The sequence below is a fragment of the Reyranella sp. genome, assembly GCF_004297405.1.
Taxonomy (GTDB): Bacteria; Pseudomonadota; Alphaproteobacteria; order Reyranellales; family Reyranellaceae; genus Reyranella.
In genome coordinates this window covers 228,303-283,507 of the sequence record NZ_SCVC01000036.1, presented here as the reverse complement: position 1 = coordinate 283,507, position 55,205 = coordinate 228,303, and the positions used below count along the sequence as shown (strand labels likewise).

General features: G+C 64.4%; 56 protein-coding genes (2 of these 56 cut by a window edge). 34 read left to right on the top strand and 22 right to left on the bottom strand.

Going from position 1 to position 55,205, the window contains the following annotated elements:
* Together EPO50_RS24335 and EPO50_RS24330 are read left to right on the top strand one after the other, a co-directional pair.
* A protein-coding gene (locus EPO50_RS24335) for an MFS transporter (protein ID WP_296348368.1) crosses the window boundary here: on the top strand, positions 1–371 show its 3' end. The gene continues 910 nt to the left of window position 1, outside the view; only the last 371 of its 1,281 coding nucleotides appear in the window; its start codon lies off the left edge, out of view; it ends in the stop codon at positions 369–371.
* Positions 368–853, top strand: coding sequence for a PaaI family thioesterase (locus EPO50_RS24330; protein ID WP_296348366.1), 486 nt, complete (start codon positions 368–370; stop codon positions 851–853). The genes EPO50_RS24335 and EPO50_RS24330 overlap by 4 nt, the downstream gene beginning before the upstream one ends.
* On the opposite strand, the gene EPO50_RS24325 is transcribed toward EPO50_RS24330, so the two are convergent.
* Entirely contained in the window at positions 850–1,455 is a 606-nt protein-coding gene (locus tag EPO50_RS24325; RefSeq protein ID WP_296348364.1) for a pyridoxamine 5'-phosphate oxidase family protein, read from the bottom strand. The two genes, EPO50_RS24330 and EPO50_RS24325, sit on opposite strands and share 4 nt — an antisense overlap.
* A gap of 2 nt (positions 1,456–1,457) precedes the next feature.
* Positions 1,458–2,321, bottom strand: a complete 864-nt coding sequence (locus tag EPO50_RS24320; RefSeq protein ID WP_296348362.1) for an ATP-binding protein — start codon at positions 2,319–2,321, stop codon at positions 1,458–1,460.
* A 123-nt stretch (positions 2,322–2,444) separates the two neighbouring features.
* On the opposite strand from EPO50_RS24320, the gene yajC reads away from it, so the two are divergent.
* From yajC to EPO50_RS24295, 5 genes are read left to right on the top strand one after another with little or no spacing between them, the layout of a single operon-like run.
* Entirely contained in the window at positions 2,445–2,870 is a 426-nt protein-coding gene (yajC, locus tag EPO50_RS24315; protein WP_296348359.1) for a preprotein translocase subunit YajC, read from the top strand.
* Between the two features lie 26 nt (positions 2,871–2,896).
* Positions 2,897–4,567, top strand: a complete 1,671-nt coding sequence (gene secD / locus EPO50_RS24310; protein ID WP_296348358.1) for a protein translocase subunit SecD — start codon at positions 2,897–2,899, stop codon at positions 4,565–4,567.
* Positions 4,568–4,577: 10 nt separating this feature from the next.
* Positions 4,578–5,756 (top strand): protein translocase subunit SecF, encoded by a 1,179-nt coding sequence (gene secF, locus EPO50_RS24305; protein WP_296348356.1) that lies wholly within the window; start codon positions 4,578–4,580, stop codon positions 5,754–5,756.
* Complete coding sequence (locus EPO50_RS24300) at positions 5,753–6,157, top strand: Mth938-like domain-containing protein (protein ID WP_296348354.1); 405 nt, start codon at positions 5,753–5,755, stop codon at positions 6,155–6,157. The genes secF and EPO50_RS24300 overlap by 4 nt, the downstream gene beginning before the upstream one ends.
* Before the next feature lie 8 nt (positions 6,158–6,165).
* Positions 6,166–6,780, top strand: a complete 615-nt coding sequence (locus tag EPO50_RS24295; RefSeq protein WP_296348352.1) for a LysE family translocator — start codon at positions 6,166–6,168, stop codon at positions 6,778–6,780.
* A 47-nt stretch (positions 6,781–6,827) separates the two neighbouring features.
* Here EPO50_RS24295 and EPO50_RS24290 read toward each other — a convergent pair whose 3' ends face one another.
* A complete protein-coding gene (locus EPO50_RS24290; protein ID WP_296348350.1) occupies positions 6,828–7,376 on the bottom strand; it encodes a urate hydroxylase PuuD in 549 nt (182 codons plus the stop codon).
* 157 nt (positions 7,377–7,533) lie between these two features.
* Here EPO50_RS24290 and EPO50_RS24285 point away from each other — a divergent pair, with 157 nt between their 5' ends.
* From EPO50_RS24285 to EPO50_RS24255, 7 genes are all read left to right on the top strand, one after another.
* On the top strand, positions 7,534–8,193 hold the full coding sequence (locus EPO50_RS24285) for a squalene/phytoene synthase family protein (protein ID WP_296348349.1): 660 nt from the start codon (positions 7,534–7,536) through the stop codon (positions 8,191–8,193).
* 22 nt (positions 8,194–8,215) lie between these two features.
* The gene (locus tag EPO50_RS24280) at positions 8,216–9,100 is read left to right on the top strand and encodes an alpha/beta hydrolase (RefSeq protein WP_296348347.1); all 885 of its coding nucleotides are present in this window, start codon (positions 8,216–8,218) and stop codon (positions 9,098–9,100) included.
* 9 nt (positions 9,101–9,109) lie between these two features.
* Positions 9,110–10,342, top strand: a complete 1,233-nt coding sequence (locus tag EPO50_RS24275) for an LLM class flavin-dependent oxidoreductase (protein WP_296348345.1) — start codon at positions 9,110–9,112, stop codon at positions 10,340–10,342.
* 1 nt (position 10,343) lies between these two features.
* On the top strand, positions 10,344–11,888 hold the full coding sequence (locus tag EPO50_RS24270) for an FAD-dependent monooxygenase (RefSeq protein WP_296348344.1): 1,545 nt from the start codon (positions 10,344–10,346) through the stop codon (positions 11,886–11,888).
* Complete coding sequence (locus tag EPO50_RS24265; protein ID WP_296348342.1) at positions 11,885–13,063, top strand: FAD-dependent monooxygenase; 1,179 nt, start codon at positions 11,885–11,887, stop codon at positions 13,061–13,063. Before EPO50_RS24270 ends, EPO50_RS24265 begins: the two co-directional genes overlap by 4 nt.
* 87 nt (positions 13,064–13,150) lie before the next feature.
* Positions 13,151–14,107, top strand: coding sequence for an ABC transporter permease (locus tag EPO50_RS24260; RefSeq protein WP_296348340.1), 957 nt, complete (start codon positions 13,151–13,153; stop codon positions 14,105–14,107).
* Complete coding sequence (locus EPO50_RS24255) at positions 14,104–15,000, top strand: ABC transporter permease (RefSeq protein WP_296348338.1); 897 nt, start codon at positions 14,104–14,106, stop codon at positions 14,998–15,000. Before EPO50_RS24260 ends, EPO50_RS24255 begins: the two co-directional genes overlap by 4 nt.
* Here EPO50_RS24255 and EPO50_RS24250 read toward each other — a convergent pair.
* Both EPO50_RS24250 and EPO50_RS24245 read right to left on the bottom strand, forming a co-directional pair.
* Positions 14,997–15,998 carry an ABC transporter ATP-binding protein gene (locus EPO50_RS24250; RefSeq protein ID WP_296348336.1) on the bottom strand — a complete coding sequence of 334 codons (1,002 nt, stop codon included), beginning with the start codon at positions 15,996–15,998 and terminating at the stop codon, positions 14,997–14,999. The genes EPO50_RS24255 and EPO50_RS24250 overlap by 4 nt on opposite strands.
* On the bottom strand, positions 15,995–17,020 hold the full coding sequence (locus EPO50_RS24245; RefSeq protein ID WP_296348335.1) for an ABC transporter ATP-binding protein: 1,026 nt from the start codon (positions 17,018–17,020) through the stop codon (positions 15,995–15,997). Before EPO50_RS24245 ends, EPO50_RS24250 begins: the two co-directional genes overlap by 4 nt.
* Before the next feature lie 104 nt (positions 17,021–17,124).
* Between EPO50_RS24245 and EPO50_RS24240 the strand changes: the two genes are divergently transcribed.
* Positions 17,125–18,825, top strand: coding sequence for an ABC transporter substrate-binding protein (locus EPO50_RS24240; RefSeq protein ID WP_296348333.1), 1,701 nt, complete (start codon positions 17,125–17,127; stop codon positions 18,823–18,825).
* Between the two features lie 70 nt (positions 18,826–18,895).
* On the opposite strand, the gene EPO50_RS24235 is transcribed toward EPO50_RS24240, so the two are convergent.
* Positions 18,896–20,038 carry a zinc-binding dehydrogenase gene (locus EPO50_RS24235; RefSeq protein WP_296348331.1) on the bottom strand — a complete coding sequence of 381 codons (1,143 nt, stop codon included), beginning with the start codon at positions 20,036–20,038 and terminating at the stop codon, positions 18,896–18,898.
* A 230-nt stretch (positions 20,039–20,268) separates the two neighbouring features.
* Between EPO50_RS24235 and EPO50_RS24230 the strand changes: the two genes are divergently transcribed.
* Positions 20,269–21,918 carry an amidohydrolase gene (locus EPO50_RS24230; protein WP_296348329.1) on the top strand — a complete coding sequence of 550 codons (1,650 nt, stop codon included), beginning with the start codon at positions 20,269–20,271 and terminating at the stop codon, positions 21,916–21,918.
* Positions 21,919–21,946: 28 nt separating this feature from the next.
* Here EPO50_RS24230 and EPO50_RS24225 read toward each other — a convergent pair whose 3' ends face one another.
* Positions 21,947–22,924 (bottom strand): tripartite tricarboxylate transporter substrate binding protein, encoded by a 978-nt coding sequence (locus EPO50_RS24225; RefSeq protein WP_296348327.1) that lies wholly within the window; start codon positions 22,922–22,924, stop codon positions 21,947–21,949.
* Between the two features lie 97 nt (positions 22,925–23,021).
* Here EPO50_RS24225 and EPO50_RS24220 point away from each other — a divergent pair, with 97 nt between their 5' ends.
* Positions 23,022–23,966 (top strand): LysR substrate-binding domain-containing protein, encoded by a 945-nt coding sequence (locus tag EPO50_RS24220; protein WP_296348324.1) that lies wholly within the window; start codon positions 23,022–23,024, stop codon positions 23,964–23,966.
* A gap of 94 nt (positions 23,967–24,060) precedes the next feature.
* Positions 24,061–24,858: an enoyl-CoA hydratase gene (locus tag EPO50_RS24215; RefSeq protein ID WP_296348323.1), complete on the top strand. Its 798-nt coding sequence runs from the start codon at positions 24,061–24,063 to the stop codon at positions 24,856–24,858.
* A 12-nt stretch (positions 24,859–24,870) separates the two neighbouring features.
* Here EPO50_RS24215 and cobF read toward each other — a convergent pair whose 3' ends face one another.
* Positions 24,871–25,641 carry a precorrin-6A synthase (deacetylating) gene (gene cobF / locus EPO50_RS24210; RefSeq protein WP_296348321.1) on the bottom strand — a complete coding sequence of 257 codons (771 nt, stop codon included), beginning with the start codon at positions 25,639–25,641 and terminating at the stop codon, positions 24,871–24,873.
* A gap of 63 nt (positions 25,642–25,704) precedes the next feature.
* Between cobF and EPO50_RS24205 the strand changes: the two genes are divergently transcribed.
* The gene (locus EPO50_RS24205; RefSeq protein ID WP_296348320.1) at positions 25,705–26,157 is read left to right on the top strand and encodes a cupin domain-containing protein; all 453 of its coding nucleotides are present in this window, start codon (positions 25,705–25,707) and stop codon (positions 26,155–26,157) included.
* Between the two features lie 10 nt (positions 26,158–26,167).
* Here EPO50_RS24205 and EPO50_RS24200 read toward each other — a convergent pair whose 3' ends face one another.
* From EPO50_RS24200 to trmFO, 3 genes are all read right to left on the bottom strand, one after another.
* A complete protein-coding gene (locus EPO50_RS24200; protein ID WP_296348317.1) occupies positions 26,168–27,517 on the bottom strand; it encodes an MATE family efflux transporter in 1,350 nt (449 codons plus the stop codon).
* A gap of 77 nt (positions 27,518–27,594) precedes the next feature.
* Positions 27,595–27,924, bottom strand: a complete 330-nt coding sequence (locus tag EPO50_RS24195) for an acyl carrier protein (RefSeq protein WP_296348315.1) — start codon at positions 27,922–27,924, stop codon at positions 27,595–27,597.
* Between the two features lie 66 nt (positions 27,925–27,990).
* Complete coding sequence (gene trmFO / locus EPO50_RS24190; RefSeq protein WP_296348313.1) at positions 27,991–29,349, bottom strand: methylenetetrahydrofolate--tRNA-(uracil(54)-C(5))-methyltransferase (FADH(2)-oxidizing) TrmFO; 1,359 nt, start codon at positions 29,347–29,349, stop codon at positions 27,991–27,993.
* A gap of 58 nt (positions 29,350–29,407) precedes the next feature.
* Between trmFO and EPO50_RS24185 the strand changes: the two genes are divergently transcribed.
* From EPO50_RS24185 to EPO50_RS24170, 4 genes are read left to right on the top strand one after another with little or no spacing between them, the layout of a single operon-like run.
* On the top strand, positions 29,408–29,791 hold the full coding sequence (locus EPO50_RS24185) for a Rid family hydrolase (RefSeq protein WP_296348311.1): 384 nt from the start codon (positions 29,408–29,410) through the stop codon (positions 29,789–29,791).
* A 28-nt stretch (positions 29,792–29,819) separates the two neighbouring features.
* Positions 29,820–31,043, top strand: coding sequence for an MFS transporter (locus EPO50_RS24180; protein WP_296348308.1), 1,224 nt, complete (start codon positions 29,820–29,822; stop codon positions 31,041–31,043).
* A 34-nt stretch (positions 31,044–31,077) separates the two neighbouring features.
* Positions 31,078–32,733 (top strand): NAD+ synthase, encoded by a 1,656-nt coding sequence (locus EPO50_RS24175; protein ID WP_296348307.1) that lies wholly within the window; start codon positions 31,078–31,080, stop codon positions 32,731–32,733.
* Positions 32,734–32,758: 25 nt separating this feature from the next.
* The gene (locus EPO50_RS24170; protein WP_296348305.1) at positions 32,759–33,553 is read left to right on the top strand and encodes a phosphodiesterase; all 795 of its coding nucleotides are present in this window, start codon (positions 32,759–32,761) and stop codon (positions 33,551–33,553) included.
* A 21-nt stretch (positions 33,554–33,574) separates the two neighbouring features.
* On the opposite strand, the gene EPO50_RS24165 is transcribed toward EPO50_RS24170, so the two are convergent.
* Entirely contained in the window at positions 33,575–34,630 is a 1,056-nt protein-coding gene (locus tag EPO50_RS24165) for a serine hydrolase (RefSeq protein WP_296348303.1), read from the bottom strand.
* 137 nt (positions 34,631–34,767) lie between these two features.
* Between EPO50_RS24165 and EPO50_RS24160 the strand changes: the two genes are divergently transcribed.
* Together EPO50_RS24160 and EPO50_RS24155 are read left to right on the top strand one after the other, a co-directional pair.
* Positions 34,768–35,445 (top strand): glutathione S-transferase family protein, encoded by a 678-nt coding sequence (locus tag EPO50_RS24160; RefSeq protein WP_296348301.1) that lies wholly within the window; start codon positions 34,768–34,770, stop codon positions 35,443–35,445.
* Between the two features lie 2 nt (positions 35,446–35,447).
* Complete coding sequence (locus EPO50_RS24155; protein ID WP_296348300.1) at positions 35,448–36,047, top strand: alpha/beta hydrolase; 600 nt, start codon at positions 35,448–35,450, stop codon at positions 36,045–36,047.
* Here the strand turns inward: EPO50_RS24155 and EPO50_RS24150 are convergent.
* Positions 36,044–36,934: an NAD(P)-dependent oxidoreductase gene (locus tag EPO50_RS24150; RefSeq protein ID WP_296348298.1), complete on the bottom strand. Its 891-nt coding sequence runs from the start codon at positions 36,932–36,934 to the stop codon at positions 36,044–36,046. The two genes, EPO50_RS24155 and EPO50_RS24150, sit on opposite strands and share 4 nt — an antisense overlap.
* Before the next feature lie 116 nt (positions 36,935–37,050).
* On the opposite strand from EPO50_RS24150, the gene EPO50_RS24145 reads away from it, so the two are divergent.
* From EPO50_RS24145 to EPO50_RS24135, 3 genes are read left to right on the top strand one after another with little or no spacing between them, the layout of a single operon-like run.
* Positions 37,051–40,248, top strand: a complete 3,198-nt coding sequence (locus tag EPO50_RS24145) for a cytochrome P450 (RefSeq protein WP_296348296.1) — start codon at positions 37,051–37,053, stop codon at positions 40,246–40,248.
* Complete coding sequence (locus EPO50_RS24140; protein WP_296348294.1) at positions 40,233–41,516, top strand: DUF445 family protein; 1,284 nt, start codon at positions 40,233–40,235, stop codon at positions 41,514–41,516. Before EPO50_RS24145 ends, EPO50_RS24140 begins: the two co-directional genes overlap by 16 nt.
* 16 nt (positions 41,517–41,532) lie before the next feature.
* The gene (locus tag EPO50_RS24135) at positions 41,533–41,958 is read left to right on the top strand and encodes a phasin family protein (protein ID WP_296348292.1); all 426 of its coding nucleotides are present in this window, start codon (positions 41,533–41,535) and stop codon (positions 41,956–41,958) included.
* Between the two features lie 36 nt (positions 41,959–41,994).
* On the opposite strand, the gene EPO50_RS24130 is transcribed toward EPO50_RS24135, so the two are convergent.
* Both EPO50_RS24130 and EPO50_RS24125 read right to left on the bottom strand, forming a co-directional pair.
* Entirely contained in the window at positions 41,995–42,771 is a 777-nt protein-coding gene (locus EPO50_RS24130; RefSeq protein ID WP_296348290.1) for an alpha/beta hydrolase, read from the bottom strand.
* A 58-nt stretch (positions 42,772–42,829) separates the two neighbouring features.
* Entirely contained in the window at positions 42,830–44,284 is a 1,455-nt protein-coding gene (locus EPO50_RS24125) for a wax ester/triacylglycerol synthase family O-acyltransferase (protein WP_296348288.1), read from the bottom strand.
* Positions 44,285–44,513: 229 nt separating this feature from the next.
* On the opposite strand from EPO50_RS24125, the gene EPO50_RS24120 reads away from it, so the two are divergent.
* Positions 44,514–44,963, top strand: coding sequence for a phasin family protein (locus EPO50_RS24120; RefSeq protein WP_296348285.1), 450 nt, complete (start codon positions 44,514–44,516; stop codon positions 44,961–44,963).
* A gap of 51 nt (positions 44,964–45,014) precedes the next feature.
* Here EPO50_RS24120 and EPO50_RS24115 read toward each other — a convergent pair whose 3' ends face one another.
* On the bottom strand, positions 45,015–45,575 hold the full coding sequence (locus EPO50_RS24115) for an AAA family ATPase (RefSeq protein WP_296348283.1): 561 nt from the start codon (positions 45,573–45,575) through the stop codon (positions 45,015–45,017).
* 41 nt (positions 45,576–45,616) lie between these two features.
* Here EPO50_RS24115 and EPO50_RS24110 point away from each other — a divergent pair, with 41 nt between their 5' ends.
* A complete protein-coding gene (locus EPO50_RS24110; protein ID WP_296348281.1) occupies positions 45,617–47,305 on the top strand; it encodes a long-chain-fatty-acid--CoA ligase in 1,689 nt (562 codons plus the stop codon).
* 89 nt (positions 47,306–47,394) lie between these two features.
* Positions 47,395–47,835 carry a hypothetical protein gene (locus EPO50_RS24105; RefSeq protein WP_296348280.1) on the top strand — a complete coding sequence of 147 codons (441 nt, stop codon included), beginning with the start codon at positions 47,395–47,397 and terminating at the stop codon, positions 47,833–47,835.
* Positions 47,836–47,858: 23 nt separating this feature from the next.
* Here EPO50_RS24105 and EPO50_RS24100 read toward each other — a convergent pair whose 3' ends face one another.
* Together EPO50_RS24100 and EPO50_RS24095 are read right to left on the bottom strand one after the other, a co-directional pair.
* Positions 47,859–48,833 (bottom strand): tripartite tricarboxylate transporter substrate binding protein, encoded by a 975-nt coding sequence (locus EPO50_RS24100; protein ID WP_296348278.1) that lies wholly within the window; start codon positions 48,831–48,833, stop codon positions 47,859–47,861.
* A gap of 32 nt (positions 48,834–48,865) precedes the next feature.
* Entirely contained in the window at positions 48,866–49,582 is a 717-nt protein-coding gene (locus EPO50_RS24095) for a dienelactone hydrolase family protein (RefSeq protein WP_296348276.1), read from the bottom strand.
* 169 nt (positions 49,583–49,751) lie between these two features.
* Between EPO50_RS24095 and gltX the strand changes: the two genes are divergently transcribed.
* Both gltX and cysS read left to right on the top strand, forming a co-directional pair.
* Positions 49,752–51,104: a glutamate--tRNA ligase gene (gltX, locus tag EPO50_RS24090; protein ID WP_296348274.1), complete on the top strand. Its 1,353-nt coding sequence runs from the start codon at positions 49,752–49,754 to the stop codon at positions 51,102–51,104.
* A gap of 171 nt (positions 51,105–51,275) precedes the next feature.
* Positions 51,276–52,607 carry a cysteine--tRNA ligase gene (gene cysS / locus EPO50_RS24085; RefSeq protein ID WP_296348272.1) on the top strand — a complete coding sequence of 444 codons (1,332 nt, stop codon included), beginning with the start codon at positions 51,276–51,278 and terminating at the stop codon, positions 52,605–52,607.
* On the opposite strand, the gene EPO50_RS24080 is transcribed toward cysS, so the two are convergent.
* The 3 genes from EPO50_RS24080 to EPO50_RS24070 are packed head-to-tail and all read right to left on the bottom strand — an operon-like array spanning position 52,604 to position 54,518.
* Positions 52,604–52,915: a putative quinol monooxygenase gene (locus EPO50_RS24080; protein WP_296348270.1), complete on the bottom strand. Its 312-nt coding sequence runs from the start codon at positions 52,913–52,915 to the stop codon at positions 52,604–52,606. The genes cysS and EPO50_RS24080 overlap by 4 nt on opposite strands.
* Positions 52,916–52,926: 11 nt before the next feature.
* A complete protein-coding gene (locus EPO50_RS24075; protein WP_296348269.1) occupies positions 52,927–53,700 on the bottom strand; it encodes a thioesterase family protein in 774 nt (257 codons plus the stop codon).
* Positions 53,701–53,705: 5 nt separating this feature from the next.
* The gene (locus EPO50_RS24070; protein ID WP_296348267.1) at positions 53,706–54,518 is read right to left on the bottom strand and encodes an alpha/beta hydrolase; all 813 of its coding nucleotides are present in this window, start codon (positions 54,516–54,518) and stop codon (positions 53,706–53,708) included.
* A gap of 163 nt (positions 54,519–54,681) precedes the next feature.
* Between EPO50_RS24070 and EPO50_RS24065 the strand changes: the two genes are divergently transcribed.
* Complete coding sequence (locus tag EPO50_RS24065; RefSeq protein WP_296348265.1) at positions 54,682–54,966, top strand: DUF427 domain-containing protein; 285 nt, start codon at positions 54,682–54,684, stop codon at positions 54,964–54,966.
* 68 nt (positions 54,967–55,034) lie between these two features.
* Here the strand turns inward: EPO50_RS24065 and EPO50_RS24060 are convergent, their stop codons facing one another.
* Positions 55,035–55,205 carry the end of a hypothetical protein gene (locus tag EPO50_RS24060; RefSeq protein WP_296348263.1) on the bottom strand. The gene runs 429 nt beyond the window's last position, so the window shows 171 of its 600 coding nt (coding positions 430–600); its start codon lies beyond the right edge, outside the window; it ends in the stop codon at positions 55,035–55,037.

Sequence of the window (55,205 nt, the reverse complement as noted above, 5' to 3'; positions counted from 1 at the left end):
CCGGAATCAGCTTCTCCTGCATGACGACCCTCGCGCTGTGGTCGAATATTCCGACTGCAGCGCTGATCGCCGTACTGCTGGTCTTCGGGCTCTTCTCAAATTTCTTCCCGGCGATCATCGAGCATGGCCGCTCGCTGTTCGACGACCGCCTGCGCGGCCGGTCGCTCACCTCCATCAATGTCTGGGTATTCGTCGGCGTCGGCATCACCCAGCCGGTCAGCGGCTTCATCATGGAGTCGTTCATGCCAGTGGGTGTGACGACGGGGGCGCTACCGGAAGAAGCCTACCGCGCGCTCTTTGCCTATCTCGCCGTGCTGGTCCTGGCCGGCGCTTCTGCTTACGCCCTCTTTGCAAGGTATCGACGTTCATGACCGCTTCGCCTGCGTCCGCCCATCCGGACTTTCAGCATTTCTCCAAGGACCTCATGCACGATTCGGAAATGCTCGCCGCCCTGCGCGCCAATCCACCGGAAGTGCTCAAGACCTTGAATGGCGAGCTGCTCGATATCGATTCGGCGCGCGGCTATGCGCGGTTTCGCTTCGAGGTCGTGCCGGCCTTCTGTCATTCGCAGGGCCGCATCTGTCAGGGCGGTTTCCTGACCGGCATGGTCGATACGGCAATGGCCAACGCGGCGATCGTGAAGGGCAAGCTCGGTGTCGCGGTACCCACGCTCGAGTTGAAGATCAGCTTCTTCGAAGCGATGGGGCCGGGGATTGTCTATGCCGAGGGGCGCGTGATGCGCTGGGGCGGCTCGGTGGGCTTCCTCGATGGCGACTTGAAGGACGAGAAGGGCCGCCTGATCGTTCACTCGACCTCGACCATCAAGATCGTGCGGCCCAAGGCGAAAACCTAGGAACCCGGGGGCGTCTCTCCCTTGAGCCGCGCTACTTCTTCTTCCAGCTGCTTGATCCGCTGGGTGAGTTGGTTAACCGCCGGGGCGATCTCGGCCTCGCTGTAGCGCGGCGTAATGTGCTGACGACAGTTGATGTCCCAGGCTTCGATGGTGAAGGCGATGGCTCGTTCAGGGCGGGCTCTGTAGCGCGGATCGACCAGCCGCTCCATCAGTTCGAGGTCGCCCTCGACGATGCGGGCGCGGCCCCACAGCTTCACCCGCTGCTGGGTCGCGAAATGCAGGATGAAGATGTGGGCGCGATCGTTCTCGCGCAGATGACCGAGCGAGATGTACTGGCGGTTGCCGGCAAAGTCGGCGAAGGCCAGCGTGTGGGTGCCGATCGGCTTCAGGAAGCCCGGCGGCCCGCCGCGGTGCTGTATATAAGGTCGGCCGTCGGCGCTCGCCGTCGCAAAGAAGAAGGTGTCGATGACACCGAGGAACTGACGGAGATCGTCGGTGATCTCCGTGTTCCAGGTCCGCCCCTCGAACTGGGCGCGCGATCCCAGACGGGTCTGCTCTGCCTTGACCGCTGGCGAGAACAGGACGTCGTCGGGATCTTCCATGGCTACTCCAGTTTCTTGCCGAGCTGGCCCGCGACTTCCTGGACGAACTGGAAGGCGACGCGGCCAGAGCGCGAGCCGCGCGTCACCGACCATTCGACGGCCTGCTTGCGCAGCGTCTCGACCGGCACGTCGAGCTTATAGAACTCGGCATAGCCTTCGATCATCGCGAAGAATGTATCCTGATCGGCGTTGTGGAAGCCGAGCCAGAGGCCGAAGCGGTCCGACAGGGACACCTTCTCTTCGACCGCTTCCGACGGATTGATCGCCGTCGAGCGCTCGTTCTCGATCATGTCGCGCGGCATCAGATGGCGGCGGTTCGAGGTCGCGTAGAAGACGACATTGTCCGGCCGGCCCTCGATGCCGCCTTCAAGCACGGCCTTCAGCGACTTGTAGGCTGCGTCCTGGCCGTCGAAGGAAAGATCGTCGCAGAAGACGACGAAGCGGCGCTGCGAGCCGCGGATCATCGAGAGCAGCGCGGGCAGGGAGGGGATGTCCTCGCGGTGGATTTCGACCAGCGCCAGGGGGCCCGGCGGGCCACCCATCTCGCGGTTCACGTGGGCGTGGACGGCCTTCACGATCGAACTCTTGCCGGCTCCACGCGAGCCCCAGAGCAGGGCGTTATTGGCTGGCAAGGCCTTGGCGAAGCGGCGGGTATTCTCCAGCAGGATGTCCTTCTGGCGGTCGATGCCCACCAGCAGGTCGATGCTGACGCGGTTAACCTTGGGCACGGCCTCGAGGCGGTGGCCGGCGGCGTGCCAGACGTAGGCTTCGGCTTCGTTGATGTCTGCGCTGGGGGGCGCCGGGGGCGCCAGGCGATCGAGTGCTTCCGCAATGCGTGAAATGAGGGCTTTAAAGTCTTGATCCATCGTTGCCGGCCGCTTGAAAGGGGGCGACCATATCCCCCTGCGCTTGCGTTGCAAAGCGGGGCGAGACCGCTATAGTCCGCGCGCTTTTTTCGACGGCCGGAAAGACTTGAGGGGGCGGAAGCAATGTTCATTTCCCAGGCATGGGCACAGGGTTCGGGTGGCGGCAGCGGCGACTTCCTCGTCCAGCTTTTCCCGCTCATCCTCATCTTCGTCGTCTTCTACTTCCTGCTGATCCGTCCGCAGCAAGCCAAGGTGCGCGCACAGCGCGAGATGTTGGCGGGCGTCAAGCGTGGCGACCGCGTCGTCACCGGCGGCGGCATCATCGGCCTGGTCACCAAGGTGATCTCCGACAACGAGGTCCAAGTGGAACTTGCCGAGGGCGTGCGGGTTCGCATCATCAAGCAGACCATCACGGATATCGTGGCGCGCGGCGAGTCGGTGCGCGGTCCGAAGGAGAGCGAGGAGGACGACAAGCCCCTGTTGCCGCCGCCCGCTCCCGTGGCCGCGCGCAAGAGCCTGCTGGGCAGCCTGTTCGGCGGCAAGAAATAGCCGCAAAAGACGGGCAGTAAGTCGACATGCTCAATCTTCCGCGTTGGCAGACCATCGGCATCATCACCGTCACGGTATTGGCGGTGTTGTTTGCGTTGCCCAACCTGCTGCCGTCGAGCGTGCTCGACCATTTGCCGGGCTGGTACGCCCAGAGCCGCATGAACCTCGGGCTCGACCTGCGCGGAGGTGCCCACTTCCTGCTGGAAGCCGACCTGCGCAGCCTGATGACCGAGCGGCTGACCAACCTTTCCGATTCGGTGCGGTCGGAACTGCGCAAGCAGCAGGTCCCGTACAAGGACATCACCATCGAAGGCGGCCGGAACGTCGTGATCGTCCTGCGTGACGAGACCCAGCGTTCCAAGGCGCTGGAGGCGATCCGTAATGTCGATCCGACGCTCGTCGCCTCGGGCAGCGGCGACATGATTCGCCTAGCCTATTCGGACCAGGAACTCACCAAGAAGAAGAAGGAAGTCATCGACCAGTCGATCGAGATCCTGCGTCGCCGCGTCGACGAGACCGGCACGATCGAGCCGACGATCGTTCGTCAGGGCGACGAGCGCATCCTGTTGCAAGTTCCCGGCATCAAGGACACGACCGACCTCAAGCGCAAGATCAACCAGACCGCCAAGCTCACCTTCCACCTCGTGAATGAGGATGTGGCGGCGACCGGCCAGAACATCCCGGCGAGCATGCCGGCCACGACGTCTCTTGTGCCGACGCGCGAGGGCATGCAGGAGCTGCGCCGCACCAATCCCAAGGCTTGGGAAGATATCCAGAACGCCAATCCGCGGATGACGCCGGAGCAGATCTGCCGGCGCTTTCAGCCGCAGTGTCTGCCTGTGCTCAAGCGCGTCGTGGTCGGTGGCGAGGATCTTGACGACGCCAAGGCGACGTTCGAGCAGCAGCAGGGTGGCCGCCCGATCATCAGCTTTACCTTTAACAGCGCTGGCGGCCGTTCCTTCTGCAATGCCACCCGCACGAACATCGGCAAGCGACTGGCGATCCAGCTCGACGGCGAGATCATCAGCGCTCCGGTCGTGCAGAGCGCGATCTGCGGCGGCAGCGGCATTATCACCGGCACCTTCACCACGCAGCAGACCCAGGAGCAGGCCCTGCTGTTGCGTTCGGGCGCGCTGCCGGCCACGCTCAGCATCATCCAGGAGAGCACGGTGGGCGCCGACCTCGGCGCCGACGCGATCCGCTCCGGCACGACGGCCGCGCTGGTCGGCACGGCCATGGTCGCGCTCTTCATGTTCATCGCCTACGGGCCACTGTTCGGCGGCTTCGCCAACCTCGCCATGCTGGTCAATCTGCTGCTGGTGATCGCCGGCATGTCGATCCTGGGCGCCTCGCTGACGCTTCCCGGCATCGCCGGCCTCGTCCTGACAGTGGGCATGTCGGTCGATTCCAACGTGCTGATCTACGAGCGCGTCCGAGAAGAGAAAGCGCTGGGTCGATCGGCCTTCAGTTCCATCGCGACCGGCTATGAACGGGCCATGTCGGCCATCATCGATGCCAACCTGACCGCGCTGATCGCCGGCGTGCTGCTGTTCGGCTTCGGTTCGGGCCCGATCCGTGGGTTCGCGACGGCGCTGACGCTCGGCCTGCTGACCCATCTTTTCACCGCAACCGTCTTCACGCGCATGCTGCTGGCCACCTGGGTGCGCTGGCGGCGGCCGACTGAAATCGTGATCTGAGGCCCTGCCAATGTTGTGGAAGCCTCTTCATCTCGTTCCTGCCGGCACAAAGTTCGACTTCCTGGGCAAGCGCCGTTTCGCGCTGATTGCGTCGACAACGGTCAACATCATCTCGCTGTTGGCGGTGTTCTTCATCGGGCTGAATTTCGGCATCGACTTCAAGGGCGGCATCGCCATCCAGGTACGTGCCAAGGAAGGCCCGGCGAATCTCGACAATCTGCGCAGCGTCGTGGGCGGGCTGGGTGTTGGTGAAGTCTCGCTGCAGGAGTTCGGCGATCCAACGACCGCCCTGATCCGTATCCAGCGTCAGGACGGTGGTCCGCAATGCGTGGCCGGTGCCCAGCGCATCATGCTCAGCCGGGCAGGCGAGGGCTGGCAGGTCAAGCCGGGCGCTCCCGAGACCGGCGACGTGGAGTTCACCGCGCCGCGGGCACTCGACGGTGTGAACTGGCGCGACGCCATCAGCCGTGTCGGCCTCACCATTCTCGATCGCCAGCTTCCGCGCGGTAATACGCAGACCGCCAAGGTCGAGATGACCCACGAGCAGCGCGCCGAATGGTGCCAGCAAGTGGCGATCAAGCTGGTCGAGGACGCGATCGGCGCCAAGTACGACCTGCGCGGCACCGAGTCGGTCGGCCCCAAGATCGGTGACGAGCTGATGCACGGCGGCATCCTGGCCGCACTCGCCACCATGGCCGCGATCGTGATCTACGTCTGGGTGCGCTACGAGTGGCAGTTCGGTGTTGGTGCGCTGATCGCCATGCTGCACGACCTGATCTCGACGCTCGGCATCTTCGTCCTGTTCCAGCTCGATTTCAGCCTGACGGCTCTTGCAGCCGTGCTGACCATTGCCGGCTACTCGATCAACGACAAGGTCGTCATCTTCGACCGCGTCCGCGAGAACATGCGGCGCTACAAGAAGATGGGTCTGATCGAGCTGCTGAACTTCAGCATCAACGAGGCGCTGGCCCGTACGCTGATGACGTCGGTCACGGTGTTCGTGGCGGTGCTGGCGCTGGTGCTGTTTGCCGGGCCGGTGCTCTACAGCTTCTCGGTCGCCATGCTGTGGGGCATCGTGGTCGGCACCTACTCGTCGATCTGGATCGCTTGCGCCGGCCTCGTCTACATGAACCTGAGGCCGGAGCAGTTCCGGCACGAAGACGAGAAGGCGGAGAAGGCCAAGGCGTGAAGCCGCCGGTTCCGGGCCCGGCCGACAAGACCCTGCCGACGCCCGATCCGTCGCAGGTTCAATATATTCGTAGCTACGGGCCCGGCCGTTTCCTGATCAGCGAGCGCGAATGGCACGAGCCGGTGCTGGTGACGCCAGCGGCGACGATTCCCTGGGCCGTGACGGCCGCCGGTGATCTGTCGCTCGCCTCCCTGGCGCCGCTTCAAGCTCTGGCGACGCCGACCGAACTGGTTGTGCTGGGGTGCGGCTCGCGTGCCGTCTTCATCACGCCAGACGTGCGTGCGGCTTTGAAGGCCGCCGGCATGGCGCTCGAGGTGGTTGATACCGGCTCGGCCTGCCGTATTTACAACGTCCTGTTGGCCGAGGGCCGGAGAGTGGCGGCGGCGCTCATTCCGCTGTAGGGAGCGGCATGCCGCTCGATCTCTACCTCGCCTTCATCGCCGCCTGCGTCGTGCTGATCGCGATCCCGGGCCCCAATGTCGCGTTGATCGTCGCCAACAGCGTGGCGCATGGCGCGCGCTACGGCCTCATGACCGTGGCCGGCACGGCGAGCGCCATGGTGCTGCAACTTGCGCTGGTCGTCTTGGGGGCGTCGGCCCTGCTGGGAATGCTGGCCAATCTCTTCGACTGGCTGCGCTGGCTGGGCGTCGCCTATCTCGTCTGGCTGGGCGTGCGCACCTGGCGTGCCACGGCGACGGACCTCGCCGGCATTCAGGCCGAACCGCGCTCGCTGGCCTCGATCTTCGCGCGTGGCTTCGCGGTCTCGCTCACCAATCCCAAGACGCTGCTCTTCTATGCAGCCTTCCTGCCGCAGTTCATTACCGCGAGTGGCGGCGGGGCTACGCATCAGCTCCTGCTATTGGCAGGGACCTTCCTCGTTGTTGCTGTGTTGCTCGACGGCGCCTGGGCGCTGCTGGCGAGTCGGCTACGCTCCTTGCTGCAGGCTCGGGCGCGATTGCGCAATCGCATCACCGGTAGTTTGCTGATCGGCGCCGGCGTTGGCCTCGCTTTCGCCCGCAAATGAAAACGGCGCCCACGAGGGCGCCGTTTCCGTGAGGTGTTGTCGTTTGGTCAGATCGGGGCGTTCTGCTGGGCCACCATGCAGTAGAGCATGCCGATCGAGAACATGGTGTTGAAGCGGCTGGCGTAGAGCGCCTTCGGTGCGGCCGCGGCCTTTTCCTCCGCCGTCGCGTCGACGAGGCCCAGGATCTTCTGCTGGTTCGGCCAGATGATGAACCAGACGTTGAAGGCCATGATCAGCGCCATCCACATACCGACGCCGATCATGATGAAGCCCGGACGCAGGGTCAGCGCCTGCACGATGTAGCCGTTCATCCAGGCCAACAGCGCGCCGGTGATGACGGTGGCGAGTGCGGCGTAACGGAACCAGAAGAGGACGTTGGGCGCGATGAACTTGGTGATCGCGGTCCGGCTTTCGACGGGCTGGATCTTGGGCATGGTCGGCACCTGCACGAAGTTCAGGTACCAGAGGAGGCCAATCCACATCACGCCGCTCAGCACGTGCAACCAGCGCATGACGAACGTAGCCCATGCATGGTCGATACGGGTCATCTGTCCCGTCGCGGCGCCTGCAATGATCACGATCAAGATGAGCAGCACGACCCCTGCTGAAACTGTGCGTCCCAGCGAAGTAAATATTGCGCCCATATCAAACATCCCCTTTATCTTGTTGATGGGATTAATGAATCCACGATCGGCATATTGTAAGCTCATACCGGCCTGCGTTCAACGGTCGCAGGTCTGACCTTATCCCCGCATGGCTCCTGCATATCCTGATCCCTACCGCGCACCCGACGCCTCGCATCGCTATGTGCTCGACCTCGTGCGTGGCGCCGATCGTGATCGCTTCCTCGGCGCCCTCTTTGCGCCCGAACCGGCGCGAACGGGTCTTCTGGCGCTGCTCGCCTTCGATCATGAGCTGGCCCGGACACGCACCGTCACCCGCGAACCGATGTTGGCGCGCATCCGACTGGAGTGGTGGCGCGAGGCTGTGGCGGAAGCCGCGGGCAAGGGCACGCCACGCGCCCAACCCATCGTCGAATCGCTCAGCGAAATCGTCAGGCGGCACGGGATCACCGTCGAGAAGCTCGCCGCCCTGATCGACGCTCGCGAGGAGGAGATCGACGGTCCCCTCGATGTCATGCGGGCTGGGCATGCGCTGGCCGATCTTGAGCTCGACGTGCTGGGCGCAACCGACTCCGCCTCTCAGCAGGCCGCGCATGCCGTCGCGGCAGCATGGTTGATGGGGGAAGGACCGGAGCGCGACTCCCTGCTGGGGGATGCGCGCGCCCTGCGTCGCAAGGTCGATCCCGCGGCGCTGCCGATCCTGTTGCCCGCCCTTTCGCTGGGCAGGCCGATGGGGCCGCTGCGCCGGCCGCTGGCCTATTGGTGGGCCGCCAAGCGCGGCACATACTGACGGGCGGAAAGACGGAGGAAGCGTGACGAAGACCAAGGCCAACGGCATCGAGATCGAATACGAGACCTTCGGCAAGAAGAGCGACCCCGCGCTGCTCCTGATCATGGGGCTGGGCGCGCAACTGACGCTCTGGCCGGAGTCGCTTTGCGAAGGTCTGGCGGCCAAGGGCTTCTTCGTCGTGCGCTACGACAATCGCGACGTCGGCCTCTCGACCGATTTCGGCAAGTGGGGCGTGCCCGACCTGATGGGCGCATTTGCGAAGCTGATGAAAGGCGAGAAGGTCGACACGCCCTATCTGCTGGACGACATGGCCGCCGACGCGGTTGGCCTGCTCGACGTGCTGGGCATCGACCGCGCCCACATGGTCGGCGCGTCGATGGGCGGCATGATCGCCCAGATCCTTGCCGCCAGGTATCCGCAGCGCACGCTCTCCCTGGTCTCGATCATGTCGACCAGCGGCCGGCCCGGCCTGCCGATGGGCAAGCCCGAGGCTGTGGCGATGTTGTCGGCGGCGCCGGAAGGCCCTGCGCGTGAACAGCTCGTCGCCCATGGCATGAAGCTGCGCACCGTGATCGGCAGCCCGGGCTACCCGGCCGATCCGACCGAGCTGCGCGCGCTGGTCGAGCGCAACATCGACCGCCGCTACTATCCCGAAGGGGCTGCGCGCCAATATCTCTCGGTGCTGGCGTCTGGTCCGCGCACCGATCTCCTCAAGACCGTGAAGGTGCCGACCCTCGTTCTGCATGGTGCCGACGATCCGCTGCTGCCGGTCGATTGCGGCCGCGATGTCGCGAGCCTGGTGCCGGGCGCCAAGATCGAGGTCTTTCCCGGCTGGGGCCACGACCTGCCGAAGGAGATGGTGCCGAAGCTGATCCAGAGCGTCTCGGCGTTTTGCAAGGCAGCGTAAGGATCAGCCATGAAGTTCGGTATTTTCTACGAGCACCAGCTCCCGCGCCCGTGGGGCGAGAAGAGCGAGTACCAGCTCCTGCAGGACTCGCTGACGCAGATCGAACTCGCCGACCGGCTGGGCTACGACTACGCCTGGGAGGTCGAGCATCACTTCCTCGAGGAATACTCCCATTCTTCTGCGCCGGAAGTGTTCCTGGGCGCGGCCAGCCAACGCACCAAACGCATCCGGCTGGGCCATGGCGTGATCCAGCTCACGACCAACCAGCCGCATCGTGTGGCCGAGAAGGTGGCGACGCTCGACCTGTTGTCGGGCGGCCGGGTCGAACTCGGCATGGGCGAGGCCGCGGGGCCGGCTGAGCTGCATCCCTTCAACATCCGCGTGCGCGACAAGCGCGAGCGTTGGGAGGAGGCTGTAAAGGCCATCGTCCCGATGTTCACCAAGGAAAGCTGGGAATTCCATGGCGAGTACTACGACTTCCCGGCGCGCAATGTGATTCCCAAACCGTTCCAGAAGCCGCATCCGCCGCTCTGGGTCGCCTGCTCGAACATCCAGACGATTGGCAAGGCGGGCGAGTGGGGCATGGGCGCACTCGGCTTCACGTTCGTGACGCCGGAAGCGGCGCGCGCCTGGGTGCACAAATACTACAACAACCTGCTGAACAACTCTCAGAAGCTCGCGGACTATCCCAGCAATCCCAACGTCGCGATGGTCTCGGGCTTTATGTGCGCGGCCACCGACGAGGAGGCCGAGGCCAAGGCGGCCGGTTGGACCTTCTTCATCTTCGCGTTGAGCTACTACGGTCGCAAAGGCGTCGATGCGCCGGGCACGTCCGATCTCTGGAAGGAATACCAGGCCTGGCGTGGCGGCCCGGAAGAGAAGAAGGCACTGGAGTCGGGCCTGATCGGCTCACCCGAGACGATCCGCAGGAAGCTGCGCCAGTTCCAGGCGAGCCGGGTCGATCAGGTGATCCTGCTGAACCAGGCCGGCAAGACCAGCCACGAGGATATCTGCTCCTCGCTGGAGCTGTTCGCCAGGGAAGTGATGCCCGAATTCCACGCGGCCGAGGCCGAGCAACAACAGTGGAAGCAGAAGGTGATGAATCGCGAGATCGTGCTCGAAGACCTCGACGTCCAGAAGTACGACATCTACAGCCATCAGAACGAGCACATCGTCCGGCTGACGCCGGAGCAGCTCAAGCAGAAGATGGCCGAGAAGGAAGCGGCGGCGAAACGGGCGTGACATGCACCACGTCCCCGTCCTGATCGCAGGCGGCGGGCCGGTCGGCATGACCCTGGCCCGCGCGCTGGCGCTTCACGGCGTGCGGTGCCTGCTGGTCGAGCGCAACCCCTCGACTACGCGGCACCCCAAGATGGACATCACCAACGGCCGGTCGATGGAGCTGTTCCGGCGGTTGGGCCTCGCCGACAAGCTGCGGGCGGTGGCTGTGCCGGAAGCCAACAATTTCGACGTGTCGTGGATCACCTCTCTCGCCCGGGAAAAGGGCGGCCGCGAGCTGCATCGCTTCCGCTACGCCAGCGTCGTCGAGAAGCGTGCCGAGATCCTGGCGCGCAACGACGGCACGCAGCCGCGCGAGCCCGCCATGCGCGTGAGCCAGGTGATGATCGAGCCGGTGCTGCGCGACGCTATCGTCGGGCATCCACTGATCGATGCGCGCTGGGGCGTGGCACTGGAAGACTTCGAGCAGGATGCGGAAGGCGTCACGGTTACGCTGCGGGCCATGGAAGGCGGTAGCACCGAGCAGGTGCGTTGCGAATTCCTGGCGGGCTGCGACGGCGGCTCCAGCCGGGTGCGGGCGAAGCTCGACATTGCGCTCGAAGGCCGGGCGGCGGTCGCGCAGCGCTACATGATTCATTTCCGGTCCGACGCGCGCGACCTGCTGCAGGCGTTTGGCGTTGCCTGGCATTACCAGACCGGCAAAGGCACGCTGATTGCGCAGGACGACAAGGATGCCTGGACGTTGCAGACGCGTCCGCCGCCGGGCGTCGATCCGGCCTCGATCGATCCCAATGCCTTGCTCGATGCATGGGCGGGGCGGTCCTTCGAGCGCGAAATCCTGGTCGCCAATCCTTGGGTGACGCACCTCTTGCTGGCCGAACGTTATGGTGCGGGGCGCGTGTTTCTCGCTGGCGACTCGGCGCATCAATACATCCCGACCGGTGGCTACGGCATGAACACGGGCATCGGCGATGCCGTCGACCTCGGATGGAAGCTCGCGGCGACGCTCAAGGGATACGCCGGTCCGGGCTTGCTGGCGTCCTACGAAAAGGAGCGTCGACCTGTGGGCTTGCGCAACCGGCTGGCCTCGGAACGGCACGCCGGCGTCCGCATCAAGATCGCCGAACTCTATGAAAGTGAGCGCGATTCCGATGCGCTCGGCCGTGCCATCGCAGCCCTTGGCAACGCCGAGAACGAGAGCTGGGGCATCGAGTTCGGTTATCGGTATGACGGTGTCGACGGCGATCCTGTGATCTACCAGCCGACGACTGCACCGGGCGCCCGCTTGCCCAGCACCTTCCTGCGTGACGGTTCGGCGCTCTACGACCATCTCGGGCCATGGTTCACCTTGCTGCGCTTCGGCGATGCCGATCCGTCACCTCTGATCGACTCTGCGCCCGTGCCGCTCGAGACGGTGATCGTCGACGATGCATATCTCGCGTCCATCTACGAGGCGAGGCTGGTCCTGGTGAGGCCCGACACCCATATCGCCTGGCGTGGCAACGCCTGCGATGACGGCGATGCCGTGTGGAGCAGGGTACTTGGATGAAGATTGCGGTGATCGGCGGCGGGATCGGCGGCCTGTCTGCGGCGCTGGGCCTCCTCAAGGCAGGTTTCGACGTTCAGGTCTACGAGCAGGCACCGTTGTTCGGTGAGATCGGCGCCGGCATTCAGATCAGTCCCAACGCATCGCGTCTGTTGCAGCGTCTCGGCCTTGGCGCAGCTCTGGAGAAGTATGGTGTACGGCCCGTCGCCGTGCATCAGAAGCGTTGGGACGATGGCCGCACGCTCCAGCGCGCTGCGTTAGGGTCGGAGGTCGAGTCCCGCTTCGGCGCACCCTACTATCATTTCCACCGCGGCGATCTCGCGGCCCTGCTGGCCGCCGCGATGCCCAAGGAGCGCACCCACGCCGGCCATCGTCTTGTCGGCATCGAGGAGAAGGGCGAGCGGGTCGTCGCCCGCTTCGACAATGGTGCGGCGGTCGAAGCTGATCTGCTGATCGGCGCCGATGGCATTCATTCCAAGGTGCGCGCGCTCACCTTCGGGCCGGAGAAGCCGAGGTTCACCGGCTGCGTTGCCTGGCGTGGCCTGGTGCCCGCCGAACGCATTGCCCATCTCGACATCGAGGTCGCCTCGCACAACTGGATGGGGCCGGAGGCGCATTGTGTGCACTACTGGGTGTCGGCGAAGCGGCTGATGAACGTGGTCTGCATCGTCGAGCACGGCACCTGGACCAACGAATCGTGGACCGACAGGGGCGATGTCGCCGATGTGCTGGCGCGTTACGAAGGCTGGCACCCAACGGTGCGGGGCCTGATCGAGGCCTTCCCGGAGACATTCATCTGGGCACTGCATGACCGCGCGCCGCTGCCGGAATGGACCCGCGGCCGGATCGCGCTGCTGGGCGATGCCTGTCATCCGATGCTCCCCATGATGGCGCAGGGTGCCGCGCAGGCGATCGAAGATGGCGGGGCGCTGGTCTCGATTTTGTCGGCGATGAAGGACGATCTGCCGGCGGCCCTGCGCCGTTACGAGGTGTTGCGCAAGCCACGCGCGACTCGCCTGCAGGAGGCGAGTGCGGCCAACCGCGTGCGCTTCCATCTGCCCGACGGCCCGAAACAGCAGGAGCGCGACGTCGCCATGGCAGGTTCGGGCGACCGCTCGCTCGACGCGATCGCGTGGCTCTATGGGCATGATGCTGCTGATATGCCGACGACGGCGTAGCGTACGGCCGCGCGATATGGCCTAATCTCCGGCAAAGCACCGCTCCCCGAGGGCGGAACAGACAATGCCGCCTAGGGAGGCGACGCCATGTACAGCTATGTCGCGCGGCGGCTGGTTTTCGGCGCGCTGACGATTGTCGGCGTATCGATCATGGTCTTCGTGGTCATGCGCATCCTGCCGGGTGATCCGCTGGTCGCGATCTTCGGCGCCGAGGGCATGACCAAGCTCACCGACGAGCAGCGGGCTCACTACATGGACGAGTTGGGGCTGAGCGACCCGCTGTGGGTGCAGTATCTCAACTGGATAAGGGACATCCTGCGCGGCGATTTCGGCCGCTCGTTCTTCCGCTCCGAGAGCGTCGCCGACATGATCCTGCGGCGCGGGCCCCTGACGGCGGAGATCGCCATCATCTCCGTGGTGCTGTCGTGGCTCGTGGGTATCCCGGTCGCGGTCGTGAGCGCGTTGCGCCCCAACAGCATTGCCGACAGCGTGGCGCGCTTCACCAGTATCCTGTTCATTGCCGTGCCGGGCTTCTGGGTCGGCATGCTGATCGTGCTGGGATTGCTTTTCTGGTTCGGCTACCGCGCGCCGATGGCGGGCGTGTCGCTGCTGGCGGACCCGTGGAGCAACCTGCAGATCGTCATCGGGCCGGCCATCGTGCTGGGCCTGGGGCAAGCGGCCTACATCGCCCGCATGGCGCGCTCCAGCCTTCTCGAAGTGATCCGTGAGGATTACGTACGGACCGCGCGCGCCAAGGGGTTGAACGGCAAGCTGGTGATTGCGCTGCATGCATTGCCCAATGCACTCCTGCCAGTCATCACCTTGTCCGGTGTGCTGCTGGGCCTGGTGCTGGCGGGATCGATCCCGGTCGAGCGTGCCTTCGCCACACCGGGACTTGGCTACGCCATGTTCACGGCGGTGAACGAGCGCGACGTCTTCGTCATGCAGAACCTGGTGTTCCTCTACGCCGTGGTGTTCGTGGGGCTGAACATCCTGGTCGATGTCACCATCGCGCTCCTGGACCCGAGGATACGCTACCAATGACGGCGACCGTTACCGCTCCAGTTTCCGCTTCACCGTCGCGCCCGCGAGCGGCCCTGCGCCTCTTCGGGTCGTTCTTTCGCCGCGCGCCGTTCTCGGCCTTCTGGGGCGTGGTGGCAGCCCTGATCGTCGCCATGGCGGTCGCGGCGCCGGTGATCGCTCCCTATCCGCCGCTCAAGTCCGACTTCCGCGCCATGCAGAAGCCGCCGGATGAGAAGCACTGGTTCGGTACCGACCAGATCGGCCGCGACACACTGAGCCGCGTCATCTACGGCAGCCAGACGTCGCTCACCGTGGCGCTCGGTGCGGTGCTGTTCGGCACCACGGTGGGAGCACTGTGGGGGCTGGCCTGCGGCTACTTCGGTGGCCGCTTCGACATGGTGAGCCAGAGGATCATCGAGTTCCTGCAGTCTTTTCCGGACTTGATCCTGGCCATGGCCATCGCCATGGCTCTGGGCGGTGGCCTCTTTACCGTCATCGTTGCGATTGCCATTACGCGCATTCCATTCGGCGGGCGCGTCATCCGTTCGGTCGTGCTGTCGCTCAAGGAGATGCAGTATGTCGAGGCGGCACGCGGCATCGGTGCCTCGCATAAGCGCCTGATGTTCCGCCATATCCTGCCGCAGTGTGTGGCGCCTTACCTGATCCTCGCGACCACGCATCTCGGCGTCGCCATCGTGATCGAGGCATCGCTGGGTTTTCTGGGCGTCGGCATCCCGCCACCGATGCCGACCTGGGGCAACATGCTGGCTGATTCGTTGAATGCAGGCCTCGTGCCGCCCTGGTGGCTGGTCCTGTTCCCCGGGCTCGCCATCACCGTGACGGTGCTTGCCTTCAACCTTCTCGGCGACGGCATCCGCGACCTGCTCGATCCACGCCTGCGCGGTTCGGTCTAGAATGCTGCTGCCAGGGGAGACCTCACGCCGCCGTCGTGCAGATGGCACGACGCCAAGTGGCCGGGGATGACTTCGCGCAAAGCCGGCACCTCGGTCTTGCAGCGCGGCATGGCGTAGGGGCAGCGCGTGTGGAAATGGCAGCCGGACGGCGGATTGATCGGGCTCGGCACGTCACCCGTCAGGATCACCCGCTTGCGCCCGCGTGCGCTCGACTTGGGGATCGGCACCGCCGACAGCAGCGCTTCGCTGTAGGGATGCAGGGGCATCTCGAACAGGCTCCGCTTGTCGGTCATCTCGACGATGCGGCCGAGATACATCACGGCGACCCGGTGGCTGATGTGCTCCACGACCGCGAGATCATGGGCCACGAAGAGATAGGAGAGCTTGAACTCGTCCTGCAGGTCCATCAGCAAGTTGATGATCTGCGCCTGGATTGAAACGTCGAGGGCCGAGACCGGCTCGTCACCGACGATCAGCTCGGGATTGAGCGAGAGCGCGCGCGCAATGCCGATGCGCTGGCGCTGGCCGCCGGAGAATTCGTGCGGATAGGAATTCACGGCTTCGGGCCGCAGACCGACGCGCTCGAACAGCGCCGCGACGCGCTGCTTGCGTTCTTCCGGCGCGCCGAGATCGTGGACGATCAGCGGCTCCCCCACGATCTCGCCGGCGGTCATGCGCGGATTGAGCGACGCGTAGGGGTCCTGATAGATCATCTGCATCCGCCGCCGGTAGGGCAGCAGGCCTTGGGTGTCGAGCTGGGTGATGTCCTGGCCCGCGACCTTGATCGTACCGTGGGTGGGCTCCAGCAGCCGGAGCACGGTGCGTCCGACCGTGGATTTGCCGCAGCCCGATTCACCCACCAGACCCAGTGTCTCGCCACGGCCGATCGAGAACGACACACCGTCGACGGCATAGACACTTCCCGAGGCACGGCTGAAGAACCCTTTGCGGATGGGAAAGTGCTTCTTCAGCCCTTCGACTTCGAGCAGCGGCGTCATGCGCCGGCTCCAACGAGCATGCCGGCCAGCGCCTTGTCGGCATGCCAGCAGGCGATCCAGTGGCCGGGTCGCTGTTCCTCGAGGGGCGGCCGCACCTCCCGGCATCGGTCGCTGGCCAGGCCGCACCTTGGGGCGAAGCTGCAACCCTGCGGCAGGTTGAACAGCGACGGCACCATGCCCTTGATCTCGTTCAGCCGGGCACGGCGCGCGTCGCTCTGAGCTGCGGTGTCAAGGTGGGGGATCGAGGCGAGCAGGCCCCGTGTGTAGGGATGGCCCGGATTGTCGAACAGCCGGGCCGCGTCGGTCTCCTCGACCTTGCGGCCGGCGTACATGACCACGACGCGGTCGGCATTCTCGGCCACCACCCCCATGTCGTGGGTGATCAGGATAATCGCGGTGCCGAAGGTCTCCTGCAGCTCGCGCATCAGGTCGAGGATCTGGGCCTGGATGGTGACGTCGAGCGCCGTGGTCGGCTCGTCGGCGATCAGCACCTTGGGATTGCAGGACAGCGCCATGGCGATCATGACCCGCTGGCGCATGCCACCCGAGAGCTGGTGCGGATAGGCATGGGCGCGCCGTTCCGGCTCGGGAATGGAAACGCGCTTCAGCATGTCGACGGCACGATCCCAGGCGTCGCGTTTGCTCAACCCCTGATGCAGGGCGACGGCCTCGGCGATCTGCTTGCCCACCGTGTAGAGCGGGTTCAGGGAGGTCATCGGCTCCTGGAAGATCATCGAGATCTCGTTGCCGCGGATGCGTTCCATCTCGGGCTCGCTGATCTCGAGCAGGTTCCTGCCCTCGAAGCGCACGGCGCCACCGACGATGCGTCCCGGCGGGTTTGCCACCAGGCGCAGGATGGAAAGCGCTGTCACGCTCTTGCCACAGCCCGATTCGCCGACGACGCCCAGGGTCTCGCCGGCCTTCAGGGCATAGGACACGCCGTCGACGGCGCGGACGGTGCCGACCGCGGTGAAGAAATGGGTCTGGAGGTCCTCGATCTGCAGGATCGTTTGCGCCGCCATCGACTCCCTTTGATTTATGGTGTTAGTTTTGGCCCACCAAGATGGACAAACCATCAGAGCATAGAGTGCTCGGTCTGCAAAAGGCCAAAAGGGAGGAGCGACGCATGAGTGACCACGTGTCCAAGCGTTCCCGCGTAAACCGTCGACAGTTCGTCAAGGGTGCCGCTGCCCTGGGCGCCATGAGTGGAGCAGGAGCTTTCGGGCTGCCTTTCCATGCCTGGGCGCAGGGCGTGCCCAACGAGTATGACGGCTCGAAATTTCAACTCAAGGCACCCGAACCCAATGCCAAATCGGGTGGCGTGCTGCGGTATGGCATCACCTCGCGGCCGCCGCATTTCGACTTCCACCAGTCCGGCACCATCAACAGCCTGGGCAGCCAGGGCTGCATGTTCGACAACCTCGTGCGGCGCGATCCGCGCGACAGCGGCAAGACGATCATCCCCGATCTGGCCCATAGCTGGGAAATCTCCAAGGACAACAAAACCTACACGTTCATGCTGCGCAAGGACGTGCAGTTCCATGACGGGGCGGAGTTCACGTCGGAGGACGTGAAGGCGACCTTCGATCGTATCGCCAAGCCGCCGCAGGGCATTTCGATCCCGCGCAGCACGCTGTTCGCCGCAGTCGAGGAGATCACCGCGCCCGACAAGCATACGGTGCAGTTCAAGCTCTCCGAGCCCCGACCGGCCAACTTCATCATGTCGGCGATCGCCAGCGGCTGGAATGGCATCGTGCGCAAGAAGACCCTGGAGGATAACGGCTACAACCTGCGTCGCGTCGTCGACATTCCCGGCACCGGCCCGTTCAAGAGCCAGCGCCGCGTCGAGGCCGAGATCTGGGTGATGGAGAAGAACAAGAACTACTGGAACAAGGGCCTGCCCTATCTCGACGGCATCGAGTTCTATCACGCCCTGCCGTTCTCGCCCGAGCTCGGCTCCAGTCTGCTCTCCGGTCGTGTCGATTATGCCCGTCTGCTCGATCCGGTGTCGCAGCGCCGGGTCAAGGCGACCCAGGGCATGTCGGGCATGGACTTCTATCAGAGCGTCATCCAGGCGACCTGGATGAACAACAAGAAGAAGCCGCTCGACGATCCCCGGGTGCGCCGGGCGTTCCACCTGGTGCTCGACAAGCCGGTGCTGGTCGATGTCGTGAAGGACATCGCCCCGATGATGGTGGGCGGCTTCATCTATCCGTTCTCGGAGTTCGCCACGCCGCTGCCCGAACTCAGCAAGCGTCTTGGTTATCAGGCCGACCCGACAGCGGCGGTCAAGGAAGCCAAGGCACTGATGGCCGCGGCCGGCCATGCCAAGGGCATCACCGGGCTCGACTATCTGGTACGCGAAGTCGCGAGCTTCAAGCTGTGGTCGCAGGCCATCCAGGCGATGCTGCAGCAGACGCTCAACGTCCAATGCAACATCCGCACCGCCGTGGAGTCTGTATGGTTCGATGACGTTCGCACCGGCAAGTTCGATCTCGCCATCGGCGCCATCGTCTCGACGCTGCTCGACCCATCGGACTACTTCAACGCCTGGTACAGTAAGACCGGGCCGCAGAACTACTCGTCCTGGGACAATGCGAAGTTCAACGAGTTGCTGCCGCAGATCGACCGCGAGGTCGATGCCAAGAAGCGTCTCGACCTGATCCGTCAGGCCGAGGCGATCATGGAACAGGATCCGCCGTTGCTGCCGATCTCCTGGGAGAAGATCAACGACGGTTGGTACAACTATGTGAAGGGCCACCGTCCGCAGGACTACTTCGGCATCTACGACGTGGTGCGCTTCGACACGTTCTGGCTCGACAAGTAGCCAGCGTTCGCCGCAAACGAAACGGGCCGGTGCTCGAGGCACCGGCCCGTCCTAGTTCTCGAGATTTGTGTCAGCCCTTGCTCGGGTTGATCAGGAACTTCTCGCCGGTCGCGCGCTTGGCATAGGCGCCGATGTTCTTGAGATCGAGGGCTTCCTGCAGCGACACCGTTTGCGTGTAGTGGCTGGCGAAGGTCGTCTTCAGGCTCTTCACCACCCGCTCGCGCAGCCGGATCTGGTCGGGCCGGCCGATCTTCTGCAGGAACGGCGTCAGCAGCCAGCCGCCCACGCCCCAGGCCATGCCATAGTTGCGCGTCAACTCGACCGGGCTGGTGTCGAGGCTGCCGTAAACATAGACCTGCTTGTGCACGCTCGAGCCATAGCGGTTGTAGGTCGTCGCGGTCTTGTTGATCGCGATCTCCATGCAAGTGAGGATCTGGCTGACGAGCTTGCCGCCACCGATCGCGTCGAAGGCGATCGTGGCGCCGGTCTCGACCAGCGCCTGCGTGAGGTCGTCGGTGAAGCTCGCGGCGCTCGAATCGACGACGTGCTTGGCGCCGATATCCTTCAGCAGCTTGGCTTGTGTCGGGCTGCGCACGATGTTGACCAGGCCGATCCCATCCTCGTTGCAGATCTTGTTCAGCATCTGGCCGAGATTGGAGGCGGCGGCGGTATGAACCAGCGCCTTGTGGCCTTCGCGCTTCATGGTTTCGGTCATGCCGAGTGCCGTCAGCGGATTGACGAACCATGAGGCGCCCTCGGCAGCCGTCGTGCCGTCCGGCAGCGGCTGGCAGTCCGTGGCCTTCAGCAGCCGGTACTGCGCATACATGGCACCGCCGATCATCGACACGGTCTTGCCCTTGAGCGCCTGCGCGGCGTCCGAGGAGCCGGCCTTGACGACGGTGCCAGCGCCCTCGTTGCCGACGGGCATCGATTCATCGAGGCGAGTCGCCAGGAAGGGCAGGGTAGCCGCCGGCACCTTGGCCGTGACCGTGATGCTGTCGCCGCTGCCACTCGCCTTGGCCGTCGTCAGATCGGCCGGCCCCAACAGCAGGCCAAGGTCCGACGGATTGATCGGCGTCGCTTCGACCTTGACCAGCACCTGGTCCGGCCCGGGTTCGGGCAGCTCGACCTTGGCCAGCGACAATTGCAGCTCGCCACCCTTTGTGATGAGGGACCGAAGCTGCAGTCCCGAAATCTTGCTGGTGTCACTCATCCTGGCATCTCCTGCGGTTCGCATTGGAATAGGCTCGCTCTGTAGCACATCCGATCGGAGCTGGGATTGGGACCTCGAAGGCCTTATCGTGCGGCGGCCAGTGAAAATTCTTCGAGGTCATGATGTGCCGTAGCTGCGTCGGCGAGCTGTTTGCGAATCTCTCCAGTTTCGAGCCGGGCAAGACCCGGCGCGGATTCGTGGTTGGATCCGCGTTGGTCGCAGGAGCGGGGATGGCGGCGCTCGGAGCCACGCGGCCGGCCCGAGCGCAGTCAGGCGGTGTTGATCTGATCTTCCGGGGTGGGACGATCATCCCGATGTCCGGGGCGGATCGCTATACAGAGGCAGTGGCCGTCGACGAGGGCAGGATCGTGGCGGTGGGCACGGAGGCCGAGGTGATGAGCCTCAGAACGACGTCGACCCGGGTTGTCGATCTTGCCGGCCGCACGCTGCTGCCGGGTCTCATCGACCCTCACCAGCATACGGGCGTCGGTGCGGTCATCACCGCGCTGTTCGAGGATGTCGGCTATCCGACCTATAAGACGCGCCAGGCCGTGTTCGATGCGGTGCGGGTCAAGGCCGCCAAGACGCCAGCCAACGATTGGCTCTACTTCTTCGGCTTCGACAATCTGCTGCAGGGCGGTGAACTGTCGATCGGGGAACTCGACACCTTGTCGACCACCCATCCGATCATGATCTACTACAACAACATGCATACCGCCGCGGTGAACAGCGCCGCGCTCAAGGCGGCGAAGATCCCGGACGATATACAGGAGCTGCCCGGCGGCGGCCGATTCCGCCGTGATGCCAATGGCAAGCTCAACGGCCTGGTCGACGAGGAGTCTGCTCTCAGGAGAATGCTCGTCGGCCTTCCCAAGCTCACGCCCCAGTTCGTCGGCAAGGCCACCGCTGATTGGCTGAAGCGCAACTCGGTTGCCGGCATCACGGCCGTACACGAGGCCGGCGTCACCGTGGCGGGCGATCTGCTCCAGGGCTATGAGCGCATCGCCGTGCAATCTCCCTGCCGGATCAGCATCAGCCTCGTGTTCCCCTCGATGAACGCCGGCGATCCTTACAAGGAGTTCGGACGCGGCGCGCGGGCGACGCAGGTCCCGAATTGCCTGTTGTCCTTCTATGCCATCAAGATCGTCGCCGACGGCTCCAACCAGACCAAGACCGCCGCTCAGACGGTTCCGTATCTCGGTGGCGAAGGGAAGGGCGAGCTGAATTACGAGCCGGCGCAGTTGAAGAAGATGGTTGCCGAGGTGAAGGAAGCAGGCTGGCCGGTTTCCATCCATGCCAACGGCGACGCGACGATCGACGCCGCGCTCGATGCCATCGAAGCCACCTACGGCCCCAACCCGGTGACCGGAGTCAACCGGATCGAGCACTGCACGATGGCACGTGCAGACCAGATCGCGCGCATGAAGGCTTTGGGCGTTCAGCCCAGCTTCCTCATGAATCACGTCCATCTCTATGGCGCGGCCTATCGAGATCTGCTGTTCGGAGCGGAGCGTGCGGAACGCATGGACGCCGCGGGCGATTGCGTCAGGGCGGACCTTCCGTTCACCCTGCACACCGACTCGCCGGTGACCAAGATTGGCGTCCTGCAACTTGTGCAGACGGCGGTGACGCGGCGCTGCCTCTTCGACAATTCGGTGATCGGTAAGAATCAGGCGGTGTCGCTCACCGATGCCCTCAAGGCAGTGACGGTCCACGCTGCCGGCCAGATCGGCATGCGCGACCGCCTCGGCTCTTTGGAGCGCGGCAAGGAGGCCGACCTGACGATCCTCGAAAGCGATCCCTACAAGGTAGACCCGGACAAGATCGCGGATATCAAGGTCAGCGAAACCTGGGTCGCCGGCAAGAAGGCCTTTGGTTGAGCCACGTCAGGCTCTTCGCCCATCACCGCTATTCCGGCTGCAGCCCGGCGTCGCGCACCAGCGCCGCCCAGTTGCGGGCCTCGGTTGCGAAGAAACCCTGCAGGTCAGTGGCAGGGACGACGAACGGCATGGCACCACGCGCTGCGAGCTGACGCACGAATTCCGGCGAGGCCACCACACGATCCAATGCTGCGCGTAGCCGGTCCAGGATCGGCTGGGGCACTCGGGCCGGCGCGTAGAGGGCGAACCAGAAGTTCAGATCGAAGCCCGGCAGGCCCGCTTCCGCCATCGTGGGGACGTCGGGCAAGGCTGGCGAGCGTGTCTGCGAGGTGACCGCCAGCGCACGCACTTTGCCGCCCTGAGCCTGGGCCGCTGCGGTCGTAATGTTATCGAAGAGGAAGCTGATCTCGCCGGACAGCAAAGCATTGGAAGCGGGCGCGCTGCCCTGATAGGGCACCTGCAATGCCTCGAAGCCGCCGACCTTCTGCAGCACCACGGCGAACATGTGGGGCGAACTGCCCGGGCCGTAGGTGCCGTAGGTGAGTTCATTGGGCTCGCGCTTGCCGCGCGCAATCAGCTCCTGCACGGAGTCGACGTTCAGGGTGCTCGGATTCACGACCAGCACATTGGGGAGTGCTGCCACCGTGCCGATGCCGACGAAATCCTTCAACGGATCGTAGGTGATGTTGCGCATCAGCAGCGGATTGAGGACCTGCGTCTGGACGGGGCCAAGCCAGAGGGTCGTGCCATCCGGTTCGGCTCTCGCCGCGACGGCCGCCCCGATGCTGCCCCGCGCACCGCCACGGTTTTCGACGATGACCGGGGCGCCGATCGCCTCGCGCAGCCCTTCCGCAACGAGTCGCGCCACGAGGTCGGTGGGGCCGCCGGCCGGATAGCCAACGATCACGCGCAGAGTTCGACCGGCTGGCCACTCCTGGGCTCCAGCAGACCGAATGGCCGGCATGGCCAGTCCCGCGACCAACAGGCCGCGCCTCGTGATGCGCATATCGTTTCCTCCGTCTTCGTTCCCAAGGTTGCGCAGTGCGCACCTATAGGACAAAGCCGAATTAGCGATCGCTGCCATATGTCGATACTATGGGTCGATGGACTTCCGTATCCTCCGTTACTTCGTCGCCATTGCCGAGGAGGGCTCGATATCCCGCGCCGCAGAACGGCTGCGCATCGCCCAACCGGCCTTGAGCGCGCAGATCCGCAATCTCGAGAGCGAACTCGGGTCTGCGCTGCTGCATCGCATGCCGCGCGGTGTCGTGGTGACTGAAACGGGCGCGAAACTGCTCGGACATGCTCGGCACATCCTGCGATCAGTGGCGCTCGCGCGGGAAGATCTGCTCGGTGATGCCGCCGTAATCATCGGCGATGTCACCGCAAGCTTCCCCCAATCGGTCGCAATGGTGCTGACGCGGCCAGTGGCGGAGGAGGTGCTGCGCGTGCTGCCACGCGTCTCCCTCAGCGTGCGCGAGAGCAATACGGGTTACACCTCGGAGTTGCTGCGCTCCGGCCGGATCGACCTGGGTTTTGTCTTTCGCGAGGCAGATGCGGTTGGGCTGAAGGCGCGCCGCCTCGTCGAGGAGGATCTCGTCGTCATCGGCCCACCCGGTGCCTTCGAGCGAGGCCACGTGGGGCAGGCGCCGAAGCCGCTGCGTTTCGCCCGGCTCGCCCAGCTTCCGCTGGTCATTCCCGGCCGCCCGCACAGCCTGCGCGAATTGCTGAACGACTACGCCCGTCGAGCACGTACCGAGTTACGTGTCGTGATGGAGGTGGATGCCATCCCGCAGATCAAGGAGCTGGTCGCGGCCGGGGCAGGCTACGCCGTGCTCTCCTACAATGCGGTGCGAGAAGATCTGACCACAGGGCGCCTTTGCGGCGCACGCATCACGTCGCCTTCCTTGCAGCGCTCGGTTTTCCTTTGCGGTCATGCCGAGCTCCCGCAGACGCGGGCCGTACGCGCCGTGGAGAAGATCATCCTGGAGGCCACGGCGCGGTTGGTGGAAACGGGCGTCTGGAACGCACGTCTTGCGCTGCCATAGGTCGGACCTATGGCAGCCAGCCTTTATTAGTCTTGGATCATCTCTGCCGAAGCTGATTGTTTCGCGACCTAATTTTTTGGAGCGAGCGTCAGCAATGTCCACCGGTACCCATGTCCATGTGCGCCACGATGCGCGATCCGAATTTCCCGGGATCGTGCATGTCACCATCGACAACCGCGCGAAGCTGAATGCGCTGAACTCGGTCGTCATCCGCGAGTTCGTGGATGCGGTGGAACAGCTGGGAAAGGACCCGGAACTGCGCGGCATGGTGGTCACCGGCTGGGGCGAAAAGTCCTTCATCGGCGGCGCAGACATTCAGGAGCTGTCGCAGCTGCAAGAGCCGGGCGCGGCCCGGGCCTTCATCACCGGTGTGCACGAGGCTTGCCGATGCCTGCGTGACTGTCCCGTGCCGGTGATTGGCCGCGTAAACGGCTTCACGCTCGGTGCCGGACTGGAGCTCATGGCAGCTTGCGACATGCGCGTTGCGGTCACGGGCGCAAAGCTCGGCATGCCCGAGGTGCGTTTCGGCATGCCCTCCGTGGTCGAAGCCGCCCTGTTTCCCGGCCTGATCGGCTGGGGCCGCACGCGTCAGATGCTGCTGCTCGGTGACATGATTTCGGCTGAGCAGGCGTTGCAATGGGGGCTCGTCGAGCGCGTGGTCGCGCCCGAGGCTCTGGACGCCGCCGTCGACGAGTGGCTCGCATCCATGGTGGCGAACAGCGTGCGCGGCATGCGGTTGCAGAAGAAGCTCATTCGAGCCTGGGAGACCCTGCCGGTTGAGCAGGCGGTCCAGCGTGGCATCGATATCTTCGCCGAGACCCACGAGGTTGCCGAACCCCGCGAACTGCTGCAGCGCTTTCTCGACCATCAGGCGGCAAGAAAGAAGAAGTAGCGCTTCTCGCTCTCAGGCTGAGTCAGAAGGCTTGCGCATCAGGTAGGTATCCATGATCCAGCCGTTCCGTTGCCGCGCTTCGTGGCGGCGGCGGTGGATCTCGGCGGCAACGTCGGCGACCTTGCCGGAAATCAGGATCTCGTCTGGCGTGCCGAGATAGGCACCCCAGTAGATCTCCATGTCCTGGTCGACGAAGCGGCGATAGGTGTCCTCACCATCGAGCAGCACGGCGACGCTGTCGATGTCGGCCGGAAACCCCTCGACGAGTTTGCGGCCGGTGGTGAGGGCGACTGGTTCGGCGATGCGGTTGAGCGGGATCCTGTGCCGTGCCGCCAGCGCCTGCACTGCGGTGATGCCGGGAATCACCTCGTAGTCGATCTCATGGCGACCTGTCGCCACCAGCGCCTCGACGTTGCGGATGGTGCTATCGTAGAGCATCGGATCGCCCCAGACGAGGATGCCGGCCGTCTCGCCGTCCTTCATCTCGTCCGCGATCATGCGTTCGAAGACGGCCTGCTTGGCCGCGTTCAACTCGTCGACCGAGGTTCGATAGTCGGCAGGCTGGGTGTCGCGCGGCGGGCTTGGTGCCTCGACGAAGCGATGCGCGCGGCCGGGCTCGATATGGCGTCGGCAGATTTCTTCGCGGAGCGCGCGCAGCTTGGTCTTGGCGGGGCCCTTGTCCATCAGGAAGAAGACATCGACGCGATTGAGCGCCTTCACCGCCTGGATGGTGAGGTAGTCGGGATCGCCGGCACCAATGCCGATGATGAGGATCTTTTTCACGGTCCGTCTCGCTTCTACGGCACAAAAATTGCAGAGTTACTGGGGAACTAGCAGGAGGTTGCCATGAGCGTCGACTCTCTTAGCAAGCCGACCACCATCACCCCATCCGCCACTGCCTTCTCGCACATCGGCGAGGACGACACCGACTACAAATCGGGTGGCCTGCGCGACTTCTTCCTCTACCGCGATCTAGGCATCGCTGCCGCTACCAACGGCCAGGTCGTGGCCCAGCTCGTGAAAGCCAACATGGCGCCCGAGGAGGGAACAGGCTGGCATCGGCATGAAGCCAGCTTCCACATCGTGATCATGCTGAAAGGCTGGGCGCGCTTCATGTACGAGGACAAGGAGACCCTGGTGAAGACGGGCGATTGCGTCCACCAGCGGCCGGGCATCCGGCACTACCTGTTCGATTACTCACCCGACATGGAATATCTCGAAATCGTCAGCCCCGCCGATTTCACGACGGTCGATGTCGAGGGGCCTTGCCCTGTCCCGATGCCGACGCCCTGGAAATAAGCGGCGCCCGTCAACCCGTCCACGCCCGACGCGTGGTCGAGTAGGCCAGTACTGCCGAGAAGGCCACGATGCCGATGGCGACGCAGGCATAGAGGCCCGACACGCCCCAGCCGAAAGCGTCCAGCGCCAGCAAACTGCCGCCGCCGGCGATCGTGATGCGTGTGAGGTTGGCGCCGACAGGCCAGTACATTTCGCCGGTGCCTTGGGAGGCAAAATAGAGCGCCATGGCGACGCCGAAGAAACCATAGGCCGGACCGACAATGGTGAGGTAGTGGCGGCCCGAGGCCAGTGCGCCGGGATCGGTGGTGAACAGGCCGAGCCACAGGTCGGGCCAGATAGCCACGATGATGCCGATGGCGGCGGCCATGCCGCCGGCCATGAAGGCGCCGGTCCAGGCCATCCGTTGAGCACGGGCATGTTGTCGGGCGCCGATGTTGGTACCGACCAGCGCGGTAAGCGTGGCGCCAATGCCGAAGCTGATAGGGATCAGCATGTATTCCAGGCGGCTGCCGATGCCATAGCCGGCGATGGCCGCATCGCCTTCGCGGCCGATCAGACCGGTGACGACCAGCACGGTGCCGTTGGTCAGGATCACCACCAGGCAGGCGATGAGGCCGACCTTCAGGATGTCGCGGAAGGCTCGCCACTTGAACCCGTTCACAGGCCAGCGCAGACGGACCGCCGCCTTGTCGCCCGTCAGCTTGGAGAGCATCCAGACGGCGGCGATGGCGAACGCGATGACCGCAGCCACCGCTGGTCCACGGATGCCGAGCGCGGGCAGGCCGAACCATCCCAGGGTGAGTGCTCCGGTGAGCGGGATCTGGATCGCGCCGGTCACGACCAGGGCGAGGCCAGGGGTCTTCATGTCGCCCGTGCCGCGCAGCACCGAGGCCATGGAATTGGCGATCCAGTGGGCGCCGCAGCCCAGGAAGAGGATGGTAGCGAAGGCCTCGGCGCGATCGAGGGCCGCGCCGCTGCCGCCCAACGCACCGTAGATCTGCCGGCCGAAGCCCACGAAGACGATGGCGAACAGCGAGGCCATGCCGAGCGCGATGGCCAGCGCATGCGCCGCTGCTGCCTCGGCCGCCGCCTTGTTACCCGAGCCCAGTGCCCGCGCCACGGAGGAGGAGATGCCGCCGCCCATGGCGCCCGCCGACATCATGCCCAGGGTCATCTGTGTCGGGAACACGAGGGCCAGTGCTGCGAGATCGACAGTGCCGAGCTGGCCGATGAAGAAGCCGTCGGCGATGCTGACCAGGCTCTGCATGGCCACGTTCAGCACGTTGGGGATGGCGAGGACGAGGATGGTGGGCACGATCGGCCCGGCCAGCATCATCTGCCGGCGTTCTGCGGGAGTCATTGCCGCGGTCTCTAGCACGTCATGTACCGGGACCGCGCGAGCTTATCTCATCGCATGCTTATAGTTTCTGCTTTCGCTCAGCGGCCGGCGCGTTGGACCACGATGGCTTCGGCGAGCTGGTCGATCGTGTCGATCCCTGCAGATACGTTCATGGGAATCGTGACGTCGAACCGATCCTCGAGCTCCATGATCACGTCCATGATCGTGAGCGAGTCGACGGTGGTTCCGGTCGAGATGACGGTCTGAGGGGTGATGGCCTTCCCGGCGACCTGATAGGGCGCCAGAAGGCGGAAGATCTCGCCGATCACGCTACGCTGCAGTGCTGCACCGGTGTCGGCGACCAGATGATGTGTGGCCTGCAAGGCAACCTCCGCCGTATTGATGGTGGCGGCATCTGATAGAAGCACCGGGCCAATGTGAAATAACAATTGGTTACCCAGTGTTGCGACACATTACGAAATATTGCGCCGCTTTCACTCCGCTGCGAGTGGAGTAGGCTTCAGCCACTCGTCGAAGTCGTGCAACGCCCGTGCGCTGAGCGCCTGCTTGCGTTCCTTGCCACGCAGCGTGCCCTCGATCGGCGGGAAGAGGCCGAAGTTGACGTTCATCGGCTGGAAGGTCGTGGCGTCGGCGCCACCCGTAATGTGGCTCAGCAGGGCACCCATCGCCGTGGTGGACGGCGGCGGCCCTTGCGTCCGGCCCATACGCTCAGCGGCGGCAAAGCGACCGGTCAGGAGGCCGACGGCGGCGCTTTCGACATAACCCTCGCAGCCAGTGATCTGGCCGGCGAACCGGAGCCGCGGCATCGCCTTCAACCGGAGGGTGGCATCGAGCAGACGCGGGCTGTTCAGGAAGGTGTTGCGATGCAGTCCGCCCAGCCGCGCGAACTCGGCGTTCTGCAGGCCGGGGATGGTGCGGAAGACGCGGGTCTGTTCGCCGTGCTTCAGCTTGGTCTGGAAGCCCACGATGTTCCACAGGGTTCCGAGGGCATTGTCCTGGCGGAGCTGCACCACTGCCCACGGGCGATGGCCGGTCCGTGGATCGCGCAGGCCCACCGGCTTCATGGGGCCGAAGCGCAGCGTCTGCGGGCCGGTCGCTGCGATCACTTCGATCGGCTGGCAGCCCTGGAAGTAGGGCGTGTTGGCTTCCCACTCCTTGAACTCGGTCTTCTCGCCGGCCAGAAGGGCCGCGACGAACGCCTCGTACTCGACCTTGCTCATCGGGCAGTTGAGGTAGTCAGCTCCGTCGCCTGCCGGGCCGCCCTTGTCGTAGCGCGACTGCTTCCAGGCGATGGAGAGATCGATGCTTTCGTAGTGGACGATCGGCGCGATGGCGTCGAAGAAGGCCAGCGACTCCTGGCCGGTGAGTTTGCTGATCGCTTCCGCCAGGGCAGGCGAGGTGAGGGGGCCGGTGGCGATGATGACGCTGTCCCAGGCCTCGGGCGGCAGGCCCGCCACCTCGCTGCGCTCCAAAGTCACCAGCGGGTGGGCGAGCAGTGCTTTCTGCACCGCCGCAGAGAAGCCATGACGATCGACGGCCAAGGCGCCGCCGGCTGGCAGCTTGTGCTGGTCGGCCGCCCGCATGATCAGCGAGCCGGCGCGCCGCATCTCCTCGTGCAGGAGGCCGACGGCGTTGTTCTGCGCATCATCGGAGCGGAAGGAGTTGGAGCAGACGAGCTCAGCCAGGCTGTCGGTAAGATGGGCTTCGGTGCCACGCACCGGCCGCATCTCGTGCAGCACGACGGGAACGCCGGCGGACGCGAGTTGCCAGGCCGCTTCGCTGCCCGCGAGCCCGCCACCGACGATATGAACGCTCTTGATGCTTGACGTCATCCCATCCGACCTGAAACCGTGCGCCTCCTTCGCGAACCTATAAATGGGGGAGGGCCCAATGGCCATCAAGTTCCACAATCCAAAGTCTGTCGCACTGGCGGGCAAATACAGCTTGGGGGCCGAAGTCGCCCCGAACGCACGCCTGCTCTACGTCTCGGGCCAGGTCGGCGTCGATTCCAAGGGCAAGCTCGGCGCAGGCATCGAGAAGCAGGTCGAGCTTACCTGGAAGAACATCGGCCAGGTCCTGAAGAGCGCCGGCATGGGCTACAAGGACATCGTCAAGATCACGGGCTTCATCACCGATGCTCGCTACATGACGGCTTATCGCGAAGTCCGCGGCCGCTTCATCGGCGAGCCCTATCCTGCGTCGACGCTGGTGATCGTCTCCGGTCTTGCCGATCCCGGCATGATGGTCGAGATCGAGGTCGTCGCAGCGAAGTAGATCGACCTGTCCGTCCAGGCGTAGCGCGTTGACCGAACCTCTTTCCTATGGGCGGCTGCTGCGCCTGGATGGCATGCCCGAACTGTTTCTGGCGGCCTGCCTGTCGCGCCTGGCCGGCCGCATCTTCTCGCTGGCCATCGTCCTCTACGTCCTGGACCGCTTCGGTTCTCCAGCGCTGGCGGGATGGGTGGCGTTCGCCTCGATGGCGCCGGGACTGCTGATCAGCCCCCTGGCTGGGGCGTTGCTCGATCGTCTCGGCGCGGCGAAGGCGATCGTCATCGACATGGCGGCGAGCGCGTTGCTGCTCCTGGCACTCGGTCTCGCCGACGTCGCAGGCTCGGTCACCGAGCCACTATTGCTGACGCTGGTGACGCTCTACTCCCTCACGAGCCCGCTCGGTACTGCCGGCATTCGCGTCCTGATCCCGCGCCTGGTCCCGAAGGACGCGTTGGATCTGGCCAATGCATTGGATACCAGCAGCTACGCTCTCATCAATGTTGCCGGGCCCGCCGTCGCGGGATTGCTGTTTGGCTTCGCCGGTTCGCAGACGACTCTGCTGGCGATCGTGCTTCTCTACGCGGCAGCGGCCGTCAGTCTCGTGCCCCTCATACGCCGCACGTCCAATGGCCACGCCGCATCGACTGGGCCTTTGATCGGAGACGCCGTGGCCGGCGTGATCTACTTCGTGAGGCACACGTCTCTCCGTGGTCTCGCCATCTCCTATGCCTTGTTCCAGGTGAGCTGGGGCATTCTCGTGGTCGCCGTTCCCGTGGTGGTGATGAAGGAGCTGGGAACGGGCGCCCGTGCGGACACGGTGGTGGGCGGCCTGTGGGCCGCGGCTGGCCTCGCTGGGGGGCTCGGCGCGCTTTTCGCCGGACACCTTCGTACTGTCGACCGCGAGCGGCAGTTCATCGCGATCGGTGCGCTCGCCACGGCAGTCGCAATCTTTCCGGTGAGCGCCAGTTTCGGCCTCGTCGGTTTGGCGATTGGTCTGGTTCTGGTGGGCTTCGTGGAAGGTCCCGTCGATGTCGGCGTGCTTTCGCTCCGGCAACGGCGTACCGATCCGGGATGGTTGGGCCGTGTGCTCGCCGTCTCGATGAGCTTCAACATGTCCGGTTTGCCGCTGGGCTCTGCCATCGGTGGCGTCATCGTGATGCATTCTCCATCCCTGGCGTTTGCTACCGCCGCCTTGGCGTCGGTCCTTGCCGCGGCGGCCACCTATGCGCTTGTGCCGGCGACGTCGGAGAGATGAATTCGCGCTCGAAACTCGGCACTATGGTTTGCAAATGACGAACGCTCTCAAAGTCGGTCTGGCGCAGCTCAATCCCAAGGTCGGCGATGTGGCGGGCAACCTCGCCAAAGTGCGCGCGGCGCGCGCGGAGGCGGCCTCGCAGGGCGCCGAACTGGTGCTTTGCGCGGAGACGGTGCTGTCGGGTTATCCGGCCGAAGACCTGGTGCTGAAGCCTGCTTTCCAGAAGGCTTGCCACGAGGCGGTCGAAGCCCTGCGCGCCGACACGCAGGACGGCGGCCCGGCGTTGTTCGTCACCACGCCGTGGCGCGAGGGCGACAAGCTGCACAACGCCATCATCGCTCTCGACAAGGGCGAGATCATCGGCAAGCGCTTCAAGGTCGATCTGCCGAACTATGGCGTGTTCGACGACAAGCGTGTCTTTGCGCCGGGGCCGATGCCGGGGCCGCTGGTCTTCAAGGGCGTGCGCATCGGTGTGCCGATCTGCGAGGATATGTGGACGCCCGACGTCGTCGAATGCATTACCGAGACCGGCGGCGAGATCATCCTGGTGCCAAATGGTTCGCCCTACGAAGTCGGCAAGACCGACGTGCGCGTGCAGCTCGGCGTCAAACGTGTGGTCGAGAGCGGCTTGCCCTTCGTCTACCTCAACCAGGTCGGCGGCCAGGACGAGCTGATCTTCGATGGCGGCTCGTTTGCGCTGGGGGCCGACCGGGCGCTGAAGGTCAAGCTGGCTTCCTTCGCCGAACAGGTGGCGACGATCGAGTTCCGCCGTGGCCCATCCGGTTGGGAATGCCTGCCCGGTCCGATCGAGCTGGAGATGAGCGACATCGAATCGATCTACCGGGCGATGGTGCTGGGCCTGCGCGACTATGTGAACAAGACCGGCTTCCCCTCGGTGGTGATCGGCCTTTCCGGGGGCGTCGATTCGGCGATCACGGCGGCAGTAGCAGCCGATGCCCTGGGGCCCGAGCGCGTGCACGCGATCATGATGCCGTCGCCTTATACCAGCCGGGACTCACTGGAAGACGCCGAGGCCTGCGCACGCGCCATCGGCATCCGTTACGACATCGTCGACATCGGCCCCGCCATGGAGGCGTTTCGCGGCATGCTGACGCCGCTGTTCGGCAATCGCGCCGAGGATGTCACGGAAGAGAACATCCAGAGCCGCGCCCGCGGCGTTACCTTGATGGCCGTGTCCAACAAGCTTGGCGGCATGGTCGTCACCACCGGCAACAAGTCGGAGATGGCCGTGGGTTACGCCACGCTCTACGGCGACATGTGCGGCGGCTTCAATGTGTTGAAGGACGTCTACAAGACGACGGTGTTCGAGCTTTGCCGCTGGCGCAACAAGCACTTGCCGCAAGGCGCCCTCGGCAAGGCCGGCACGGTGATCCCCGCGCGCATCATCGACAAGCCGCCGTCGGCCGAGCTGCGGCCGGACCAGAAGGACTCCGATTCGCTGCCACCTTATCCTGTCCTCGACGCCCTCCTGAATGGCTTGATCGAACGTGACCTCAGCACAGCCGATCTCGCGCAGGAGGGCCATGATCCGGCGGTCGTGGATCGCGTGTGGCGGCTACTGGAAGGGGCGGAATACAAGCGACGTCAGGCGCCGCCTGGCGTCAAGATTACCTCACGTAACATCAGCCGTGAACGGCGCTATCCGATCGTGAACGGCTTCCTCGGCTGACAAAAAGACAGAGTGGATGGATGCGATGCTGATTGCCCAGATCTCCGACATGCACATCAAGAAGCCGGGCGAACTGCTCTACGGCCGGATCGACACGCAAGGCTATCTCGAGCGCGCCGTGGCGCATGTGAACGCGCTCGATCCGAGTCCGGATATCGCCCTTGTGACGGGTGATCTGGTGGATGGCGGCAAGCCCGAGGAGTACGAAAACCTCAAGCGTATGTTGTCGGCTCTGCGCATGCCGTTCTACCTCATTCCCGGCAATCACGACGCGCGCGACCCGTTGCGGGAAGTCTTCTCGGAGCACACTTATCTGCCTCGCAGCGGCTTTCTTCAGTATGTCGTCGAGGACCTGCCGCTGCGCCTCATCGCTCTCGACACCCTGGTGCCCGGCAAAGGGTTTGGCGCCCTGTGTCAGGAGCGATTGGACTGGCTGGAAGCGCGGCTGAAAGAGAGCGACCAGCCGACACTTCTTTACATGCATCATCCGCCCTTTGATTGCGGCATCTATGCCTTCGATGCAGCCCGTCTCAACGAAGGGGCGGAGCGGCTGGCTGACATCGTCAGGGCTCGCGGAACCGTCGAGCGCGTGCTGTGTGGCCACGTCCACCGCCCGATCCAGGTGCGCTGGGCTGGCACCATGGCCTCGATTGCCCCCAGCACCGCCCATCAAGGCACGCTGGACATGCGCCCCGGCGCCAAGCTCTCGATGACGATGGACCCTCCGGGCATTGCACTCCATCTGTGGCGGCCAGCGACTGGACTGATCACTCATCTGAGCTATGTCGGATCTTACGAAGGGCCGCGCCCGTTCAGTTGAGACCTGATCGCCTCTGCGTTGTCAGTCCTTCGTCGCCGGCAGGACCAGTCGCGTGAAGATGGCGAACGGGATGATGCCCTGCAGCGGCCCGCCATAGTGGCCGCCGTTGATCATCACAACGAGGCCGAGGTCGGGTTGAGCATAGAGCCGCTGACCGCCATAGCCGAAGCCGGCTGACCATTTGAGGTCGCGGCCACGAAGCAGGGTGCGTCCCAGCCACCATTGATAACCGTAGAAGTAGAGCCCATCGCCGTTGATCGATGGCTTCAGCGACTCTGCCGCCCACCCCTTGGGAAGGACCTGCTTGCCGTTCCATTGTCCGTCGGTCAGCAGGAGCTGGCCGAGCTTGGCGCTATCCCGTGCCCGAAGTCGCAAACCCGAAGCGGCGGCCAGTTTGCGGTTGAGCGGCATCTCGACCCACTCGAAGTCCACGATGCCCAGCGGGCCGAACAGCTTCTCCCGCGCATAGTCATCGAGACGACGACCCGTCGTCTTTTCCAGCGCCATGGCGAGCAGCATCGTGTCGCCGCCGCTGTAGTTGTAGACCGTGCCCGGAGGCGCCGCGAGCGGTTGCTCCAGTACGTAGCGGACAGGATCTGCGGAAGCGATGAGCTTGCGCTCGCTGTTCGCCGGATTGCTGTAGGGCGTGGTCTCGTCCCATTTCAGCCCCGAGGCCATGGTCAGCAGATGACGAAACGTGATCTTCATCTTCTCAGGCGTGCCGAGGTGGGCGAACTCTGGAAACGCTTCGAACACGGACGAGTCGAGCGCGGGGAACTTTCCTTCTGCCAACGCGATCCCGACCAAAAGAGAGGTGACGCTCTTGGAGATCGACCGCAGGTCGTGCTTCACGTCGGCGGCGTAATCGACCTTGCCGAGAGGCATGCCCCAGCGCTGGTCCGTGCCGGTGTAGTAGCGCTCCATCACCAGCTTGCCGTGGCGAACGACGACCACCGCATGGATGTTGGCGTCCGGCCATTGGGCAATGAGCTTGTCGAGATCGCAGAGGCGGTCGGCGTCGATCCCGACGTCGGCCGGTGTGGCCAGGCTCCAGCCGTCGCCGATGTCGGCAGGCATGCCGCAGTTCTTCGCTTCCTGCGCGTGTAGGGGCGCAGCGAATGCAAGCACTGCCAGCGCAAGCATGAGAAGTCTTACCATTGCGGCCTAGCTTAGGTCGTGCGTGACGCGGGGCAAGTCATGTTAACCTTCCGGTTATGAAGCTCTATTCCGGACCGCTCAGCATGTTCGGCGCCAAGGCCGAGATCGCAGCCCGTGAGAAGAGGCTCGACGTCGAGCTCATCATGGTGCCCTTCGAGATGAAGCGGCTTTATGAACCGAAGCATCCTGAAGTGTTGCGGATCAATCCCAAGCGCCAGGTGCCGGTGCTGATCGACGACGGTCCGGGTGGTGACCTGGAGATCTTCGACTCGACACAGATCTTTGAATATTTCGAAACCGTGAAACCCGAGCCGCCACTGTGGCCCATTGAGCCAAAGGCCCGCGCTCGGGCGCGGCTGCTTGAGCACAAATCGGACGAAGTCTATTTCCCACACATCATCCGATTGATGGGGCTGCAGGGAGCACCGGAAGATCCGGCCGCCGTCGTGGCGCGTGACGGTGCGGCGAAATTCTATGACGAGATGGAGCAGATCGTCGGTGAACAGGAATGGCTGGCCGGCAGCTATTCCTATGCCGACATCGCCTTCTACATGGCGCAACTCTTCGGCGCCCGAATGGGTGCGCCCATGACCGACGCGCATCCGAAGCTTAACGCCTGGCGCGATCGTATGAGCGCGCGTCCTGCCGTGGGCCAAGTCGCCGGCGCCATGGGCCGCTATCTGCTTTCGCAAGGGCGTACGCTGCCGCCGTTTCTGGCCAAGCTCAGCAACTGACCATGACGAAGATCCTGTTTCTGCCCGGCGCCGGTGGTTCGCCGGGCTTCTGGCATCCGGTGGGCACGCGCCTGCCGGCGGATTGGCCAAAGGAGTATTTCGGTTGGCCGGGCCTCGGCAATCAGCCGCACGATCCGGCGATCAAGGGCCTGGACGATCTGGTGCAGTTGGTCGCCGCGAAGATGGAAAGTGGGCCGGTCGATCTGGTGGCGCAGTCTATGGGTGGGGTCGTTGCCGCGCGGCTGGCGCTTGAACGGCCACAACAGGTGCGCCGGCTGGTTCTCTGCGTAACGTCGGGCGGTGTCGACATGACGGGCCTCGGCGCCAGCGATTGGCGATCCGACTATCGTGCATCGTTTCCCAATGCTGCGGACTGGATCACGGCGAGCCGGTCGGCCTCACTGTTGCCCGTCGAGAAGATCGACGTGCCCACTTTGTTGATCTGGGGTGATGCCGACGCGATCAGCCCCGTTGCAGTGGGCCGGCATCTTGAGCAACGCCTGCCGAAGGCGCGGCTCGAGATCGTTGCCGGTGGCAGTCATGACGTGGCCAGCACGCATGCCGACCACGTCGCGCGTTTGATCGCCGGGCATCTCGCCTAGGGCTTCACCGTCCGCTTCAGGACCGTCTCGTAGACCTGCAGGATCGTCGAAGAGTCGTTGTCGCCCATCCCCATACGGCGCGCCATGCGCTGCAGGTTGTGGGTGGCCGAGCCCTGCGGCAACGGCACGTCGAGTTCGTCGGCGAGTTCCATCGCAAGGTGGAGGTCCTTGTGTGCGAGGTTCAGCGCGAAGGAAGGCGGCGAGAACTTGCCCGAGAGGGCGCGCTCCGAGAAGGCCTTGAAGACGGCGGAGTTGCCGCTCGAGCTGGCGATGACCTGCACCAGCTTGTTGGGATCGAGGCCGGCCGTGACGCCCAGCATCAGGCCCTCGGCTGCGGCCGCGGCATTGCAGAAGGCCATCATGTTGTTCACGAGCTTGGCCACCGTGCCGGTGCCGAGCTCACCCATGTGGATCACGTTGGCGCTGAACGATTGCAGGACGGGCAGGGCGTCGTCGAACACCTTTTTGTCGCCGCCTACCATGATGGCGATGGTCGCGGCCTCGGCGCCGACCGTGCCGCCGCTCACCGGCGCATCCAGCATGGCGATGCCCTTGGCGGCCATGGCGGCGCCGATCTTCTTCACCATCGAAGGCGCGTTGGTGCTGAGGTCGATATAGGTCTGGCCCTTGGAGATGTTGGCCAGGATGCCGTTGTCGCCCAGGGTCACGGCCTCGACGTCGCGCGGCATGGGCAACGAGGTCATGACGACGTCGGCACCCTTGGTCGCCTCGGCCACGGATTTCGCGGCCGTGGCGCCGAGGTCGGTGCAGGTCTTCACCGCCGCCGGGTTCAGATCGAACACGGTCACGGCATGGTTGCTGCGCTTGATGATGTTGCGACACATGGGGCCACCCATGTTGCCGACGCCGATATATCCGACCTTCAAGGCTTCCTCCTGAAAAGAAAATTTACCCGCCGACTATACGCCGGAATCGCCGCCGCCTAGTGTTGCTGGGCGAAAGAGCCCGCAGTGCAGCGGGCCTCGGGAGGAAGAACGGACTCATGGCGCACAACAAGCTGCATCCCATCCCGCATCCGCCACGGACGCCCGTGCTGGGCAACATGCTCACCGTCGATGGCGGAGCACCGATCCAGGACCTGATGCGGATCGCGCGGGAGCAGGGGCCGATCTTCTGGCTGGATATGATGGGGACGCCGCTGGTCGTGGTTTCCGGCGCCGACCTCGTGGCCGAGCTTTGCGACGAGAAGCGCTTCGACAAGGCGGTGCGCGGCTCTCTGCGGCGCGTGCGCATGCTGGGCGGCGATGCGCTGTTCACGGCGGAGACCCAGGAGCCGAACTGGCAGAAGGCGCACAACATCCTGCTGCCGACCTTCGCGCATCGCATGATGCAGACTTATCACGAAGGCATGCTCGATATCGCCGATCAGCTCGTCACCAAGTGGGAGCGGCTGAATGCCGACGAGGAGATCGACGTGGTGCGCGACATGACTGCGCTCACGCTCGATACGATCGGCTTGTGCGGCTTCAACTATCGCTTCAACTCGTTCTATCGCAGTGACAACCATCCCTATGTCGAGTCGCTGGTCCGTGCACTCGAAGCGGTTATGAAGATGCGTGGCCTGCCGCTGGAGGACATTACCCAGCGCAAGAGTCGCAAGAAGCTTGAACAGGATGTCGGTTTCATGAACGGCATTGCCGACCGCATCATCAAGGAGCGCCGCGAGGTGCCGGCGGACGATGCCGCCAAGCCGGATCTGCTGGGCTTCATGCTGAGCGGTCTCGACAAGCAGACCGGCGAGCGGCTGGACGACGTCAATATCCGCTACCAGATGAACACCTTCCTGATCGCGGGTCATGAGACCACGAGCGGGATGCTGTCGTTTGCGATCTACTTCCTGCTGAACAATCCGCACGTGCTGCAGAAGGCTTACGAGGAAGTCGACCGCGTCCTGGGCCGGGACATCAACGCCAAGCCCACGGCGCAACAGGTCAATCAGCTCGTCTATATCGGTCAGATACTGAAGGAGTCGCTGCGACTGTGGCCGACAGCGCCGGCCTTCGGCCTCTACCCGTACCAGAACGAAACGATTGGCGGAAAATACAAGCTCCGCAAGCGCACCTTCGTCACGGTGCTGACGGCGATGCTCCATCGCGACAAGTCAGTATGGGGCCCGCAGGCCGAGGTCTTCAATCCGGACAACTTCGCGCCGGACCGCGAAGCCAAGATGCCGCCGCATGCCTTCAAGCCATTCGGCAACGGCCAGCGCGCCTGTATCGGCCGCCAGTTCGCCATGACCGAGGCGACTTTGGTCATCGGGATGATCCTTCAGCGTTTCCGTCTGGTCGACCACGCGCGTTATCAGCTCAAGATCAAGGAGTCGCTCACCATCAAGCCAGAGGGGCTGATGATGCGTGTACGGCTGCGGCCCGATGTCGTGCGCGGCAGTGGTCAGGTCGCGGTCTCTGCAAAGCCGGCGCCGCGCAAGGCGCCAAAGAAGGCCGCCGCCAGCCACGGCACCAAGCTCGCCGTGCTGTTCGGCTCCAACATGGGCACGGCCGAGGAACTGGCGCGATCAATTGCGGAGGATGCCGAAGCGGCGGGCTTTGCCACGACCCTGGCGAGCCTCGACGATATGGCGGGCAAGCTGCCGACAGAGGGCGCCATCGCAGTCGTCTGCGCGTCGTACAATGGCGGGCCGCCGGACAATGCCGTGCAGTTCCTCAGGTCGTTGCGGGAGATGCCGGACGGCGCTCTGAAGGGTGTGCGCTACACTGTCTTCGGATGTGGCAATCGCGACTGGGCTTCGACCTATCAGGCGATCCCGCGTGAGGTTGACGAACTGCTGGCAGCCAAGGGCGCAGAGCGACTCTACACGCGCGGCGAAGGCGATGCCCGCGAAGACCTCGATGGCAACTTCCAGGCCTGGTACGAGCCGATGCTGCCGGACGTCGCCGGCAAGCTCGGCGTCAAGCTCGATGCCGAGGCGGCCGCGGCGCAGGAACCGCTCTACCAGGTGCAGCCGGTCGATAAGCCGCCTGCAAACCCGATCATCGGCGGCCATGGGGCTCTGCCGATGCGCGTGCTGGCCAATCGCGAACTGCAGAACCCGGACAAGTCGGGTCGCAGCACGCGCCATATCGAAGTGTTGTTGCCAGACGGCGTCAGCTATCGAGCGGGCGACCATCTCAGCATCGTGCCGCAGAACAGCGCGGTACTGGTTGAGCGTGCGATCCGCCGCTTCGGTTTCACTCCTGGCGCCCATGTGCTGCTGACGGCGCCCGAAGGACGCCGAGCGGCGTTGCCCGTCGGCGAGGCGATCTCCGTCCATCGCCTGCTCTCCGACTATCTCGAATTACAGCTCCCGGCGACGCGCAAGCAGATCCAGACCATGGCGCAGCATACGCGCTGTCCGTTCACGCGGCCCAAGCTCGAGGCGCTATTGGAGGAGGAGCGGTTCCGTGCCGAGATCCTGGCCAAGCGCAAATCGGTCCTCGACCTGCTGGAGGAGCATCCCGCCTGCGAACTGCCGTTCGCGGCCTTCCTCGAAATGCTGCCGTTGATGACGCCGCGCTACTATTCGATCTCGTCGTCGCCCATGGCCGATGGCGCGCGTTGCTCGGTCACGGTGGCCGTCGTCGAAGGGCCGGCGCGGGCTGGCGCCGGCGTCTATCACGGTGTCTGTTCGAACCATCTCTCGCGGCAGGCTGCCGGTAGCACGGTCCAGGCCTTCGTGAAGGAAACGAAGGTCGGCTTCCGGCTCCCGGTCGATCCGGCGGCGCCGATCGTCATGGTCGGGCCGGGCACCGGCCTGGCACCATTCCGCGGCTTCCTGCGCGAGCGCGCTGCGCTCAAGGCGCAGGGTCGTGCCCTGGGACCGGCCTTGCTGTTCTACGGTTGCCGTCACCCGGATCAGGACTACATCTATGAGGATGAGCTGAAGGAGCAGGCCGACATCGGCGTCGTCGATCTCGAAGTCGCGTTCTCGCGTCATGACGGAAAGAAGACCTACGTGCAGGATCTCTTGAAGGAGAAGGCGGAGAAGGTGTCGGCGCTGATCGACCAGGGCGCGATCGTCTATGTCTGCGGCGATGGCGGCCGGATGGAGCCCGACGTGAAACGTGCTCTGATCGCGCTTCATCGCGAGAAGACGGGCGCCGATGAGGCAACCGGCGAGGCCTGGATGGCGAAGCTCGCCGCGGACAATCGCTACGTGCTGGACGTGTGGGCGAGCAGCTGACCGAGTTCAACGATCGCGACCGGCAGAAGGCGCGCGAGCTTCGGCGCGTCAAGGCTGCGGCCACGGCGCTGCTGGTATTTACGGCGGGCCTCTTCGTGCTGGCACGGCACTACGAGCCCCAGCATTGGGCCTGGGGCTACCTTGCTGCCTTTGCCGCTGCCGCCACCGTGGGCGGCCTTGCGGACTGGTACGCAATCGTGGCGCTGTTCCGCCGGCCGCTCGGTCTGCCGATTCCGCACACCGCCATCGTGCCGCGCAACCACCATCGTATCGCCGAGACTCTCGGCGAGTTCATCGAGACGAACTTCCTGGCGCGCGAACCCGTCGAGGCGCGGTTGCGCGAGGTCGACTTCGCTGCTCTGGTCTCGGAGTGGCTGAGCGATCGAGAGCGCAGCGCCGCTTTGGCCGGCTTCGTGATGCGTCTGGTGCCGCAGGCCCTGACCTCGATCGACCAGTCCGGCCTGAAAGGCTTTCTCGGCAAGCGTGTCATGGCCGAACTGGAGCGGATCGAGTTGGCGCCACTGGCCGCTGGCTTGCTGAGCGCCGTCACGGAGAAGAACCGCCACCAGAGGCTGCTCGACGAACTGCTGGGCGCGCTCGAGAAGGTGCTGGCCAACGAGGAAACGCTGGCGGCCTTGCGCGAGAAGATCCGGCAGGAGCTGCCGGCGCTGTTCAATCTCTACCGCGCCGATGCCTATCTGCTGCGCAAGATCGTCGCCTCGACGACGGCCTTCATCCAGGATGCGCGGGCCGATGCCAGCCATCCGCTGCGCCGTGAATTCGACAGTTTTGTGTCAGGCTTCATCGAACGGTTGCGTCACTCCCAGGCCTTCGCGCGGCGTGCAGAAAGCCTGAAGCGCGACATGCTCGCGCGTCCGGAGATCGCTGCTGTTGCCGAGGGTGCCTGGGAGAGTTTGCGCAGCTTCCTCGAACAGGATGCACGGGCGCCAGACAGTCAGGTGCGACGCCAGCTCGAAGCCATGCTGGTCGATGTCGGCAGCCAGCTTGCGCGCGAGCCTGCCATCCGCGCCGAGATCAACCGCGGCATGGTGCAGGTCCTGTCCGACTTCGTGGAGAGCCAGAAGAGCGGCGTCGGGCGCTTCATTGCCGATCAGGTGAAGTCGTGGGACATCGATATGCTGATTGGTCGCATCGAACTCACTGTCGGGCGTGATCTGCAATATATCCGTTTCAATGGCGCAATGATCGGCGGGCTCGCGGGTTTGGCCTTGCACGCCCTCGAGCAGGGGTTGAAGCTGCACCTGTAATCTACAGGAGGTTCAAATGGCCGATGCCCCGCAGAACTTCACCGACATGTTCAAATCGCTCGGCGAACAGCTCAAGGTTCCCGCTTTCGACATGGCGAAGATCATGGAGCACCATCAGAAGAATCTGGATGCGATGACGCGCTCCTGGCAGGCGATGGCCGGTGGCGCCAACGAGATCGCGAAGAAGCAGCGCGAGATCTTCGAAGCCGCGATCAAAGATGTCACCGCGATGGTGCAGGAGTACAAGCCTGGCGGTTCGGCGCAGGACGTCATGGCCAAGCAGAGCGAGTTCGCCAAGAAGGCGATGGATGCCGCCATCACCAACACGCGCGACATTACCGAGCTGGTGCAGAAGTCGAGCACCGAGGCGTTCAAGATCGTGCAGGACCGGATGAAGGAGTCCTACGACGAGATTCGCGCCGGTCTCGAGAAGAAGTCCTAGAGCGGGATGTCGCTGGGGCGTACCCCAGCGAGAAACTCAAGCGCGGCGCCAATCCGGGAAGACGAAGCTCTTCCAGCCGGAGCGGTCAAAGCGCTTCCACTGACCTTCCGGCTGCGACAGCCGGTCTGCGACGGCATAGACGGCGGCCGGATGATGCCCGAGGCCGCAATGGCTGCCGTAGACTTCGATATTCTCGACCTGCTCGCTTTCGACGTTCAGGCACGTCTGCCAGGCGCAGATGCCGTCGGTACGGCTGAAGATCGACGTCGTCGGCACCGGCGGCGGATCGGCGAGCGGGCCGGCAATGTGGTGGTCGCGGTCTTCGACGCTCTGCCCCGAAGCGAACTCGTAGACGCGCCAGGCGTTGGTTGCCTTCGGACTGCCGGTGAAGGGGCTGCCGAGGCTGATCACCGAACGCACCTTTTCGGGGCAGCGTTTGGCGAGCTGGCGCGCGTAGATGCCGCCCAGGCTCCAGCCAACGAGGCTGATCTTGCGGTGGCCGTGGCGCTCGTAGAGTTCGTCGACGCGATCCAGCATGGCGCCTTCGATGCCCGGGCGCAGGCCGAGATTGCGGCCCTGCTTCCAGCCATGCACGGCATAGCCTTGCGCCTTCAGGAAGGAGCGCAGGGGCTGCGTGGAGAGATCGCTCGCGAGAAGACCCGGGAGAACAAGGACGGGATGACCATCGCCGCGCGGCGCGGCGGAGAGCCAGGGCCGCAGCAACATGAAGGCGCCCAGTTCCTGGACAGCACGACCTTCGAGGAACAGCAACGTACGCGAAGGGGGACGCAATGTCTCAGCGGCAGCCGTCAATTTGGGCCTCCTTATCGTTCCCGCAGACTCTCACATATCGGTAGGCAACGGAAGGGTTTCAACCTTTTACGACCGCCGTCTTGAGCTCGGCCGTCGCCTCGACCAGATAATCGCCAAGCCGTGCAACATCCGGCACGGCGCGGCGATCGGCGGTGAGGCCGAAGTTGAGCGCATCCATGTAGCTCTGCACCGTGATGTTGAGCGCTGCGCCATGGGCCGGAATGGAAACCGGATGCAGCGCCGTCACCTTTGCGCCGGCGCAGTAGAGCGGCATTGGTGGGCCAGGCACGTTGGAGATGGTGACATTCATCGGCATCGGCAGCTTGTCGGCCAGACCGCTGCGGCCATAGACCAGCATCATGAGCTGCAACAGGATCGGCGCGCCGACGAAGGCGAAGTCCTGTGGGACGGCGTCGCGGAACGTGCCTGCGATCTGCTTGGAGTCGGTCGATGACTTCACGATTGCCTTCAGCCGCTCCACCGGATCGGCGATGTCAGTCGCGATCTGGCAAAGCATGCCGGACACTTGATTGTTCTGCCGCGTGTCGCCGGGCTCGCGCAGGCTGATCGGCACGCCGGCGATGAGCGGCTTGTCGGGGAGCTGGCCTTTCTCCTGCAGGTAACGCCGGAGCGCACCACTGCACACCGCCATCACCACATCGTTGAGTTTGGCGCCGCTCGCCTTGGCGATCGCTTTGGCGTCGGACAGCGAGATCGTGCGGGCCGCGTAGCTGCGCTCGCGCGTGATCGTTGCGTTGAAGGGTGTCTTGGGCGCGCTGAGCGTCGGGAGCTGGCTGGCCAGGTTCTGCAACGTGCTAAGCGCCTTGGGCGCTTCGCCGGGCTTGCCGAGGAAGGCATTGGTCATCGAGTTCACGATGTCGGGCGCGGCCTGCCAGAGCTTGATCTGCTGGCGCATCATGTTGGTCATGATGTCGGCGACGCCCTTCACCGGATCAACGGCGGTAGGGGAGACAGGCGCGGTGGTCGATGACGAAGGCTTGGGTGGTGCGGGCGCGACGTCGCGTGGTGTGGCGCTGACGTCGTAGAGCGCCTTGTTGATCGCCATGCCGGCGCCGCCGTCGATCGCGGCGTGGTGCACCTTCGAATAGAGAACGCCCTGTCCGTTCGACAGGCCGGTGATGACATAGAACTGCCAGAGCGGTCGGCTGCGATCGAGGGTGTTGGCGTGCAGCCGGGAGATCACTTCCTCGAGCTGCTCCTCGGTGCCGGGGGCGGGCAGAGCGGTTTCGCGCAGATGATAGTCGAGGTCGAGTTCAGGCTCGTCGACCCAACCCGGATGGTCGAGGTCGTAGAGCGATGGCGCCAGCCGCTTGGAGAAGATCGGGATGGTGTGCAGGCGGCTTTCGAAGAACTTGCGGAAGTGTTGGTAGAAACTTCCTTCGAAGCCCGGCGGCAGTTCGAAGTAAGTAAGCCCGGCCACGTGCATGGGCGTCTCTGGCGTCTCCAGGTAAAGGAACGACGCATCGATGCCCGAAAGTTGCTGCGTTTCCATTGGCGTCCTCCCACGGTCGCCGGTTTTTAGTCGTTGGACGATTTGTCCTCCGGCGAGCTCGCATTAGGCAAGAGGGTATCGCTTGTCTGTTCACATAACTAATTGAAAAATATAGATATTCTATTTTTCTTCCCGCAGCGCACAAATTTATGTTGCAACGCACAATAGCGATCCCATATACGCCTCCTCACCGCGTAGCGCACACCAATCAATTGCAGGAACTCATCACATGACCACCAACAATGCCGCGCTCGACACCGTGATCGAGCATGCCAATGAAACCACCAAGGCCGCCGGCGAGCGCGTCCGCGAATTCGCGCAGATCGGTGTCCGCAAGGCCACCGAAGGTGTCGAGCAGATCAGCAAGGCCGTGCAGAGCGCGTCGGAAGAGCTGAACGCTCAGGTCAACCAGGCCCGCGACGGCGCCACCAAGGCCAGCTTGAAGCTGCTCGATGTCGCCAAGGAAGATGCCGACGCCGGCTTCGCCGCCATGCGCGACTTCCTCGCGGCCAAGTCGCCGCTCGAGGCGTTCGACGTCTCGGCCAAGTACTGGCGCGGCCGCATCGAGACCCGCATCGCCCAGGCGCAGGACCTCGGCGCCTACGTGCGCAAGGCCGCCGACGATGTCGTCCGCCCGGTGCAGGAGCGCATCGAAAAGTTCGCGAAGGCCGCCGCCTAAGCGACTTCCGCCGTCTTTAGAAGAAGGCCCGTCCGCGAGGACGGGCCTTTTTCATTGGCCGATCGCATCGAGCACGAACTTCACGCGCTGCGGCACGGGCACGAGCGGCAAAAGCACCAGCTCGTAACCGAAATCTCGATAGGCGCCCGTAACCGCCTCGAACGTGCGAACTGCTTCGTCGAAGGTCTGCTTGCGCTCGGCATCGTGTCCGAAGATTTCTGGCCAGGGCGGCGCCGCGAAGACACGCCGGTTGTAGCGGAAGCGGTTGGCAGCGGCAGTCACGTGCGGCGGCACCGTGCGTCCGATCAGTCGATAGTAGCCCGCGATATCGGGCACGCCGCGATCGAAGAATACCGGCTTGGCCTGAGTTTGAGCCGAACGGTAGGACTGCAGCTCCCACGAAAGCATCAGCTCTGCAAACAACCCGGGATCACGCACCGGCAGAGCCGGTCCGTCTATGGCGGTCTGGTCTTGGATGATGGCGCGACCGGCTTCGATCGTGCGCGCGAAGCCAGCGGCGACGAGTGCATCGATCAGCGTCGTCTTGCCCGATCCCGGGCCACCCGTGATGACGTGAAAAGAGGTGATGAAGGAGCGTTCTTCTGCAGGCATGCCTATAGTGTCTCCAAAGGCGGAACTTCGGGAGGAGTGGAATGGATCGGTTCTGGCTCAAGAGTTACCCGCCGGGCGTGCCCGCGGACATCGATCCGTCGGTCTATCCCAGCGTCGTGTCGCTGCTCGAAGAGAGCTTTGCCAAGTATCGCGACGCCAAGGCCTATGTCTGCATGGACAAGGCGCTGACCTTCGGCGAGGTCGATACGCTGTCGCAAGCGCTCGCTGCCTGGCTGCAGAGCTGGGGGCTGAAGCGGGGGGCACGGGTCGCGATCATGATGCCCAACGTGCTGCAGTATCCGGTGGCTATCGCTGCCGTGCTGCGGGCCGGGTTCATCGCGGTCAACGTCAATCCGCTCTATACGGCGCCTGAACTGCATCATCAGCTCGAGGATTCCGGCGCGGAAGCCGTGATCGTTCTCGAGAACTTCGCGTCGACGCTCCAGAAGGCAATCGCCGGCACGCCGGTGAAACATGTCGTCGTCGCCTCGGTCGGCGACCTCATGGGTTTCCTCAAGGGCATGGTCATCAACTTTGTCCTTCGCAATGTGCGGAAGCAGATCCCGGCCTGGTCGTTGCCGGGGCATTTCAAGTTCAACGATGTGATTGCGGCCGGCCGTTCGATGCGGCTCGATCGTCCCGATCTCGGGCCGCAGGACGTGGCGGTTCTGCAATATACCGGCGGCACGACAGGCGTGGCCAAGGGCGCCACACTCCTTCACCACACGATCGTGGCGAACCTGCTGGCCTCGGAAGCATGGATGCAACCGGGGCTGAAGCGCAAGAAGCTGGAAGGTCAGTTGACCATCGTCTGCGCCTTGCCGCTTTACCACGTCTTCGCGTTCATCACCTGCGGCCTGCTCGGCATGCGCACGGGCGCGCTCAACATCCTGATCCCCAATCCACGCGACATGAAGGCCACGATCACGGATCTGGCCAAGTACAGAATGAACGTCTTCCCCGGCGTCAACACGCTGTTCAACGGTCTGCTCAACCAGCCCGACTTCGCCAAGCTCGACTTCTCCTCGCTCGTGATTTCCAACGGTGGTGCGATGGCGATCCAGGAGGCCGTGGCGAAGAAATGGCTTGCGGTCACCGGCTGTCCGATCGTCGAAGGATATGGCCTTAGCGAAACCTCGGCAGGCGTGACCTGCAACCCGACCGACTCCGAGCAGTATACCGGCACGATCGGCCTGCCCCTGCCGAATGTCGAAGTGCGTATTCTCGATGATCACGGCAAGGACGTGCCGTTGGGTGAAGCCGGCGAGATTGCGATCCGTGGGCCGCAGGTCATGCAGGGCTACTGGCAGCGTCCCGACGAGACTGCCTTGGTGATGACGCCTGACGGCTTCTTCAAGTCGGGCGATGTCGGCGAGATGGACGCGCGAGGCTACATCAAGATCGTGGATCGCAAGAAGGACATGATCATCGTCTCGGGCTTCAAGATCTTCCCCAACGAGGTCGAGGGCGTCGTGGCCGCTCATCCGGGTGTCCTCGAATGCGCCGTAATCGGCGTGCCCGACGAGAAATCCGGAGAGGCCGTCATGCTGTTCGTGGTGAAGAAGGATCCAGCGCTCACCAAGGAAGCCCTCGCGGCCTACTGCGCCAAGGAACTGACGGGCTACAAGCGGCCCAAATACATCGAGTTCCGCAGCGAGCTGCCGAAAACCAACGTTGGCAAGATCTTGCGGCGGGAATTGCGGGACGCCGTGGTCAAAAAAGCCGCCTGACGGGCTCGCCGATTGGGGGTAGGGAGGCCTTTCAGGACGAACGCGGTTTCCGCTATGATGGCCGCGGAACCGGTTTCCGAGGGGGATTGATGGCTGCGAGACGTTTGATTGCCGCGATGCTCGGTGCGTCGACGCTCGCTGCCTGCGGCGATCCGCTGCCCCAGCCGCTGTACAACGAAGTGACACCGCCGGCCGCCTTCAGGGTCCACCCGGGCGGCGTTCGCATCGACAATGAAGGCTACCAGCTCGATGCCGAAGGCTACCGCGTCGACAAGAGCGGCGAGCGCGTCGGCATCATCGACGTGCCGGCCAAGACGGCGGGCGACGGATCCAATGCCGTCGCAGGCTACTATATCAGCACCACCGGCCAGAACGCCCCCGGCCGTGTCGCCGCTCCCAGCGAAGGGGCGGGAGCCGGCGTAGGGGCGGGCCCCGGGGCCATGAACCTGCCGACGCCGTCTCAAATGCCGCAGCAGGCGCCGATCACACCGGCGCCCGGCAACGTGCCGCCGCCCGCCGGCTATCGTTGATTTGCTTCTGAGCGGGGCTTTCCCTACTCGATTTTCACGCCGGCCGCCTTGATCACGGGCGCCCATTTGGCCAGCTCGTCCTTGATGAACTTTTCCGTGCGCTCGGGCGTCGTGTCGAATGCCGGCACGGCTGCGATCTTCTCCAGCGCATCGGTGAAGGCCTTGTCGGTCATCAATTTGCGCGTGGCCTGATCGATCGTGTCGACGACGTCCTTGGGCGTATTGGCGGGGCCCAGGACCAGGTTGAAGGTATAGGCCTCGTAACCTGGCACACCGGCCTCGATCACCGTGGGGATGTCCGGTGCGGCAGGGGCGCGCTTGGCATGGGCGTAGCCCAGGATGCGCACGCGGCCCTGGCGGTGGAACTGCAGGGTCGTGCTGATGGTCTCGAACATCCAGACGACGTTGCCCGACATCATGTCCTGCAGGGCGGGCATCGAGCCGCGATAGGGGACGTGCTCCACGTTCATGCCGCCGACCGACATCTTGAGATATTCGCCGGCGAGGTGGGTGATGCCACCGGCGCCCGACGAGCCGTAGGAGTATTTGCCGGGGTTCTTCTTCATCAACTCGACCAGGCCCATCAGCGTGTCGGGCATCGAGGGATGGGCGACGATGACCAGCGGGTTGACGCAGATCGAGGAGATCGGCGTGAAGTCCTTGATGGGGTCGTAGAGCGGCTTCACGAACGCGGTGGGATTGATCGCGTGGGTCGAGGAAGGGGCAAAGAGGAAGGTGTAGCCGTCCGCCTTGGCGTTCTTGACCTCGACTGCGCCGATCGACCCGGCAGCACCGGCCTTGTTCTCGACGACCATGTTCTGGCCGAGCAGCCCGGTCATCTTCTCCGCGACCATGCGGCCGATGATGTCAGTCGGGCCGGCCGGCGGAAACGGCACGACGAGGCGCACCGGGCGATCGGGATACTTGGCCTGGGCGCGTGCAATCGACGGAGCGGCCAATGCGGCGGCGCCCGCCACGATGAGTTGACGGCGTTTCATTGTCGGAATCCTCCCAAGAGTCTCTTTAGCTTCTAGTTCAGCGTTTCATTGAACAGTTCGATCATGGCATTCCACGAGCGGCGATCGGTTGCCTCGTGAAAGAAGAAGCCTTTCATGCCCCGCGAATCCGCCGCTGGATTGGTGAAACTGTGGCCGGCGCCGCCATAGAGCTGCAGACGCCAGTCGATGCCTGCGGCCGTCATCTCGTTCTCGAATCCGGCGCGCTGCGCCGGCGGGATGATCGGATCATCCGCGCCGATGCAGACCAGCACCTTGCCTTTGATGTTCTTCGCGTCTTGCGGTCGAGCCGTCGCCAGGCCGGAATGGAAACCGACGATCGCCTTCACGTCGGCGCCACTGCGTCCGATCTCGAGCGCCGTGGTGCCGCCGAAGCAATAGCCAATGGCGGCGAGCTTCGCGGGATCGACTTCCTTCTGAGACTTCAGCACGTCGAGGGCGGCGAGTGCACGGGTGCGGATGCCGGTGGGATCGGCCATCCAGGGCGCCAGTCGCGCCATCGTCTGGGTCCTGTCGGCCAACGGCTTGCCGTCGCCGTGGTAGTCCATCGCGAAGGCCGCGTAGCCAAGGCCCGCCAGCCGTGCGGCGATCTTCTTCGTATGGTCCGTGAGGCCCGGCCCCTCATGGCAGACCAGCACGCCCGCGCGGCGGCCGGGCTTGCCGTCATCGACGACATACTGTCCGATCATGCGGACGCCGTCGGCACTGTATTCAATGTCCTGCGTGTGCATGTTTGTTGGTTTCCTCTCCAGTTGCGGGGGACACTAGAGCACGTCTCACCCGGCTGGAAGCAGCGGGTGGGAGGTCGTGCTCTAGAATCTAGGGAATCCAGAGCAGCTTGGGCTGCTCTGCCGGAGCCGGCTTGACCCGCCAACACGCGCTCGCCACAAGTCGCCTCGCATGGTTTCTTCTGCCTCCCCACCGGTCGTCCGCTTTGCGCCGAGCCCCACCGGGCTGCTGCATGTCGGCAACATCCGGGCTGCATTGTTCAACTGGCTCTTCGCCAAACAGCGGGGCGGCACGTTCATCCTGCGTCTCGACGATACGGATCGTGCTCGCAGCCGCGTGGAGTTCGAGCAGGGGATCGAGCGCGATCTCGGCTGGCTCGGCCTCGACTGGGATCGCAAAGAGAAACAGTCGGACCGCCTGGCGCACTATGACTCTGCGCGCGATCAACTGATCGCAGCCGGCCGACTCTACCCTTGCTATGAAACGCCGGAGGAACTCGAGTTCAAGCGCAAGCGGTTGCTCGCGCAGGGACGTCCGCCGGTCTACGACCGCGCGGCGCTCAAGCTTTCGGACGATGATCGTCGCCGGTTCGAAGGCGAGGGCCGCCGGCCGCATTGGCGCTTCAAGCTGGTCGCCGAAGAAGTGCGCTGGGACGACCTGGTGCGCGGGGCCCAGCATGTCGACGAGGCGAGCCAGAGCGATCCCGTGCTCGTGCGCGCCGACGGCACCTATCTCTACAGCTTCACCTCGGTGGTCGACGACATCGCCTTTGCCGTGACGCATGTGATCCGGGGTGAAGATCACGTCACCAATACCGGTGCGCAGATCCAGATGTTCGAGGCGCTGGGTGCCGTGGTGCCGGTCTTCGCGCATCTGCCGTTGCTGGTCGATGCAGCGGGTGGCGGCTTGAGCAAGCGTACGGGCTCTCTCTCCATCGCCGACTTGCGCGAGCGTGGCATCGAGGCGCTGGCCATCTCCGCCTTGCTGGCGCGGCTGGGAACCGCCGATGCCGTCGAGCCCGTGGCCTCGCTCGAAACGCTCGTGGCGTCGATGGACTTCACGAGGGTCGGGCGCGCGTCCGCACGATTCTCGGAGGATGAACTTGCGCAGCTCAGCGCGCGCACTTTGCACATGCTGCCCTACGCGACGGTGAAGGAACGGCTCGCCGAGATCGCTTCCGATCTTGGCGAGGCCTTCTGGCTCGCCATTCGCGGCAACCTCTCGACCTTGGGCGATGCCAAGGCGTGGGCCATGGTCGTGACTGGGCCCGTCGCGCCGGTCCTCGAAGATCCGGCCTTTCTCGCCGAAGCAGGCGGCCTGCTGCCGGCGGATCCCTGGGACGAAACGAGCTGGAAGGCGTGGACCAGCGCTGTCACCGCAGCGACGGGCCGCAAGGGCCGCCAGCTCTTCCATCCGTTGCGGCTGGCGCTGACGGCGCAGGAGAAGGGGCCGGAGATGGCGAAGCTCCTGCCGCTGATTGGACGTGCCCGGGTCGAGGCGCGGCTCGGTGGCCGCACCGCCTGAGGAAAGCCATTGCCGCCGGGCGTCAATTGCGCGGCAAGAACCCTTCGTATAGGTTGCCGCCATGTCGCTGTTCTTCCTCCCCGGCGCGTCCAGCGCGCGATGTATCGAGGTCTGAGACCCGTCCGGGTCCAGTCAGCCTTCGTTCGTATGTGAATTCGGGAGCAAGGGGCGATGTCCCTCGTCATCTACAACACGCTGTCGCGCGAAAAAGAACCGTTTGCGCCGCTCGATGCCGCCAATGTCCGGCTCTATGTCTGCGGCCCGACGGTCTACGACTATGTCCATATCGGCAACGCCCGACCGGTCGTCGCTTTCGACGTGCTCTACCGACTGCTGAAGCGGCGCTATCCGCGCGTCACCTATGTCCGCAACATCACGGACATCGACGACAAGATCATGACCCGCGCGTCGGAGAACAAGGAGCCGATCGAGCAGCTCACCGAGCGCACCGCCGCCGCCTATCAGAGCGACATGGCCCGGCTCGGCGCGCTGCCGCCCGACGTCGAACCGCGCGCGACACAGTATGTCGGCGAGATGATTGCGCTGATCGAGCGGCTGATCGAGCGCGGCCATGCCTATGCTGCGGAGGGACATGTGCTCTTCAGCGTGCCGAGCATGGACGATTACGGCCGCCTGTCGCGCCGCTCGCGCGATGAATTGATCGCCGGCGCCCGCGTCGACGTGGCGCCCTACAAGAGAGACCCGGCCGACTTCGTGCTGTGGAAGCCCTCGACCGAGGCGCAGGCAGGATGGACGAGCCCATGGGGCCGTGGCCGGCCGGGCTGGCATATCGAGTGCTCGGCCATGAGCGCCGCTCACCTCGGCGAGACCTTCGACATCCATGCCGGCGGTCTCGACCTCATCTTCCCGCATCACGAGAATGAGATCGCGCAAAGCCGCTCGGCCTTCGGTCACGCCATCATGGCGAAGTACTGGATGCACAACGGCTTCCTGAACATCTCCGGCGAGAAGATGAGCAAGTCGCTGGGCAACTTCTTCACCGTCCACGAGCTGCTTGATCAATATCCTGGCGAGGCCATCCGCCTGCTGCTGCTGTCGGCGCATTACCGCCAGCCGCTCGACTTCACGCATGAAGGGCTGACGCAAGCCAAGGCGACGCTCGACCGCTGGTACGGTGCGCTGCGCGGCAAGGAACTGAAGTCAGTTCCCGTGCCTGCGAGTGTCGAGGAAGCGCTGGCGGATGATCTCAACACGCCCCAAGCCATCAGCGCCGTTCACCAGTTGCGTGATCCATCAGAGTTGAGGGCCGGCGCCGGCGCACTCGGCTTGCTGCAGCAGGATGCCGAAGCTTGGTTTCGCTGGATGCCGGCAGCGGCGTCGGCCGGCCCGTCGGACGCGGAGATCGAAGCTGCGATCGCTGCCCGTCAGGCGGCGCGCAAGGCCAAGGACTTCAAGGAGTCCGATCGCATCCGTGATGACCTCAAGGCCAAAGGCGTCATCCTGGAGGACGGGCCGAAGGGTACGACCTGGAAACGCGGCTAAGCCGCGTTCGGCATCTTCCGCTCGGGCCCGAGCTCGTGGCACTTGATCGCGATGAACTTGGGCTTGAGGGTATGCAGGCCCTTGAGAAAGGCGGCCATGTGCGGCGTCGCGAAGTGGTCCTTGAGCGCCTGCTCGTCCTTCCACCATTCACGCACGCGCATCAGGTCGGGCTCGAGCAGGTCGAACGCGTAGTCGTAGCCGGCGCAGCCCGGCTCGGCGCGTGAGGCCTCGATCATCGGCCGCGCGAGGGCACGCACCTGATCGGCCTGGGCCGGATCGAAACGGGCATCGGCGAGAACGATCAGCATTTTTGGCCCCCTCAGCGCTTCTCGAAGATGATGCTCTGTACGGCGCGGCCGAAGTAGCCCTTTGTATCGGCAAGTCGTGCCGCAGCGATGCCGACGCAATCGGGCCCGACCCAGGTTTCAGCATCGAGCAGGATCCATTCACCGACCGGCTCGCGGCCGAGGCTCACCGTCAAATCGGCGTTGATGAAGGTCCAGTCCTTCATGTCGAAGACCGACGAGGTGCCGTTGCAGAAGTCGGCGGCGATGGTGGCGCGCATCAACGGCGAGATGGCGGCATCGGCCACGATCGGCCGCGTCGCGCGATACCAGACGGCCGCGGGGCCGGGAATGCGGAAGCCGCCCCCAGCGACGCGCATGTCGATGCCTTTCAGGAACGGCGTCTCGGTCGCGAAGAAATCAGGAGCCCCGCAGAGCTCTGGCATCGGCAGTTCGACGTTCGGACCCTGTGCGACGGCGGGTGTTTCCTTGGGCTCGATGCGGATACGCAGCGCGCTCGCGCGCACGACCTCGGCGCCGTCGGCCAGCAGCCTCACCGACACGAGCTGGATCTTGCGGCCCTCGCGGACGATCTCCGTTTCGATCGAGAGCGGGGCGACGGGCACCGGCCGCATGAGATCGACGGTCAACCGCGCCACTCGCATCGGCACGGGCGAAGGAAGCCGCTCGACCGCCCAGCAGATGAGCGAAGAGGGCGCAGCCCCATGCTGCAGCTTTGGATTCCAGGGGCCGCCTGCAAATGCGCTGGTTTCGGCGGCGGCGCCATCGACGCGATAGATCGACTCCATACTCTCTAGCTCCGTGCGAACCGGAGCAGGTCGGCATTGAAGCGCTCTCGGTCGGTGATGAACAAGCCGTGGGGGGCGCCTTCATAGGCGTCGAGGCGGCTGCCGGCAATCGCGGCACTCGTGCGATAGGCATTGCGGGCGATCATAGGCAGATCGGCGGTGCCGTAGACGACCAAGGTCGGCACCTTGATCGTCCGCAGGTTGGCGCGGAAGTCGGTCTCGGTGAAGGCGCGCACGCATTTCACAAGAGCCGCGGGATCGGCCTGGAAGGCCATGTCGAGCGCCCACTTCAGCGTTTCCGGCGTGGCGTCCGGACCTACGAGACTCGGTGCGCCAGCGGTCAGGTACTGTTTCGTATCGGCTTCGAGGGCGGCCACGAGCTGGTCGAAGGCTGCTCGGTCCGTACCTTCGGGATTGTCGGATGTCTTGAGAGCGAAAGGCGTGGTCGGCGCTACGAAGAACGTCCGAGCGACATGCCTGCCGCCGTGCCGTGCGAAGTAACGTGCGATCTCGCCGCTGGCCATCGAGTGGCCAACGAGCGTTGCACCGGTGACGCCGGTATGGGTGAGGATTGCCGCGAGATCGTCGGAGAGAGTGTCGTAGTCGTAGCCGGTCGGCGGCTTGGCTGAATGGCCGTGGCCGCGCCGGTCGTAGACGATGACGCGATGGCCGTTGGCGACGAGATAGTCGAGCTGCGGCTGCCAGATCGCACCGGACAGCGACCAGCCATGGATGAACACGACCGGTGAGCCGTTGCCTTCGTCACGATAGGCAAGAAGGTGGCCGTCGCGGGTTTCGACGAAAGCGGGGCGGGGCATGATGATCTCCTGGTCACTCGGGCGTAACCCGCCCGTGCCTCGGAAATGCGCCCGATTCGGCGTTCTAGCGATGATGTGGAAGGTAATGACGTTGCGCCAGGCGTAGCCTCGACAGGGCGAAGGGCGCTTCCCATATGCTGGTCATGACCGGAGGACGACCGTCATGAAGGCTATTTGGCAGGGCAAGGTGATCGCCGAAAGCGATCGGACTCTCGAAGTCGATGGCTACCGCTATTTCCCGCGCGAATCGGTGCGCATGGACCTGCTGCAGATCACGCCCAAGACGGCGAACGATCTCAAATGTCCCCACGGCGTCCAGTTCTACGATGTCGCTGAAGGCGATCGGCGCAGTCCGCGCGCGGCCTGGTCCTACGAAGCGCCACAGCAACGCATGCAGCCGGTCGATCACTGGATCGGCTTCTGGGAAGACGTCAGCGTTGCGAGCTAGGGAGAGGCTGCAAAAGAAAACGGCCAGCATTCGCTGGCCGTTTTTTCATCTTGATCTGAAGCTGTGAATCAGCGCGCCGGCGCGATCGCCGTGACCAGCAGCGGCGTCGTCATGCCGATCACGACATCGCCTACCTTGATCTTCTTCAGCATGTCCTGCTTGGCGATCGTGTTGGCAGCGTAGGTGCGGACCGCACCACCGCGGCCATCGATCACCGAGACGGTGTTCTTGGCGAGGTC

What these genes read in the sequence shown, in the direction of transcription:
- EPO50_RS24165 (WP_296348303.1), bottom strand. Translation starts at nt 34,630, where the DNA reads ATGCCTGCCGACATCGGCGACGGCTGGAGCCTGGCCACACCGGCCGAC.
- EPO50_RS24075 (WP_296348269.1), bottom strand. Translation starts at nt 53,700, where the DNA reads ATGGAGTCGATCTATCGCGTCGATGGCGCCGCCGCCGAAACCAGCGCA.
- EPO50_RS24155 (WP_296348300.1), top strand. Translation starts at nt 35,448, where the DNA reads ATGACGAAGATCCTGTTTCTGCCCGGCGCCGGTGGTTCGCCGGGCTTC.
- EPO50_RS24185 (WP_296348311.1), top strand. Translation starts at nt 29,408, where the DNA reads ATGGCCATCAAGTTCCACAATCCAAAGTCTGTCGCACTGGCGGGCAAA.
- EPO50_RS24145 (WP_296348296.1), top strand. Translation starts at nt 37,051, where the DNA reads ATGGCGCACAACAAGCTGCATCCCATCCCGCATCCGCCACGGACGCCC.
- secD (WP_296348358.1), top strand. Translation starts at nt 2,897, where the DNA reads ATGCTCAATCTTCCGCGTTGGCAGACCATCGGCATCATCACCGTCACG.
- secF (WP_296348356.1), top strand. Translation starts at nt 4,578, where the DNA reads ATGTTGTGGAAGCCTCTTCATCTCGTTCCTGCCGGCACAAAGTTCGAC.
- EPO50_RS24105 (WP_296348280.1), top strand. Translation starts at nt 47,395, where the DNA reads ATGGCTGCGAGACGTTTGATTGCCGCGATGCTCGGTGCGTCGACGCTC.
- EPO50_RS24100 (WP_296348278.1), bottom strand. Translation starts at nt 48,833, where the DNA reads ATGAAACGCCGTCAACTCATCGTGGCGGGCGCCGCCGCATTGGCCGCT.
- EPO50_RS24135 (WP_296348292.1), top strand. Translation starts at nt 41,533, where the DNA reads ATGGCCGATGCCCCGCAGAACTTCACCGACATGTTCAAATCGCTCGGC.
- EPO50_RS24265 (WP_296348342.1), top strand. Translation starts at nt 11,885, where the DNA reads ATGAAGATTGCGGTGATCGGCGGCGGGATCGGCGGCCTGTCTGCGGCG.
- EPO50_RS24325 (WP_296348364.1), bottom strand. Translation starts at nt 1,455, where the DNA reads ATGGAAGATCCCGACGACGTCCTGTTCTCGCCAGCGGTCAAGGCAGAG.
- EPO50_RS24120 (WP_296348285.1), top strand. Translation starts at nt 44,514, where the DNA reads ATGACCACCAACAATGCCGCGCTCGACACCGTGATCGAGCATGCCAAT.
- EPO50_RS24240 (WP_296348333.1), top strand. Translation starts at nt 17,125, where the DNA reads ATGAGTGACCACGTGTCCAAGCGTTCCCGCGTAAACCGTCGACAGTTC.
- EPO50_RS24225 (WP_296348327.1), bottom strand. Translation starts at nt 22,924, where the DNA reads ATGCGCATCACGAGGCGCGGCCTGTTGGTCGCGGGACTGGCCATGCCG.
- EPO50_RS24320 (WP_296348362.1), bottom strand. Translation starts at nt 2,321, where the DNA reads ATGGATCAAGACTTTAAAGCCCTCATTTCACGCATTGCGGAAGCACTC.
- EPO50_RS24175 (WP_296348307.1), top strand. Translation starts at nt 31,078, where the DNA reads ATGACGAACGCTCTCAAAGTCGGTCTGGCGCAGCTCAATCCCAAGGTC.
- EPO50_RS24245 (WP_296348335.1), bottom strand. Translation starts at nt 17,020, where the DNA reads ATGGCGGCGCAAACGATCCTGCAGATCGAGGACCTCCAGACCCATTTC.
- EPO50_RS24110 (WP_296348281.1), top strand. Translation starts at nt 45,617, where the DNA reads ATGGATCGGTTCTGGCTCAAGAGTTACCCGCCGGGCGTGCCCGCGGAC.
- EPO50_RS24255 (WP_296348338.1), top strand. Translation starts at nt 14,104, where the DNA reads ATGACGGCGACCGTTACCGCTCCAGTTTCCGCTTCACCGTCGCGCCCG.
- EPO50_RS24235 (WP_296348331.1), bottom strand. Translation starts at nt 20,038, where the DNA reads ATGAGTGACACCAGCAAGATTTCGGGACTGCAGCTTCGGTCCCTCATC.
- EPO50_RS24200 (WP_296348317.1), bottom strand. Translation starts at nt 27,517, where the DNA reads ATGACTCCCGCAGAACGCCGGCAGATGATGCTGGCCGGGCCGATCGTG.
- cysS (WP_296348272.1), top strand. Translation starts at nt 51,276, where the DNA reads ATGTCCCTCGTCATCTACAACACGCTGTCGCGCGAAAAAGAACCGTTT.
- EPO50_RS24330 (WP_296348366.1), top strand. Translation starts at nt 368, where the DNA reads ATGACCGCTTCGCCTGCGTCCGCCCATCCGGACTTTCAGCATTTCTCC.
- EPO50_RS24295 (WP_296348352.1), top strand. Translation starts at nt 6,166, where the DNA reads ATGCCGCTCGATCTCTACCTCGCCTTCATCGCCGCCTGCGTCGTGCTG.
- EPO50_RS24080 (WP_296348270.1), bottom strand. Translation starts at nt 52,915, where the DNA reads ATGCTGATCGTTCTCGCCGATGCCCGTTTCGATCCGGCCCAGGCCGAT.
- EPO50_RS24230 (WP_296348329.1), top strand. Translation starts at nt 20,269, where the DNA reads ATGGCGGCGCTCGGAGCCACGCGGCCGGCCCGAGCGCAGTCAGGCGGT.
- EPO50_RS24275 (WP_296348345.1), top strand. Translation starts at nt 9,110, where the DNA reads ATGAAGTTCGGTATTTTCTACGAGCACCAGCTCCCGCGCCCGTGGGGC.
- EPO50_RS24070 (WP_296348267.1), bottom strand. Translation starts at nt 54,518, where the DNA reads ATGCCCCGCCCCGCTTTCGTCGAAACCCGCGACGGCCACCTTCTTGCC.
- EPO50_RS24205 (WP_296348320.1), top strand. Translation starts at nt 25,705, where the DNA reads ATGAGCGTCGACTCTCTTAGCAAGCCGACCACCATCACCCCATCCGCC.
- EPO50_RS24285 (WP_296348349.1), top strand. Translation starts at nt 7,534, where the DNA reads ATGGCTCCTGCATATCCTGATCCCTACCGCGCACCCGACGCCTCGCAT.
- EPO50_RS24065 (WP_296348265.1), top strand. Translation starts at nt 54,682, where the DNA reads ATGAAGGCTATTTGGCAGGGCAAGGTGATCGCCGAAAGCGATCGGACT.
- EPO50_RS24170 (WP_296348305.1), top strand. Translation starts at nt 32,759, where the DNA reads ATGCTGATTGCCCAGATCTCCGACATGCACATCAAGAAGCCGGGCGAA.
- gltX (WP_296348274.1), top strand. Translation starts at nt 49,752, where the DNA reads ATGGTTTCTTCTGCCTCCCCACCGGTCGTCCGCTTTGCGCCGAGCCCC.
- EPO50_RS24220 (WP_296348324.1), top strand. Translation starts at nt 23,022, where the DNA reads ATGGACTTCCGTATCCTCCGTTACTTCGTCGCCATTGCCGAGGAGGGC.
- EPO50_RS24125 (WP_296348288.1), bottom strand. Translation starts at nt 44,284, where the DNA reads ATGGAAACGCAGCAACTTTCGGGCATCGATGCGTCGTTCCTTTACCTG.
- EPO50_RS24270 (WP_296348344.1), top strand. Translation starts at nt 10,344, where the DNA reads ATGCACCACGTCCCCGTCCTGATCGCAGGCGGCGGGCCGGTCGGCATG.
- yajC (WP_296348359.1), top strand. Translation starts at nt 2,445, where the DNA reads ATGTTCATTTCCCAGGCATGGGCACAGGGTTCGGGTGGCGGCAGCGGC.
- EPO50_RS24115 (WP_296348283.1), bottom strand. Translation starts at nt 45,575, where the DNA reads ATGCCTGCAGAAGAACGCTCCTTCATCACCTCTTTTCACGTCATCACG.
- EPO50_RS24160 (WP_296348301.1), top strand. Translation starts at nt 34,768, where the DNA reads ATGAAGCTCTATTCCGGACCGCTCAGCATGTTCGGCGCCAAGGCCGAG.
- EPO50_RS24260 (WP_296348340.1), top strand. Translation starts at nt 13,151, where the DNA reads ATGTACAGCTATGTCGCGCGGCGGCTGGTTTTCGGCGCGCTGACGATT.
- EPO50_RS24095 (WP_296348276.1), bottom strand. Translation starts at nt 49,582, where the DNA reads ATGCACACGCAGGACATTGAATACAGTGCCGACGGCGTCCGCATGATC.
- EPO50_RS24215 (WP_296348323.1), top strand. Translation starts at nt 24,061, where the DNA reads ATGTCCACCGGTACCCATGTCCATGTGCGCCACGATGCGCGATCCGAA.
- trmFO (WP_296348313.1), bottom strand. Translation starts at nt 29,349, where the DNA reads ATGACGTCAAGCATCAAGAGCGTTCATATCGTCGGTGGCGGGCTCGCG.
- EPO50_RS24250 (WP_296348336.1), bottom strand. Translation starts at nt 15,998, where the DNA reads ATGACGCCGCTGCTCGAAGTCGAAGGGCTGAAGAAGCACTTTCCCATC.